The organism is Acidobacteriota bacterium (genome assembly GCA_030774055.1).
Taxonomy (GTDB): domain Bacteria; phylum Acidobacteriota; class Terriglobia; order Terriglobales; family Acidobacteriaceae; genus JACPNR01.
In genome coordinates, this window is sequence record JALYLW010000097.1 from 1 (window position 1) to 41,880 (window position 41,880).

The following is a 41,880-nucleotide window of genomic DNA, read 5'->3' on the forward strand; positions in this document are numbered from 1 at the left end:
CCCTGGACCAAGTCCGACGACAGGTAGCCGAAGGCGATGCCGAAGGCGCCGCCGATGAGCCCGAGGATGACCGCCTCCCCGAGGAATTGCAGCTGCACATCGCTCTCGGTCGCGCCCACGGCGAGCCGGATGCCGATCTCGCGCGTGCGTTGTGTCACCGAGACGAGCATGATGTTCATGATGCCCACGCCGCCGACCACCAGCGACAGCGACGCGACCGCGGCGAGGAACAGCTTCATGGCTTCGCTCGCCGCCAGCTGCGCCTTGATGAGTTCTTCCGGGCTGCGGATATTGAAATCGTCGGGCTCGCCGGCGTGCAGGTGATGGCGTTCGCGCAGCAACGCGATGATGTCTTGCGTGACCGTTGGCATCACGTCGCGTGAATCCGCGGACACAAAGATGTCGTCGAGCCAGAAGGTGCCGGTGATGCGCTTGGTCACCGTGGAGACGGGCATCACGACGAAGTCGTCTTGATCTTGCCCGGTCGCCGAGACGCCCTTGGGGACGAGCACGCCGATGACGCGGCAGGGCAGGTCTTTGATGCGCACCGTTTTGTCGATGGGATCCTCTTCGCTGAACAGGTTGTCGGAGACGGTGGCGCCCAGCACGCATACCGGCGCCGTGGTGGCGACGTCTTCGTCGGTGAAGAAGTTGCCGCTGCGCAGCTGCCAGCGCCGGATCTCGAGGAATGCGGGCGTGACGCCGCGATACTGTGTGCCCCAGTTGGTGTTGCCGTAGATGACCTGGATGCGCCCGTCGACGTTGGGCGACATCATGCGGATGTGCGCGACCTGGTGCGGGATGACATCCGCATCCGCCTGCACCATCGAGCGCGTGCCGCGCGCGCCCGAGCGGACACCGTTCACCCCGCGGCTGCCCGCCTCGATCCAGATGAAGTTGTCGCCCAGGCTCTGCAGCTGGTCTTCCACGCGTGCCGAGCCGGCGTTGCCGATGGCCACCACGCAAATGAAGGCGCCCACGCCCATCGCGATGCCGAGGATGGTGAGAGCGCTGCGCAGCAAGTCGCGCTTGAGTCCGGCAAAGGCCTCGCGCAGCAGGGACCGAAGGTGCATGAAAGCATTTTACGCCGTTCGCGGCACGTACTATGCTGCTGCCCATGCACGAGCAAGGAGAGGATGGGCTGCGCGCGGCCTACGCCACCATGGCCGACGGTGAGCTGTTGCAGCTGGCGCGCGAGAACGAAGAATTGACCGGCGCCGCACAGGCTGCGCTCGCCGCTGAACTCGCGCGCCGTAAACTCGCTGCCCCCGAAGCTGCGACCGGGTTTGACGAGGTGGAGGAGCGTCCACTGGTGGTGGTGGCGAGGTTTCGCGACCTTCCAGACGCGCATCTCGCCAAGGGATTGCTCGATTCCGCCGGCATCGAATGCTACCTGCGCAGTGAAAACATGATCCGGCTCGATTGGTTCGTGTCGAACGCCCTCGGAGGCATCGCGCTGGTCGTGGGCCCGGAGAATGCCGCCGCGGCGAAAGAGATGCTGGAGCAGCCGCCAGAAGAGATTGCTCTCGAAGATGAGGACGACGACCCCGACCCGCCCGCGGGTGCGTGACGGGGTCGACCAATGACTCCCGCGCTAGTCGCTGAACGCCAGGTAGCCCAGCGCGACCAGGTTGACCACCGGGAGCAGCAGCGCCACGGTCAGCCACGGCGACTTGCCGCGCGCTTCGCAGACCGCGATCAGCACGAGGATGTAGACCACGATGTTCACCAGCGGGATGAGCATCAGGATGATCCACCACACCGGTTTCTTTGCTATCTGGAGCAGCAGCACCAGGTTCAGGATGGGCACCCAGGCGAACCACGCGTTCTCGGTGTTCGTCTTGTTGGCGATGGTCTGGATGCAGTAGGCCGCGAAGGCGTAGACCACCAGGAGGCAGAGCAACCACGGAAGAGTGCCTCCGGGCAGCTCCTGCGGGTAGTCCTCCTGCAATCGCAGTAACACGGACGCGAGCATGATCATGGACGCCTCCTTGGCGAGCGACACGTCAACGCAAACGGCAGTTGGTTGGGAGTGACGCGCGCATCTTAGCCGCGCGGGCCTCCGCCGTCAAAAGAAAGAAAGCGAGAACTACGAACTGCGACCTATGGTGCCGTGGTGGCGCCGACGGGAGCGGCAGCGGCGCCGGCCCGGCCGATGCGCTCGGCGGGGATAGTCTGCAACTTCTCGAAGATGCGATGCGGCGCCAGCGGCAGATTGGGGAAGCGGATGCCGGTAGCGGCAGCGACTGCGTTGGCGAGCGCCGGAGCCACCGGATTCCCGGGATTCTCGGCATTCGATTTCGCACCCAGCGGACCCACGACGTCATAGGTGTCGGCAAAGAACATCTCGGTGCGCGGAATGTCGGCAAAAGCAGGGATGCGAGAGTTGCGAAAGGTCGGATTCATCACGCGGCCATCCTCGCCCATCACCATGCGCTCGATGAGCGCGAAGCCGATGCCCATCGCCACCCCGCCCTCCACCTGGCCGCGGAATTGCATCGGGTTGAGCACCGTGCCCACGTCGGCTGCGTGCACGCTATGCAGGATGGCGATCTCCCCCGTCACGCGATGCACTGCCACCCGGAAGCCATGGACGTTGAAGGCCACCGTCCGCGGCGAGCCGTACGCCTTGCGCAGCACGCTGAACTCGCGCTCCTGCTTGAGTCCGGAGGCATGGACCTCGGCGAGCGGTATCCGCCGGTCGCCGCAGACGACCTCGCCATCGCCCAGGCGGCAGTCTTTGGCCGCAGGACCCTTACTGGCATACTCCTTCTTCGCAAACTCAACCATGCGATCGCGCAACACCTCACACGCCATGCGCACCGCGTTGGCGGCGACCATGGTTCCGGTGCTGCCGAACGTCCCAGTATCGTATGGGGTGAGATCGGTGTCCCCGATGTCGGTGCGGATCCGCGCCGCGCGGCAGCCCAGCACGCTAGAAGCGATCTGGCGGTGCACCGTCACCAGGCCGTTGCCGAACTCCGGTGAGCCCACGGCGAGGTGATAATCGCCATTGGGCAGCAGCGTGACGTTGGCTGCCGAGCGGTGTTCGGTAGGCGGCACGCAATCGAGCATGGAGATTGCGGTGCCCGTGCCTTCCAGCCACTCATCCCCGGCGGGTTTCGGAAGGCCGCGTCCGCTGGCCAGAGCCTTTTCCACGAGGTCGACGCATTGATCGAGGCCGTAGCTGCCGAACTCGACGTCGGAAGCCTCACTCCAGATGGATTCCAGCTTGTCGCCAGGCCGCACCATGTTCTTGCGGCGGAACTCGGTGGGCGGCACGCCGAGCTGGCGCGCGAGCTCATCGATAGCCGACTCGATGGCGAAATTGGTCTGTGAACTGCCGTATCCGCGGAACGCGCCTCCGGGCACGGTGTTGGTGTACACGGCGTAGCCGTCACCCTTTTTATTCGCGCAGCGATAGATGCCGATAGGCCCGCCGAGCGAGTTGGCCAGGGTCTCGCCGCCGTGGTTGCCATAGGCGCCGGTGTTCGAGACCACGCGCATCTGCATAGCCGTGAGCGTGCCATCGCGCTTTCCGCCGAGCTTGACCTGGATGGTCATGGGATGCTTCGTGCTCGCGCCGATGAACTCTTCCTCGCGCGTGAACTCCCACATCACCGGACGTCCGGTCTTGAGCGTGCCCAGCACGCAGAGGTCTTCGCTCAGCAGTTCCTGCTTGCCGCCGAAGCCGCCGCCCACGCGCTCGCAGAACACGTGCAGATTCGAGGGCAGGATGTCGAACAGGTAGCAAAGTTTTTGCTTGGTGATGAAGGGGGCTTGTGAGCTGGTGCGCACGTGGATGCGGCCATCTTCGCCGTGCCAGGCCACCGAGCCATGCGTCTCCATGTGGGTGTGTTGCACCCGCTGGGTGGTGTAGGTGAGTTCGTGGACAGCGTCCGCTTCCTTGAAGCCCTGTTCCACGCTACCGATCTCACCGTGCAAGTCGAGGAACACATTCTGTTTGGGTCCGAGGATGCGAGACGCGACGCCCTTATCGTGCAGCAGCGGTGCGCCCGGCTTCATCGCCTGCTCCGGATCGAAGACGGGAGTAAGCAATTCGTAATCCACCTGGAGCAGCCGGCATGCGGCTTCGGCGATGCCTTCGGTCTCGGCGACCACGGCGGCAACGCGTTGTCCGATGAAGCGGACGACGTCGTCGAGCATGTAGGTATCGTCGGGATCGACGTGATAATCCTCGTGCAGGGCAGAGGTGTAGAGCCGGCGGGGAACGTCCTCCCAGGTGAACACGGCGAGCACGCCGGGCAGCGCTTCAGCCTGCTTGCGATCGATGCCGCGGATGCGCGCGTGCGCGTGCGGCGAACGCAGCACCTTCAAGTGCGCCATGCCGGGCATGGTCACGTCCATGGTGTAGCGCGCTTGCCCGGTGACGATGGACTCCGCGAAGGGATTGTTCAGGCTTGCGCCCAGGGTCTTTCCGGCGACATCCTGCTCAGCCGCGCCAACGCCATGGATGGCGTCGTCGATGGCGTGGTATCCGGTGCAGCGGCAGAGGTTTCCCTTGAGGCGGCGCGGCAGATCCTGCTTGGCTTCTTCGTCGAACGTCGAAGCCGTCACGATCATGCCGGCGGTGCAGAAACCGCACTGGAAGCCTTGCGCGGCGATGAAGGCGCGCTGCATGGGATGAAGCTCGCCCTCGTGTGCCAGTCCTTCGATGGTCGTGACCTCATGTCCCTCGGCGCGGAACGCCGGGACCAGGCAGCTGTGCATCGGAGTGCCATCGACCAGCACGGTGCAGGCGCCGCAATCGCCGGCGTCGCAACCTTTCTTCACCCCGAAGAAGCCGAGGTCGCGCACGAACGTCCGCAGGCATTGTCCGGCGGAAGGCTTCTCGGAAAACTGTTTTCCATTGATCTTGTAAGCCATCAGCGTGCTCCCTTGGACCCCTTCGATCCCTTGGATAGAAGTTCGGTCCGGATCTGCTCCGCGTAGTAGTAGGTGAGGTGCCGCCGATACGCCGGCGAGCCGTGGGGATCGTCGAGATAAAGCTCAACGGGGATCTTCGCGTCGATGGCCGCCCGCAACTGTTCGGCCGAGGGCGCGCTCGCGAAGGTGAACTGGATGGGCAGCAGAGTCGCCGCCGTCACGGTGAGGATGACCGTGCCGGTCCGCGGACATGCGGTCCCGATGAGCAGCGCTGTGGAGCGGCCGAGATGGGTCAGCGAAAGACGGCGGAAGGCGAAGTCTTTGGTGAGCGCATCTGCGGGGAGTGCGATGCTGCGCAGCAATTCGCCGGGCGCCAGCACGTTGGCGTTGTTGCCGGTAATAAAGTCGATGGCGGCGACCTGGCGGGCGGCGCCGCTGCGCGGCCACAACGTGTAAACCCCTTCGAGCGCAGTCATCAGCGACGTCATCGGGCCGGCGGGCAGCGACATGCAGATGTTGCCGCCGACCGTGGCCGCGTTCCAGATCTTGAATGAGGCCAGCAGCGAGCGGCAGCACAGGCTGAAGAGTGGAGCCGCGCGCCATTCCGGCGGCGCGGCAAAGGTATCCAAGTCCACGATGCGGCAAGTGGCCGCGACCTCGAGTCCGGCTGAGGAAGCTTGCAGCGCCGGCCAGCCAAGTTTTTCAAGGTCGATGAGCGTGTGCGTCTCGACTTGCGGCTCGGAGAAGAGCCACGTGCCGCCTGCGAGCCACGCGTATCCCGGCTGCCACTCGACGATCTCTTTGGCAGAGGCCGGCCGCTTCACTTCGGTGATGGTATTCAGGTTCATTGCTTTCTCCTATTTCGCCGCCACTCCATCCAGCCGGCCCCGAAAAGGGACCGGGATGACCTGATCGAACATCGAACTATCGCGAGCTTGTAAGTGCCAACCGCCCGGACTTGCCAGGACGCAGGCGGAGAGCGTTAGCCGGTGACGAAGCGGAAGAGCAGCGCCAGCCCAACCAGCAGAAGCACGACCAACACGGCGCCGCCCAAACTGATCGCCGTGCCGTGTGGGCCCTTGGCTTTGAACCATGGCGCCAGGGCCTTGCTCAACGGCGGCACTACCACCCATTGCAGGATGGCGATGCTCAGCGCGTTGCCGATCAGCATGGCTACTGCCATCCCAAACCTGGAAATATGCGGGGTCACGAAGATGGCCAGGAGCATCACCGTAGGATAGAGCCCGAGCAGGACGGTGAGCGCCATCTTCCATCCCGGAGGCGGCGCGTCTTCTGTTCCGCCCACCAGCCCGGCGAACCACGGCCCGAATCCGCTGTTGAGCGTCTTCAGGCGGTAGTCCGCTACCTCTTGAGGAAGTTTGGCCGTCCAGGTGGCGCGCTCGGGCGAACGGAGCCAGCCCTCGAGCGACGCGGGAGTGTCGAACTGCAACACGACAACCCACTCGAGCTTGGGCGCGGCCGGAGGATAGACGTCGGTCGAGCGATATCCGGGGAAGGCTTCGGTCACCGCGGTGACGTCGCGCTGCCAGGCCATGAAACTCTCCACGCTTCCGGCGGGAACGCGGTGCACGATGACCGAGCAGGCGCGCGCGTCGCGGACCTCCATATTGGGCCGGTTCACAAGCGGCTTGGCTGGCGTAGATGCCATCGATCTAGTAAGGGACCTTGTCTGCCTTGGCGTTGTATTTCTTCCACACCTCGACCGCCTCTTCGCGCAGGATGTCCGTCATCTTGATGCTGCGCTTCTCGACCGGCAGCGCGAGTTCCTTGTAGATGAAGGAGTCGTCGAAGTTGCCATACTTGAGGGCGTCGGCCACGGTAGCGGCGTAATAGATGTCCTTGAGGCCTGCCCAGTACGAGGTCGCCAGACACATCGGGCACGGCTCGCCGGCAGTGTAGAGCGTGCAGTCGGTCAGCTTGAAACTTTGCAGGGTGATGCAGGCGAGGCGAATGGCTTCCATCTCGGCATGCCAGGTGGGATCGTGGCTGGCCACCACGCGGTTCATTCCTTCCGCGACGATCTTGCCGTCCTTAACGACCACGGCGCCAAAAACGCCGCCGGTCGAATACTCGAGCGCGGCCTTGGCCGACAGCTCGATGGCACGACGAATGAATTTTTCGTGGACGGCGTTCGATACGGGCGGTGCCGTTGCGGTGGACATGTTTTCTCCAGTTCGGCTGGGTCTGAGCGGAATACCCGGCGGTTAGTTGGTCCTTTGGGGGGGGTTATGTGCGCGGGCGAGCATAACACCTGACCCAGCCTTTTTGGAAACCTTCAAGCCATAGTCATCGGACGCGTGAGCGTTCGAGATGGTTGAGAAAACATTGGTCGGGGCGACAGGATTCGAACCTGTGACCCCCTGCGCCCAAGGCAGGTGCGCTACCAGGCTGCGCTACGCCCCGACTGTCATCCATTCTAACTTGGCAGGCGTCTTTATCCGTGCGCCGTCCTTATCCACGCAGCAGCCGCACGATCCAGAACAGCACGACGAAGGGCAGCAGGGCGAGGCCGAGCAGCACCAGTCCGATGAGCAGCAGGAAGAGCCAATCGCGCCAGGTCTGGCGATGGCGTATCTCGGCGTCCCGCTGCAGCAGCCGCATGTTCATGCGGTTCGCTTTCCAAGCCAGATCGAACAGATCGCCAACCAGTGGCATGGCGCCCACGATGGTATCCACCGCGACGTTCGCCACCATGCGCGCCAGGGTGACTTGCGGCAACCCGCGCTGCCACGCCGCAAAGATGATGATGAACGACGCGAGGCTGCTCAGCATGTCGCCGACGGCGGGAATGAGTCCGATGATGGCGTCCAGGCCGAAGCGCAGGTTGGTGCCGGGGATGCGAAAGGCATCATCGAGCAGCGCGGCAAGATGTTCGAGGTTCTCGTCGGTGAGCGTGTCGCTGCCCGCGCGCCGCACGCGCCCGCCAGGAGGTGAGGAAGGCGGAAGTATCTCCGGTTCGATGTCGACGCGCTGCGGCATGGTGTCTTAGATGCTACGCCGGAACCCGGAGAGACGATGCACTACGGGCTTTGGAGTGTGATCCGGACGGTGATTCGGACTGTGATCAGCTGTCGAATCCGGAATCTGATGCCGACTCTGATCCAGACTATAATCCGCGGATGCCGCAGTACGCGGTCGTTGCTTACGTTCGAGACCCGGTCGGCCACTTCCTCGAGGAGCTGCGGCGCGAGGTCTATCCCCAGTACCCGCATCTGCCGGCGCACCTCACCATACTTCCGCCGCGCCAGTTGCTGGCCGGTGAACCGGCCGCGGTTGCAGCGCTGCAAGCGCTCGGCCGCGGGATCGAGCCCTTTGAGGTAACGCTCGGCGCGGTGGCAAGCTTCGCGCCGGTCACGCCGACCGTCTTTCTCGAGATCGCCCACGGCGCTCATCGTATGCGCGAGTTGCACGACCTCCTGAGCCTGCCCCTCTTCCAGCAGGATGAGCCATGGCCTTACGAGCCGCACCTCACGGTGGTGAAGGTGGGGACGCTGCCCGAGGCGGAGAGGGCTTTTGCCGACGCGCTCGCGCGCTGGGCGCACTACCATGGCCCGCGCCGCCTGCTGGTCGAGCAATTGACCTTTGTCCGCGAAGGCGCCGACAGCTGCTGGGTCGACGTCGCGCCGGTGCGGCTGGGCAGGAAGGAGTTAGGGGTTAGTAGTTAGGAGGTTAGCGGTCCAACTCCTATCTCCTAACTCCTAGCTACTAACTACTTCCGCCTGGTACATGTCCTTCCGCACATTCGACCCAGCACCTTCCTCATCTTGTTGACCTGCCGCGGCGAGCGTAAAACCTCATCAGTCATTCACGCCACTGTCGTCCACCTAGACGTCCACCTAGACGTCCAGCTCGACGTTCAGCTCAGAGACACCCAGCCGCCCTCCGCCGTACCTGTATCGGGCCGCATGGGACGCGGAACATCCGCGTGAGGAATGCAATGCACATCGGAATCTACGGCTCCGGATATCTCGGCACGGTGATCGCCGCCTGCCTGGCCGATTTCGGCATCCCGGTCACCATCTATGACGAGCACGCAGCACTCTCCACCGCCCCCTGCGGCGAGGTCCCATACCACGAGAAGAACCTGAAGGACATGATGCGGCGCAACCTGCGCGCCGGGCGGCTGGTCTACTCTTCCAACCTCGAGACTTTCGCGCAACGCGCGCAGGTCATTTTCCTTGCCGAAGACGCCGCCCACCATCTTGACGACGCGGCGCTCGACCTGGCGCGGCTCTCCGGTCCGGAGACGCTGCTCGTGGTGGTGTCGCCGGTCGCGGTCGGGACCACGCGCCGCATCGAGACGCGCTTGCAAGCCGCCGGACTGAAGACGGCGATGGTCGCGCATCCCCTCTTCCTTACGTCGGGGTGCGCGGTCGAAGACTTCAATTGGCCGGACCGCATCCTGCTCGGCACCGCGTCGAACAGCGCGGTGAACGTGATGAAGCACCTCTATCGTCCGCTGGCGATGCGCGGCGTGCCCGTGATCGTCACCAGCTTCGAGACGGCGGAACTGGTGCGCGAAGCGGCCACGGCGTTCGTCGCGACCAAGATCTCGTTCATCAACGAGATCTCGAGCTTGTGCGAGCACGTCAACGCGGACGCGGTCGACCTGGCGCTCGCGCTCGGCCTCGACAAGCGCATCGCGCCGCGCTGCCTGCAGCCCGGCGCCGCGCTCGGCGGACAGTTCGTCGAAGGGGACCTCGACGCGCTCACCGAGCTGGCCGGCTCGGCCGGCGTCTCGCTGAAGGTCCTGAGCGCAGCGCGCGAGGTCAATCGCACGCTGGCTGACAACGTGGTGGCGAAGATGTCCACCGCGCTGCGGCAGTTGAAGGGAAAAGAAGTCGGCATCCTTGGCCTCGCGTTCAAGCCGCACACCAACTCGGTGGCGTCGTCATCGTCCATCCAGCTGGCGAAGCGGCTGCTGGCGACGGGCGCGCACGTGCGCGCGTACGATCCGGTCGCCATCCCCGACGCCAAGATGGAGTTGAACGGCTCGGTGCGGTATTGCGAATCCGCATACGCCGCGGCCGAGGGCGTGGACGCCCTCGTCCTCTCCACCGGATGGCCCGAGTTCCGCGCGCTCGATTACGACCGCATCAAGCGCCTGCAACGCACACCCGTCCTGGTCGATACCAAGAACCTGCTCGACGCCACGCGGATGCGCGGCATGGGCTTCCAGTACGTGGGCGTCGGCCGCGGATAGTAAAACTCTTCCTAACCCTGTACCCTCCCCTGCGCGGGCGAACCTGCCCGCGCGTTTTTTTGTCATTTCTTGTCGGCTCGAGTGCAAGAATCCTGCAACCAGCCGTTCTATCGGGGAAGGACATATATGAGAATTCGAGCACTCGGGTGGTTCCTACTTGCGTGCATCTTTGGTACAAATCGAGGTATGGCGCAAGAAAGCTCAACGGACTTCAAGACCCCGTTGGCCACAACGTGGACATTGGATGCGGCTGCTCCTCAACAGAAGACCGCCATCAAGAGTGTCCTGCTAATTGCTTGCTCCGCCACAGGGTTGAAGGGCACAGGTTTTCTGGTTAGATCTGGCGTCATCGTAACCAACCATCATGTAGTCGCTGGTTGCGCAGCAGGACAGGTTGTCGGGATCACGTCGAGTGGTGTCAGAGTAACGTTCTCGGGAATGGTGACAGATGCCGATGTGGATCTTGCCGCCTTAAAGCCCTCGGTACCATTGAAGGGCGGGCTCACCCTCGGCACCGACCGACATCCAAAGCTGGGTACCACGGTCTCTACCTGGGGGTACCCACTAATCTTCAATGGGCCTGCCCCATTGCTGAGCGTTGGTTACGTCGCTGGGTACAGTGAAGACGAGTCGAATGGAAAGAGAGTCAAGCACATCGTCGTAAATGGTGCGTTTAACCCTGGCAACTCGGGTGGGCCACTATTGACCGAGCATGATGGGCGCGTCGTGGGCGTTGTCGTCGCCAAGTTCCACTTGTACCCGAGGATTGTGAAGGATGCGATTGAGGTTCTGGCGAAAAATCCCTCCGGCGTGGTCTATACGGCGACCGACGCGAATGGTCAGCCGAAAAATCTATCAGAAGCCCAAGTCGTAGCAATCGTACTAGAGCAGTTCTACAAGACAACTCAAGTAATGATTGGTGAGGCAATCTCCGTCTCTGAGCTGCGGCGCTTTTTGGAAGCTAACAAAGCACAGCTACGCTGAAGACAGGACAGGAGATTCAGGGAAGGGAAATTGGGGCGGATAGTGGGATTCGAACCCACGACAGCCGGTGCCACAGACCGGTGTTCTACCACTGAACTATATCCGCCACATTGGTTGCGCACGTGTGGCTGCAACCTCATTTTACATGACTGCGCCCACCTGGCCCGCGCGCTGAGCTACCTCGGCTTGAGTGCTCGTTTTTGCTCCTGCGGGGTCACCGTCACACTGCCGCCGCCGGCTTCCACGATGTTCTCGCGGTCATAGATGCGGTTCGGCTCGATCGGTTTCGTCCCGGCCATCTCGCGCGCGCCGCGCACCGGGTCGCGCGGCGCGTAGGACCACTGGAACATCCCGATCTCGATGGAGAAGTAAAACTCCTGCCCCGCCTGCGCCACCAGCGTGTAGTTCTGCATGTGATCGCCGGCGAGGTAGTGCGAGCCGACGGGCACGCGGATGGTGAAGTGCCGTCCGTTGCCCATCTTGGCAACCGGACGCCCATCGACCGTAAGGTTGAACGTTCCAGCGCCGCCCAAGTACCGGCTCGGACGATAGATGTGGAGCAACGCTGTTCCGGTGGCGGGCTGCGGCGGCGGCGTATTGATGTTCACGTTCACCGTGGCATTCACCGTGATGGTGACCATGTGCTCGTACGCTTCGCGATACTTCGCATTCCCGGGATCGCTGGTGTAAGCGACGCGGTAGAAGTCGAGCGCTTCCTGGTCCTTCTTCTTCTTCTCCATCAGCCCGCCCATGCCGTAGTTGGCGGGCGGATTCTTGCTGTCGAGCGCGAGCAGCGAGCGGTAGTTCGTCTCCGCGCCCGAAAGATCGCCTTTACGCTCGAAGGCACGGGCTATCCCGAGGCGCGCCGATTGCAGGTTGGGATCGAGTGACTGCGCCTGGGTGAATTCGGTCATCGCGCCGTTGGCATCGCCTTGCTCGAGCATCGCGTCGCCGATGGCCACGTGCGTGACCGGATCGTTGGGATCGAGCTGCTTGGCCTTGGCCAGTTCGGCGAGCGCGCCGGTGTACTCCTTGCGCTGCGCCAGCGCCATCCCCATGCCGCGATGCGCCACCGCGTTGTTGGGATCGCGGGCGAGCGCCTGTCCCAACTCCGGCACGGCCGCCTCGCCGCGGCCTTGCTGCACCAGCGCGGTGCCCAGGCCCGCGTGCGCGGCGGCGCTATTGGGATCGAGGGCGATGGCGGCGCGGTAATCCTGCTCCGCCTGTGCCCAGCGCTGCGCCTTCAGGCTTGCTTGCGCCCGGGGGAGGACGCGCTTTTGTCCGGCAATGCGCACCGCGTCCCCGAGTTTCCCGCTCTCATCGCGCAGCTCGAGGTTGCGCAGATAGCTCTGGTCGGGATCGAAGTCGAGCCCACGCTGCTCGACCAGCGTCGCCACGCGCGCGGGACTCACGCCGCCGGAGAGCAGCTTATCGATGTCTGCCTGAGCAAGTGGCGAGGTCGCCTGCGCCGCGGCCAGCGCCGCGAGAGTCGCCAGAGATACCGCTAAGGCCACGAGAGAAAAAAGACGTTTGCGCATAGGAATGGGCTGGCAGGAATCATACCGCCGTTCATTCCGGAGGGCGAGCGGGGAAATGTAAATCACGTTTGTCTAGAATCCCAGTGGCCTATGACCCCAGTTGTTAGAATCGAGGTGGATGTCCTCCGGAAAATCCACCTTCGTCCCCCGCCGCTTCCTCGCGACCGGCCACCTGCAGACGCTGGCGGGCAACTACCTGCCGCGTCCGCACCTGCTGCCCGCGCCGGAGAAGCGCCTGTTCCAGGTCGAGCCCGAGGTCCAGGTGCTGTGCCACTGCCACTGGCAGCCGGACCGCGCCCACGCTTTCACCGTGATCGTGGTCCACGGACTCGAGGGCTCGAGCGAATCGCAATACATGTATGGCGTCGGCTCGAAGGCGTGGACGGAAGGCATGAACGTGGTCCGCATGAACATGCGGACATGCGGCGGCACCGAGGCACTTTCGCCCACGCTCTATCACAACGGACTGGGAGCGGATGTAGGCGCGGTGGTGGAAGAACTGATCCGCACCGAGAAGCTCGAGCGCGTAGCGATGGTCGGCTACTCGATGGGCGGCAACCTCGTGCTCTATCGCGCCGGAACGTGGGGCAAAGACGCCCCGCCGCAACTCAAGGCCGTGGCCACCGTCTCGCCTTCGATGGACCTGGCCGCCTCCGCCGATGCGCTCAGCGAAGCGCAGAACCTCCCTTACCAGTGGCATTTCGTGCGCCGGTTGAAGCAGCGCTTCCACCGCAAAGCGGCGCTGCATCCTGAGAGGTACGACGCCACCCGCACTCGGGGTGTGCGCACCATCCGCGAGTTCGACGACCAGATCACCGCACCCTACTCCGGCTTCGGCGATGCCGACGAATACTACCAGCGCTGTTCCTCGGCCCAGTACCTCGACCGTGTCGCCATACCCACGCTGATCCTGCACGCGCTCGACGATCCGTTCATCCGCGTGTCGGCGGAGACGCGCGCCCTCGCCCTCGCCAACCCCAACATCACCTACATCGAGAGCGAGCATGGCGGACACTGCGCCTTTCTCGCCGACCCGAATGGTTACGACGGGCGCTGGGCCGAGCGCGAGATCGTCGCGTTCTTGGCGCAGTTTTAGTCTGCTGGTAGAATCAACCCTCCGCCGTTAAGTCAAGTGGGCGCTTAACTCAGTCGGTAGAGTGCCATCCTCACACGGTGGAAGTCATAGGTTCGAGTCCTATAGCGCCCACCATTCTTCTTCTTGATCTTTGCTGATGAGGTCCTTCGCCCGCCGCTGGAGCGCAGCGCCGCTTGCTGTATCTAGTGATCGCGCTCACCTCGTTGCGCAAGCCGGCTCGGCTGCCGAACGGCTCTCCCGAACCGGACCTTCTCCCGGATGAAGCTTCATGAATCGCGGTCACCCCCTTTGGATCGGGAGAGGACGGTTCAGCGGAACGCGGCCGCGACCTGCGGACGCAGCAGATACCATCCGAAGAATGCCAGCACCACGAAGCGCAGCGCCACGATCCCCATCCAGACCGGGCTCAACTGCCCTTGCAGGGTGACGAGCAGCAAGACCACCGCGATGAGCGATGCGGCGATCACAGCCAGAGTCGCCATGCGCCCCCACGGACGGAGTCGCCATAGTCCGATGGCGAGCGCAAGCGTCATTGCGGCTCCAAGCGCCGCGATCCACGGCATGCCGTTGCCCACGCTTCTGCTGAGGGCCGGCCCCGGACTGCCGGCGCTGATCGCTTCCATGATGCGCGCGGGCGACGCAGGATCGCGGAAGGCGAACGCGGCGATCACCGCCCCCACGGCCGTGTTAAGGAAAAAGAGTAACGACAGCAGGGTGACACCCAACGGCCTTTGTGATGTGTTCATGCGGCGGATTGTAGTCCTGCGAGGCGGGGCCCCGGTAACCTATAGCGCCCACCATCTCCCTCTCAACGAGCGCGGTACACCCGCACGTAGTCGACGGCCATGGTCTGCGGAAAAACCGTAGAGTCGTCAGGAGCGCCCGGCCAATCGCCGCCTACCGCCAGGTTCAGCAGTAGAAAGAAGGGATGGTCGTACACCCAGCGCGTTCCGGCCGGAAGGTCGGCGGGCGTGCGCGTCTCGTAAAGATCGCCATCCACGTAAAACCGTATCGCGTTCGGCTGCCATTCGGCGGCGAACACGTGGAAGGCATCGCTGAAACGACCGGAGGGCAGGGTATGAACGCCGGTCAGCGCCCGGTTGCCGGAGTAGCCTGGTCCGTGCAAGCTTCCGTGAACCTTCGCTGGCTCAGAACCGATATTTTCCATGATGTCGATCTCGCCGCACCCCGGCCAGCCCGCCGCGCCGATGTCTTGCCCCAGCATCCAGAACGCCGGCCACACGCCTTGTCCCGCCGGGACCTTGATCCTCGCTTCGAAGCGCCCGTAGGTCTGGGTGAATAGGCCCAAGGTCTTTAACCGCGCCGAGGTGTAGCCGCGGGTCACGCCATCGGGTCCGGTGTACGGTTCCTTGAGCGCGGTGATGACGAGATTCCCGTTCTCCTGATGCACGTTCCGGGATCTGGCGGTGTAGTACTCCAGTTCCTGGTTTCCCCACCCATTCCCGCCGGTCTCGAGCACCCACTTTGCCGGGTCGGGGGCAGAGCCGTCGCTGCCGGTGAATTCGTCGCTCCACGTCAACACCCAGGCGCTCGCGCCTGCGGCGGCGGGCGTGGCAGGCGGCGTCGCCGGCAACCAGGGACGCGCGGCATGCAGCAGGAACAGGACCGCAAGGAGAGACGCGCGCAGCGGCTTGTGCTGCTCTGCCATGGGCTGCTTTAACATGGACTCGATTCTAGGCTAGTCCTCCGCCGCGGCTTCATCGCTCCTGCGCCGGGGGTGTAAAATCGGGCCTTCTACCATGCCTTCCCACCGTCCTGACAGCCGCGAGAATGGCCGCGAAAACCGCTCTCCGGCGGTTGCGCCGGAGGCTGCTGCTGACCCGCAACTTTCGCGGGCGCAAGGGGTTTCTACCGATGTGAGCGGCATGGATGCTAGCAGCATCGCGATCCGCGCGGGTGTGGTCAGCGCCGGCAGCCGGGCGGGCACACGTCCGCTCGCGCCCATGGCGTATGCCGAGCTCGATGACGCCGCCGTCATGCTGCGGGTACAGGCGGGAGACGATGCCGCCTTCGATCACCTGGTAGGGAAGTTCCGGCGGCCGATCATCAGCTTCATGTATCGCATGGCGCGAAACCAGGGGGTGGCGGAAGAGCTGGCACAAGAGACTTTCCTGCGCGTCTATCGCTCGCGGCAAACGTACGCGGCGGAAGCGAAGTTCTCGACCTGGCTGTATCGCATCGCGACGAATCTCGCGGTGAATCACGCGCGCGATTCCCGCAACGAGAAAGCCGGCGTCAGCCTCGACGAGCCCGACCAGGAGACCGGCCAGACGCTCGATCTCGCCGACGCCCGGCCCACCGTGGAGCAGGATATCCTGCGCCGCGAACGCTGGGCGGCTATCCGGCGGCACGTGGAAGAGCTGCCCGAACGGCAGCGCCTGGCCGTGGTGATGCACAAGTATCAGGAATTGGATTACCGCGAGATCGCCCGCGTGCTCAAGCTGAGCGAGTCGGCGACGAAGTCACTTCTCTTTCGCGCCTACGAGACGCTGCGCGAGAAGTTGAAAGAGTTCCTCTGAGTCTCAGGGTTATAGAACGTAAGGGATACAGACTATGAAGTGCGAACAGATACAGGAACAGATGCTCGACCTGGCGGCCCGCTCCGGTAGCGAGGGCGCGAGGGCGGAGCCGGCCGCGGAGCAAGCCCAGCACCTTGCCGCTTGCGGCGCGTGCGCGGCGAAGCTTGCCGAGTTGCGCTCGACCATGGCGTTGCTCGATGGCTGGCACGCGCCCGAGCCCTCGCCGTATTTCGATGCGCGGCTGCGTGCCCGAATGCGCGAGGAAGCGCAGAATGAAGCGCCGCGCGGTTTCATGGGCTTGCTGAAGCCGGGCTGGTTCAAGACCCCCGCCGTGCTGCGTCCGCTCGCTGCGGCGGCTTTGACGCTCATCGTCGCCGCCGGCATCGGGTTCTATGATTTCACCGGCAACCCGGATGGCGGGATGGGGCCTGCGCCCACGCCCCAGGCTATCTCCAGCGCGCAAGCTGCGCCGCCCGAAGGTTCGGCGGTGGCTGACCTGCAAGCGCTGGACAAGAATGCCGACGTGCTTGCAGACTTCGACCTGCTCGACGACCTGGCCGCCAGCCAGCAGAGTGCGGTGCAACGGTAAGCATGCGCTTCCTCAAGTCCATCACGGTGTGCGCGACCACGGTGCGCGCGGCCATGGGATGCGCGCTGCTGTGCGCGATGATGCTTGCGCTCGGGACCTTCGCCGGCGCGCAGGCGCCGCCGGCAGGTGGAGGCGAGCAGCAGCAGCAGTCCGACCAAAACCGCCAACAGCGTCGCCAACGCATGCGCGAGCAAGGCGACGTGGAAGGCGGCCGGCACAGCCGTCAACACCAGGGCGGGCACGCCGGCGACTGGCTGCGCCGCTACGGACGCATGTCTCCGCAACAACAGAATCAGGCGCTGGCCAGCGATCCGCAGTTCCAGCAACTGCCGCCCGAGCGCCAGCAGCGGCTGCGCGACCGGTTGCAGCAGTTCAATAGTCTGCCGCCGGAGCGTCGCCAGCAGATCATGGAGCGCATGGAAGTGTTCGAGCACCTTGCGCCCGAGCAAAAAGAAAAGCTACGGCAGTACAGCCAGCAGTTCCGCCAAATGCCGGAAGAACGCCGCCGCATGATGCATCGCGCGCTCAAGAGCCTGCGCGAGATGCCGCCAGACGAGCGCGCGCGCGCGCTCGCCTCGCCGCGCTTCAGCCAGAACTTTTCCGCGCCAGAGATCGAGATCCTGCGCGGGATGTCGGCGTTCCAGCCGCCGTCGTTTGGTGAACACGACCGTCGCGACGAAGGCCGCGGAGAGTATCGCCAACGGGAAGAGCAGCAGCAGCAGCAACAGCAGAACAAACCGCCGCGCGGAGAGTAAACGCCGGAGAGTAAACGCCGGAGAGTAAAAGTCAGTTCATCTGCGCGTTCTGCCGCCGGATAGCCAGCGCCGTCTGCCGTATCTCATCGGCATCCGAAGCCTCGGGCGCCATCTTCAGGTAGTCATCGAAATCAGCGAGCGCGCCGCGCGTCTGTCCCAGATTGAAGCGCAGCACCGCGCGCTGCTTCACGTCCTCCGCCGAGCGTGGATAGATGGCCAGCACCAGGTCCACCACCGGCAGCGCGCGCCGCAGGTCGCGTCGCGAAAGATAGATGGTCTTCAGGTTGGAGAGCATGCGCACCAGGATCTGGCGCCGCGTGATGGCGACGAGCATCTCGGGAGCGAGCCGCATGCCGCCGCCATAGATCTGGTCAAGCCGCTCCTGGCAATCTTCCGGCGTGAGCAGTTGTCCCTGGTGAAAGGGATCGAGCACCAACTGGCGGCCCTCAGCGTTGTAATGCTTGAGCAGGAAGTGGCCGGGCATGCCGATGCCGAAGAGGGGAAAGCCGACGCGGCGCGCGACCTCCATATAAAGCAGCGCGAGGGTGATGGGGATGCCTAGCTTGCGATCGAGCACATCGTTCACGAACGAGTTGCGCGGATCGTAGTAGTCGTCGATGTTGCCGCGAAAACCTTCTTCCTCGAACAGGACTTCATTGAGCGCACCGATGGTCACGTCTTCGTCAGCCTCGACGCCGTCCGCGCGATCTTCGGCGATCTTCGCGGCTGCGCGCGCGGCGAGCGCGTCCACCTTGGCGATGTAGGGCTTGACCTCGAGCGCGGGGTATTCGAGGCGCGCGATGGCCAGCGCGGCGCACAGCAGGTCGATCTTGTCGTCCTCGACCTGCTGGCCCACGAGCGCGGCGAAGTATTCGGCGATGGCGGCGTGGCTGCGCACGCCATCATTATCGTCCATCCGCGAGACCCAGGAAACCCAGACAGGAGGAAGGGAGGAGGCGAGGAAAAACCGAGGCTAAAAGAACAAAACAGAACACAAAACAGAAAATACGAACTTCCTCCTGTCCTCCCCTCCCCCTGTTGTGGTTTGACTTGCGACGTGTGACCTACTTCGGGTCGGTGATAAGGCGCGCGGCTTTCTGGAAGGTCACGTAGCTCCATGCCCACTCCGTCATCACCATCGCGCGATTGCGGAAGCCGATGAGGGAGAAGAGATGGATGACCAGCCACGCCACCCATGCGACGATGCCGGAGATGTGCACTTTGCCGAATTCGGCGACGGCGGCGGCGCGTCCGATGGTAGCCAGGCTCCCCTTGTCCACGTACTCAAAGTCGCGTCGCGGCTTGTGCTCGAGATCGCGGATGATGTTCTTCGCCGTCCACCTTCCCATCTGGATGGCGGCCGGCGCCACGCCCGGCACGGGATGTCCGTCCGCTCGCTTGATCGACGCCAGGTCACCGATCACGAAGACGTCGGGATGTCCGGGGAGCGAGAGGTCAGGACCGACCACCACGCGTCCGCAGTGGTCGGTGGGCACGCCCAGCAGTTTTCCCAACGGCGAAGCTTGTACGCCCGCGGCCCAGAGCACCACCGCCGCCGGCAGGCGTTCTTCGTCCTTCCCGATGAATACGGCGTCGGCTTCTACGCGGGTGACCTGCGCGCCCGTCCGCACCTCGACGCCGAGCGCGCGCAACTGTTCTTCCGCGCTGCGCGATAGGTCCTCGGGATAACTGGGCAGCACGTGCGGCCCGCCTTCGAGCAGCAGGATGCGCGCCTTCGAGGGATCGATGCGGCGGAAGTCGCGGGCCAGCGATTTGCCCGCTACCTCGGCGAGCGCGCCCGCCAGTTCCACCCCGGTCGGGCCGGCGCCGATGATCACAAAGTTCAGCGGCCCCTGCGCGCCGGCGACATCCGCCTCGAGCTCCGCCTTCTCGAATGCGGTGAGGATGCGGCGACGCATCTCCAGCGCGTCTTCCAGCGTCTTGAGCCCGGGCGCGAACTTCTCCCAATCGTCGTGCCCGAAGTAAGAGTGCCGCGCACCCGCGGCAATGATGAGGTAGTCATAGGGATGCTCGCCGCCGGTGAGCGTGACTTGTTTGCGCGCAAGGTCGAAGCCGGTGACCGCTGCCATCAGGACCTCGGCATTCTTCTGGTGGCGCAGGATCTCGCGGATGGGCTTGGCGATGTCCCCGGGCGAGAGCCCCGCGGTCGCGACCTGGTAGAGCAGAGGTTGGAAGCTGTGATGGTTCTTGCGGTCGATGAGCGTGACGGCGACGGGCGCGTTGCGCAGCGCCTGCGCGGCGTAGAGCCCGCCAAAGCCGCCTCCGACGATGACGACGCGAGGAGAAGACTCGGTTTGCATCGCTAGCAGTGTAAACACCCTTGGCTCAATCTCGTCTTTGTCGTTGACGAGTTCCGTATAGTGATGCTATACACTATACGGATGATCCGGAGCTTCCGCCATCAGGGTGTGGAGCAGTTCTTTCGTACCGGTTCGAGGCGCGGCATCCGGCCGCAACACGCCGAGAAGCTGCGGAAGCAGCTGTTTGCGCTCGACAATGCGAAGCGTCCGCAGGATATGAACGCATCCGGATGGCGACTGCGTCCGCTGCGGGGAAATCTGCATGGCCACTGGCCGGTCGACGTGAGCGGGAACTGGCGGCTGACCTTCGCCTTCGAAGGGGAAGATGCCGTGCTGGTGGACTATCAGGATTACCACTGAGGTGTTTATGCGAATGTTCGATCCACCCCATCCCGGCGAGGTGCTGCGCGAGTATCTCGGCGAAGTGACCGTCACGCGCGCGGCACGGCATTTGCGGGTCACACGCGCGGCTTTGTCGCGCATCTTGAACGGCAGCACGGGGATATCTGCCGAGATGGCGTTGCGACTGGCGGATGCGCTTGGCACCACACCCGAGCTGTGGGCTGGCATGCAGGCGCAGTACGACCTGTGCATCGCCTCCAGAAAACGCCGCAAGAAGGTCGCCCGGCTGCGTGCGACTGCGGCGTAGCCTGCCTAGTCTCGGAAGATATTCTTCGCGACGAAGAAGACGTTCGCGGGACGCTCCGCCAATCGCCGCATGAAGTACGGATACCACTCGCTGCCGAACGGTATATACACCCGCATCCGCCAGCCTTCGCGCACCAGTTGCTGTTGCAGGTCGCGGCGGATGCCGTAGAGCATCTGGAATTCGAACGCCTCGGGCGCGATCTTCTCCGCGTGCGCGAACTCTTTGGTCGCGGCGATCATCTTCTCGTCGTGCGTGGCGATGCCGTGGTAGACGCCGCTCTTGAGCAGCAGCTTCATCAGCTTCACGTAGTTCGCGTCCACCTCGGACTTTTTCTGGAACGCGATCCCGGCCGGCTCTCGGTACGCGCCCTTGCATAGCCGAATGCGTGTGCGCTCGGCCAGCAGGCCTTCCACATCTTTCTCGCTGCGATGCAGATAGGCCTGGATGACCGCGCCGACCGCGCTGGTTTTCGGATCGTGGCCTGCGGTCTCGGCATGCAGCCGGTGGACGAAGTCGAGCGTGCGCTGCGTGTAGGGCGAGCCTTCCATGTCCACGCGGACGAAATTCTTTACGCGCGCGGCGTGCGCGACCAGTTCGGTCGCGATGCCGTAAGCGAGCTGCTCGTCGACGTCGAGTCCCATGTGGGTGAGCTTCATGCTCACGTTGGCGTCGAGCTTCTGCTCGGTGATGCGGTCGAGCAGCTCGTGGTAGAGCGCGGCTGAATGCTTGGCTTCCTCGGCGTTGGTGACGTTCTCGCCCAGGTTGTCCACCGAGACGGACATGCCCAGCTGGTTGACCGCGCGCGCGGCGCGCAGCACGTCGTCCACCTGCATGCCGGCGACGAACCGGGCGGACATCCGGCGTCCGAGGGCAGATTTCTCCGCCATGCGCCGCAGCGCCTTGCTTTCGGAAAGCCCGATGAAGAGCGCTCTCAGCAACGCGCGCTCCGGCCGGCGATGCGACCGGCGACGCCGGAATGACGATGGGCAGGGCTGAGCATAGGCGACTGTCTTTTGTATCAGATTTTCGCGGCGTAGCGCTCGGCACCGCCCTGCGGCGATAATGGCAGCATGACTTGGATGAGGATGAGGATGAGTACGAGGTCCGTGCAGGCAGCCTTCGCGGCCACTGCCTTGATCATCGCTGGTGCGATGGCCGTGCTGTGTGCGCCGCTCGCGAGCGCGCAGCAGCCGCCGGAGTTCGTGATCGGCGTGGACTTCGTGAATCCCAAGCCGGAGTGTCCGGTCTTCATCGGCCACGTCACCCCGAAGAGCCCGGCGGAGAAAGCAGGGCTCAAGGCCGGCGACGTTATCGCCGCTATCGACGGCGTACCCATCGCGACGTTGGCCGACATGAGCAAGGTTCAATCCGACAAGCTCAAGCCGGTGCGCATCGAGGTGGCACGCGCCGACGGCAAGCACTCTTACGATGTCGGCCGCGAGCCCTTCGCCGACGTGCTTACCCGGGAAGGACGCAAGCTTGTCCAAGGTGGTTACGTGGTCCCCGCCGACATGACCGAACCGGAGATCAAGCGATTGGTGGAGTTCGACCCTGCGCGCATCGCGGGTCGCGTCTTCCTTGCCTCGCACTACCCCGCCGACCCGGCGCTCTACTATCCGGGTCTTGAAGTCCTGCTGCTGCAGCTGCCGGCGGAGGTCATCGTCGCCGGGATGGAGGATGGCCCCGCCACGCACGCCGGCGTCCACTGGGGCGACGTGGTCCTCGCCGTCAATGGCAAGGATGTCAAAGGCCTCTCCGCCGAAGAGCTGGAGAAACGCTTCTCCAGCGCCACGCCGGCGAAGATGCGCCTGCGCGTCCGGCGGCTCGACCAGGAGCGCGAGTTCGAGTTCCCACTGTGGAGGGCTGCGGACGTCCTGAAAGTGAACCAGAAGCAGCTCGTCCAGGGACAAGTGATGCCCGCCGGCGTCGCCGAGAAAGACCAGCACTGCTTCCTCAGAGAATAAGAAAATAAAAGAAGACGCACCTTACAATAGTCAAACGCGCCCGTAGCTCAATGGATAGAGCACGGGATTTCTAATCCCGTGGTTGCAGGTTCGAGTCCTGCCGGGCGCGCCACTGCTTGCCGGCGTGCGCCACAGTCCTGCCGGGCGCCGCCACTACTTTCCTACGACGACCGTTGGTGTTCTTTCTTGTGTTGCGCGGAGAGTTGGACGAGCGCGTTCTCCACCAGCTTCAGCCCCACGTTCCAGCGCCGCCGAGCTTCATCTTCGTCGTCGCCGTAGCCGGAGAGATAGAAAGTGAAGTAGTACCCGGCGTCGGAGTCTCGCTCGCCGCCGCCGGCGTTGGCCTCGGCATCACTCTCACGGTGGTAGTAGCAGCGGCGCACGATGAACTCCGCTGCCGCCGATATCTCCGGCGCGCGCTGCAGCAGCTTGGCCAGGCGTTCGGCGAACGCCTCATGCTCCTCGAACTGGAAGCGCGCCTCGCGCCGGGTGAAGATCAGGTCGATGTAGGAGCCGAACTTCCATGCCGCGCCGTAGATCTGCTCTGCTTCGGCGAGTTCGTTCGCTATCCAGGTATCGCACTTCGCCGTCTCCAGCAGCGAGACACTCGAATTCACCGTGACCAGGAACTCGCCCAGTTCGCGGTTATCGTGCGCCTCACGCACCTCGAGCAGCAGCTCCGGACGGCGCTTCAAGTCGTAATAGCGCTGCGTGCCGTCCGCAGACGCCCACGGCAGCTCGAGCGCGTCGTCCTCGGGGCCGAGTTCGACCAGGAAGTCGGATCGCATCCCCCTCATCAGAGCATGAACCTTGGCGGGACGGCGAGTCTTTTTCTGCGGCTATCCCACCTTAATGCTCTCCCGTCTTCTGCTGCCCTCCCCCCGGCTGGGCAGCCGCCGCAGGCTCGAGCGCCCCTATTCTTGTGCCTCTTCATGCTTGTGCTTCCCAGCCTGCCCGGATGGGACATTGGACATCCGGGGGTGGCCGCGCCACATCCCAAACAATTAGGACTTGCGCCGCTGGCCCGTCCCGTTTAAGATTTCGTTGTCCTCCTGAAATGGCCGCACACTCTGGTGCGAGCTTGCGTACCGTGCGCTCTCAGTTCAGGCGCCAACGGACGAACCAGGCAGTTCAGCTTCCAGCCGGCCAGTACCACCCACGTCCAGCCCGGCGTGTACTTGGCGGGAGCAGCAGCAAAGAGACTCAGGACTTTCAGCCAGAACTTTTGCGGGGCGCCCGGCGCCAAGCCGGCTGCGCCCAGCCAAAAAGCAGGGAATAGTACAACCACATGAATCAAGGACAGAACCAGCCTCCGCATGGCGGAGGCGGCGGGCGCAGGCGCCGCCGGCGGCATGGCGGCAAGCAGCATAACCGCGGCGCGAATGGCGGCCAGCCTATGGACGGCGGCCAACCGATGGGTGGTGGCCAGCCCGGGGGCGGCGGTGGCCAGCACCAAGGTGGTCAGGGCGCCCAACCCCGTGGCGGCGGCCAGCCGGGTGGCGGAGGCGGTGGACGCAACCGCCGCAATCGCAGCCGGCGCGGCGGCGGCGGCCAGCCGGCATTCGTCGGACCCATGGACCACAGCTATCGCCAGAATCAGGGCGAGGGCAACGGTAACTCGAACTCCCGCCCGCAGGGCCGCTACAGCAACCAGTCCAACCGTCCCCAACAGTTCTTCAACGCGCCCGCGATCGACCCGCTCCCGCTGCGCGAAGACGCCACCACCCGCATCTACGCCTTCATCGAAGATCTGTTCTTCGTGACCAAGATGCAAGACACCGCGCGCAAGCTCAACGTGAAACTCGAGTTCGTGAAGACGGTGGAGGAGCTGCTCGAGAAAGTGGAGCAGCGCGCCGGGGAAGCGCCCTCGCTCATCGTCTTCGACCTGAACAATGTCAATGCCAAGCCGCTACAGTCGATCCCGAAGCTGCGCGCGAAGTTCAAGCGCGGTACCTCCATCGTGGGATTCGTCTCGCACGTGCAGGGCGACTTGAAGCTCAAGGCGCAGGAAGCAGGATGCGATAGCGTGATGCCACGCTCCGCCTTCTCGCAGCACCTGCCGCAGATACTCCGCCGGCACGGCGCGCCCGACGATCTCGATGAACCTCAATCGCAGTTCGGCCTGGGCTCGGGCACTCAGTAGTAGTACCCAGTACTCGGTGCCCAGTACCCAGAAGGCCGGCGTCGCTGCTGGGCCTTTTGCTTTTTTGGTTAAAGACGAAAGACAAAGAACCAACGACCGCCCCCTGCGGCCTTTAACCTTCCGATCACGAGATCACTCGATCCACCGATCTCCCGATTCCTTCTTGGTTCTTTGTCTGCCGACCTTCTGGGTACTGGGTACCGGGTACTGAGTACTAGCCCGGCGGCCACCGCAGCGCTCTTCCACCCAGTAGATGCAGGTGGAGATGGAAGACGCTCTGTCCCGCGCCCGGACCCACGTTGTACACGGTGCGATATCCCTGCTCGATGCCGCGTTCGCGCGCGAGCTTCGCCGCGGTGAGCTGGCAGTAGCCGAGGATCTCGGCATCTTCCGGCTTCGCTTCCTTCAATCCGACCATGTGTTGCTTGGGGACGATGAGCAGGTGCGTGGGCGCTTGCGGATTGATGTCTTCGAAGGCAAAGACGCGCTCGTCTTCGTAGACCTTCTTGGCGGGGATCTGGCCGGCGACGATCTTGCAGAACAGGCAATCAGCCATAGCGCCGATTCTAAACCTGGAGATCAAACCCAAACAGGAGGAAGGGAGGAAGGGAGGATAAAGAGGAGAAGAGGAGAAAGAAAACGGAAAGAAGAAAACGGAAAGAAGAAAACGGAAAGAACCTCCTCCTATCCTCCCCTCCTCCTGTTTTGGTTTGACCTGAGGTTCAGTCCATGCGCACGAGCCACACCGGCGCGGAGGTATGCGTAGCGTCTGCCACCTCTTCCGCCTGGTGTTTGTCATCCTGCGGCACGCGGACGCGCACCCACTCACCCGTCGGTCCGCTGAACTGTATGACCTTCGCCGAAGCGTAACGGCGCATCAGCTTCTGCTTGAGCTCGGTCGCTGTGTCGGCATCGTCGAAGGCGCCGATCTGCACGCACCAGCGCCCACCGCTGCGGATATCCGCCGGCGCCTCGAGCACGTCGAGCCGCACCAGCGCGACGCCCGGACGCCACACGTCGATAGCTTTCGCGGCGGCGAGGGAGAGGTCGATCACGCGGCCGGTGATGAACGGTCCGCGATCGTTGATGCGCACGATGGTCGAAGCGCCGGTCGCGACGTTGGTCACCCGCACCAGTGAGCCGAAGGGAAGCGTGCGATGGGCCGCGGTGGGCTGCTGCATGTCGTAGATCTCGCCGTTCGCCGCTTTGCGGTTGTGATACGGCGGCCCGTACCAGCTGGCGATTCCGGTCTCGCTGTAGAGGATCTTGCCGTGGGGCTGATCGTCGTCACTGCGCGGCGAAGGTTTCGGCGCGGGGCGTGAACCCGTGGCGATGGTCGGAGGCGGCGTGGGAATGTGTCGCGCGGAGGAGTTGCGTTTCTTTCCGCCACAACCCGTCAGCAAGATGAGGACAAGCGCGAGCGCGAAGAGCAGGGCCGGGAGCCGCGGGGGCCGTAAACGAAAGACGTTCCTCACCCGCGCTTCTGCTTTTCCATGTAGTCGGCGAGCTTGGCCAGTTTCTTCGCGGCGACGCGAAGCGCCTCGGTCGAGCCCTTGCGCACCTTGGGGACGACCTCGTCGTTCACGTACTCCACCGCCTCGGCGAGCTCCTTCTGGATGCGTTCGGCGGCGGTATCGAACGCGGCATCCACTTTGCGGCCCGCGCTCTCGAAGCGTTTGTCGGTCATGATCCACCTTCTTTTAGACGAAGAGCCAGGCGAGTCGGATTATGCTCCGCCCGCTCGCGGCTGGCAACCACTCGGAACCTGCTGTGCAAACCGGCCCCACCGCCGCGGTGCGTTCCCAGGCTGATTCCTTTTGCACAGCCAACCTTTCGCTGGGGGTTTATCTTCTAATACATAGGGACTATGGGTTATGTTTTCCTGGGGTGCCATTCCGGTATTGCTGCTCACCGCCACCTTAACGGCGGCGCAGGGCTCTGCTCGCGCTGATGCGCTGCCGGAGGCGCCATCCGCATTCTCTTCTTCGCGCGATTCTTCTTCCCGTGACGCACAGAGCGGGCCGCTTCCCGCGGCTCTATCCACCACGCAGCAAGAGGCAGGACGGCAGCGCTTCCGCTCGCAGCTCGATGCGGTCCCGGGCGAGCCGCATCGCCTCACCGCCCAGGACAAGTTCCATGTCTTCGTGGAGCACACCAACTCGCCCTTCACCTTTGCTGCCGCCGGCGTTTCCGCCGGACTCGCGCAGGCCACGAACTCAAGCCCTGGCTTCAATCGGGGATGGGCGGGATACGGCAAGCGTTACGGCGCGGCGTTGGCGGATTCCGAGACCAGCGCTTTCTTCACCAAGTTCCTTATCCCGGTGATGGCGCGCCAGGATCCGCGCTTCAAGCGCAATGGCCGGGAACCATTCCTATCACGGCTGTTCGGCGCGGCGTCGCAGGTGGTGAACACGGTCGATGACGACGGCGATCCCGCGTTCAATTACTCGCAGGTGCTGGGCACGGTGGTCTCAGCCTCGATCGCCAACGCGTACTATCCTCCCGAATCGCGCGGCATGCGCCGCACCGCCAACCGCGCGGTGAATGGATTGGGCGGCGCGGCGGGCGCGAACGTGCTGCGCGAGTTCTGGCCCGACGTCAAGCGCCTGTTCGTCAGACGTAAGGTCAGCCGGCGCGAGGTCGAGGCCCTCAATTGGCGCACCGGTTCGCAGCCTAGCATCGTCCCCGAAGCCAAATAGCCGGGCCTGCGGTCGTCCTCGTAGAATGTCCGGGTTGAAGACGGAAACCTCAGAGCGCGACCAGGACCGCGAGAGCGCCGGACTGTGCGCCGACTGCCGGCACATGCGTCGCATCGCGTCTGACCGTGGTTCTATCTTCTATATGTGCAGCCTGTCGGCAACGGATGCGGCCTTCCCGAAGTATCCGCGGCTGCCGGTAGTGGCGTGTGCAGGATATGAAAAAGTAGCGCCGGCGTCCCGCCGGCTGTAGTGGCGGCATCCTGCCGCCGCTCGGCTCACCGAAAGGAACCCTAAGGCGCGCGCAAAAGCTTTCTGCCCCTCCGGGGATAGCCGCTCAATCTGAACTTTTATCTCAAACTAGGCGTAAGATTCTAACCACCTCGTCGCCACCGCATCCCACATCCCCTCAACCCAGCTCACAGCGCACCAAAAGAAGGAGAGCTCCATGCCGCACGTCACGGTTGGAAAAGAAAACTCGAGCAACATCGATCTTCATTACGAGGACCACGGCTCCGGCAAGCCGGTGGTGCTCATCCACGGATATCCGCTCAGCGGCACGTCGTGGGAGAAGCAGATCCCCGAACTGCTCGCCGCCGGCCACCGCGTGATCACCTATGACCGGCGCGGCTTTGGCAAATCGAGCCAGCCGACCACGGGCTACAACTACGATACTTTCGCCGCCGACCTGCACCACCTCATCCATCACCTCGAGCTGCACGACGCCACGCTGGTTGGGTTCTCCATGGGCGGTGGCGAGGTGGCGCGCTACATCGGTAAATATGGGACGAAAGCAGTGAGCCGCGCGGTGATCATGGGCGGCGTGCCGCCGTTCCTGCTCAAGACGGCGGACAATCCTGAAGGCGTGGACGGGGCGGTCTTCGCGGGCATCGAGAAGGCCATCAAGGCCGACCGCTATGCCTTCTTCAGCGAGTTCTTCAAGAACTTTTTCAACACCGATCTGCTCATGAACGACCAGAACGGCAAACGCATCAGCGAAGATGCGGTACGCGCAAGCTGGAACGTGGCCGCGGGATCGTCGGCGATCGCGAGCCTGGCGTGCGTGGCGACATGGGGCGAGGACTTCCGCGCTGACCTCGCGAAGATCGACGTGCCCACGCTGGTGATCCACGGCGAAGCGGATCGCATCGTGCCGCTCGCGGCTTCCGGCGCGCGGACGGCGAAACTGGTCAAGGGGGCGCGCCTGCACACCATCAAAGACGGGCCGCACGCCATTAACTGGACGCACGCCGAGGAGGTAAACGCCGAGTTGCTCAGCTTCCTCGCGGGCGCGAAGCGGGCCAGCTCGGCGCCGCAGTCGAAGGAAGGCGTGGCGTAGACGTTTTCTCTTTTGTAGTCGCGACTTGCTCATCAGGCCGGGTGTCTTGGGTGTGTGCTGTGCACGCCGAGGCATCCGGCTTTTTTCTGTCGCGACGCGCGCCGGACGCACAGGGATCACGTTCCGAGATAGACTCTGCCCATGGTCTACTTGCCCATGGTCTACTTGCCCATGGCCTACTGCAGGCGCCTGGCAAGTGTCGCGTTTCTACTCCTAGTGTTGATGGTCGTGGCGGCCGCGGCTCAAACCGCCGCGGCTCAAACCGCCGTGGCTCAAACCGCCGTGGCTCAAACCAATGCCCCCGGTGGAATCCCCGGTGCTGGAAATAAAGATTCCGATGGCGATGGCTTGAGCGATGACTTTGAGCAGGCGATCCTGCAGCGCTTCCAGCCCACCTTCCTGTTCTCCAAAGACGACTGCGCGAATGCCCCGACCGCTTTTGCGCCCGATACTCTTGCGCCCACACCGCTGCCGCATACCGAGGGCACGATCTATGGGCAAGTATCCCCGGGCCAAGCATCTCTCGCGCAGGGAACGGGAAGCGTTGGTGGGATAAGCGGGGGTGTGGTAAGCGGCGGCATGATCGAGGTCCACTACTTTCACCTCTGGGCGCGTGACTGCGGACAGCGTGGCCATCCGCTCGATGCCGAGCGTGTCTCCGTACTGCTGGAGAGGGAGCGCGGCGACTCCACCGCGGCCAACGATTGGACAGCGCTGTACTGGTACTCGTCCGCTCATGAAGCGACGGTGTGCGACGCGAGCCGGATCCACACCGCATCATCCTTGCAGGCGGAGACGGCCGGCCCAAGAGTCTGGGTATCGAAGGGCAAGCACGCCTCCTACCTGGAACAAGCACGATGCCGCCAGGGATGCCGAGCGGACAAGTGTGTCGACGTTCCCGAGGCCCTGACCTATTCGTCGGCGCTCGTGATCAACCTCGGCGAACCGGGACGCGCGATGAACGGCGCGAGCTGGGCGAACGCGGCGTCGTGGCAGCTATCCGCAAAGATGCAGAAGAGCGACTTCCTGGCGGCGGACCTCGACGCGCTTTCGGCCGCGCGCTCGACCGCGCTTTCATCAGGAGAGGGAACGTCGATCGCGGTGGGCGCGCGGCCGATGTCAGGATTCCAGACGGCCGTGGCCATCGCGTCCCAGCCTCCGCAGAAGACCGGGATGGCCCTCGACCAGGCGAGCCAGCATACCGACAGCGCTATCCAGCGCAGCGCGAAGGAAGTCCGCCGGTCGCTGATACGCGCATTCGCCAGCACGGTGGAGTTCGTCAGCGGTCGCTGAACGGCTGCCTCCGAGCCGGAAGAACCTTCCTTTCGCTGAAGACCGGATAACCGGATAACCAGCCCTGTGGTGGTGCGTCTACCAGGGAGAAGCACGCACATAGAGCGGAGGCTATATGAGGAAGATTTTCGTCTTGCTTGGGACGATGGCGATAGCGACAGCGTCTTCGGCTTCCTGGGCGCAATCGGACGCTCGTCCCGAGGCCACGCGCCCCGAGATCATGATCCTCGGGACGTATCACATGTCGAATCCCGGACACGATGTCTTCAACCTGCAAGCGGACGACGTGCAATCGCCGAAACGTCAGCAAGAGATCGCGCAACTGATGGAAGTGTTGCAGCGGTTTCGTCCCACCAAGATCGCGATCGAAGACGATGTCGGGGGCAAGCGAGCGCGACGAGAATATTCCGACTACCTTGCGGGGAAGTACACGCTTTCGCGCAACGAGATCGACCAGATCGGATATCGCCTGGCCAAGGAGCTGGGCCACAAGGCGATTTATCCCGTTGATGTGGATGGCGACTTCCCGCTGCTGCGGGCGATCAATTACGCGAAGGCCAACGGCCGCGCCGCCGAGTTCGACAAGATGCAAGCGCGCGTGGGCACGCGAGTGAAGGCGGAGGGTGATTTCCTGCGCTCGCATACGGTGCTCGAAACGCTGGCGTACATGAACTCCGACGCGATGGCAGCGCAAGCCATGGCCGAGTATTTCGACTTCGTCCCCTACGGCGAACCCTGGGAATATGCCGGGCCTGACCTGCTGGCCGCCTGGTATCAGAGGAACATCCGCATCTACTCCAATATCGTGAAGCTGGTGGAATCGCCGAACGAGCGGATCCTGGTGATCTATGGCGCCGGACACCTGGGATGGCTGCGGCAGGACGCCGCCAATGACCAGACGGTCAGGTTGCGGAAGCTGGCCGAGTTCACCGGGAAGCAGTAGCGGCCTAAGCAGTAGGGACCTTATCGGTGGAAGAGCGGGCCTTCAGGCTCGCGTAGACAAACGCGCTTCATATCCTTCCGCGCTGCCGCAGGCTCGCGCGCAACGAAGTGGAGCGCGATGAAAAAAAGACTTAGCCGGACCCACACCAGCAAAACCGGCTTGTTTGTGGCACCCTCATTGACGTGGGCCACCCGGCCCGGAGCGGATGGATCCAGCCCGCTTCAGCGGGCGGAAAGCGAGGCCGCCACGGCCGAGCAATAGCCCAGGGCGGAAGCCCTGGGAAAGAGAAAATGAAGATTCTTTCCGCGCTGCCCCGCCCCGCGGGGCCCGCGCGCAGTTAACGCGGAGCGCGATGAAAAAGACTTAGCCGGACCCACACCAGCAAAACCGGCTTGTGTGGGGGGCACCCTCATTGACGTGGGCACCCGGCCCAAAACCAGCTTGTGTGGGGCACCCGGCAGCCGGCAAAACCGGCTTGTGTGGGGCACCCGGCACCATTTCTTGTTGATTGCCCTGCAATATGTGCAACTTTCGCCCTTCTTTATCCCCAGCCTTCCACAGATTTCGCGGAAATCCACAGCGTTTCCCACAATCTTCCTTGCGAAATACTTGTGTTAAGCCGCACTCTGCATAGAGTTATTCACTAGGTGCACAAATTGCGTTATCACATCAGCAGTTACTGTTCCAGAGACCAGGGCCCCGGCGGGTAGTCAGCTCTTAAGCGCGGAGGTAGCCTTTTGATCTGGAAGCGAAAAAAGATGGACGGGCCCAAGCCAGCACCGCCGTGCGAGTGCCTATGCTGGGCGTGCGACAAGGGAATGCACTGCGGTAGGAAGCCTGAGTGCCAGCATCCCGCTCCAACTAAGCCGGGCAGAGCTTAGCGGCCGGATGGTCTTTGGGAGATTGGTTGCGCTTCAGCTCTTTGCTCACCCATTCAACGAAAGCCGTCTGGAACTCTTCCTGGCTGTATACGCCTTTGTGGATGAGCAACGTGTTCATCGCGTACACCGTCGCACGGAAGCCGTCGTCTCTGGAAGCAATCGCGAGCGCCTCTTCGAAAGACATCTTTAACTCTCCCATCGGGTCGCAGCAGGGTCGCTGAGCTGGTGCAATAAAACCATCAGTGCAGAGCGCAGTCAATAACAAACGCGGCAACTAGCCATCTCTTGCGGTGGAAATCGTGGATTTACAAACGGGTGTTCTGAATTCAGAACAAAAACGGGCCTCACCATTTCTCGGTCCCGCTTGCGGAGCCTGCGGCAGCAAGCTAGCTGGCTTGGCCCGCCGGGTGCCCCACACAAGGCGGTTTTGCTGGTGTGGGATTCGTATCAGGGCACGGCTCGTAGGTCAGGGCGTTCAGCCCTGACTCGCGAAGCGACAAGTTCCCAACACCGCGAGCGTAGCGAGCTACCACGCTGCCGCAGGCCCGCGCTCAGCAACGCGCAGCGCCGTCCTATACTTCCCCAGCTATGCCCTACAACGTCGCATCACGGAACGCGCTGGTCCATCCCGTACCAGCGAAGAACCTGAAGCGCTGGTTTGCCCGCGAGCTTCGCTACGTCAAACCAGTTGCCGCCCGAAAACTACTGCGCCACGTCTTCACTCATCTCGACGAGTTTGTCTCATGGCCCGAGCAGGCCGTACTGCTCTGGCAGGGATGTGATCGTCGCAAGCCCCCGGGAAAACAGCGTTATCACGCGTTCCCCGACCCTATCCGCGCATTCGCCAAGGAGCACCACGTGCGGCTGGACAGCCGTGCGAATGGCCCGGCGAAGGCGGCATTCGCCTACGCCGGCGGGCCACGGCCCGATCGCTACGGCAGCACCCAAGGCTGGACTGTCCACCATCTGTATTCCGGAAAATTTCCTTACGTCGGCAAGGACGCCACAATGCATGCCGTAAAGCACTGCGACCATTTCACGCAGAGCGCCGGGCTGGTCGCCGTTCACCCCATCGCGAATGCGATGTGCGACGAGTTCCCTTGTTTCTCCTGGCTGCTTCGCGCTGAGGCATTCCGTCGCTTCGGGTACGATCCCGACTCAGTATTCTCTAAGCGACAGGACAAGCTCGGCTTTGCGACCACCAGGCCTTGCGTTGTCTTCTACCGCGAGAAGACATAACGTCCCCTGCGGAATCCTTCACAATATCTCCCAGCAATACGACAATCTTTGTCATTGACAAGCAGTTTCCTATCGTCCTAAGATGCTTTCACCTTATGTTCGCCATGCCAAATCGCGCCAATAACCGGCCCCGAACGGACGCATTGGGTAACCCGATCCGCCATTGGGTTACCCAATCCGTAAAACGCTGAATCCACACAGAAAGCCCTCCGAAACCCCGGGGGGAGGGGGTAACCCAATGTCAGCTTCCCGAGCCACCGCCACCCAGAACCTGATCAAGGCCGCCGCCGCGGCGCCGCGCTGCCAGCACGTCCGCATCAACGGACAGCATTGCGCGGCCCCTGCCCGCACCGGCAGCAACTGGTGCATGTTCCACTACGGCGACTACGAAGGCGCTGCTTTCCCCACCACCGGCGTCCCCGAGGACGCGGCCAGCATCCAGCTTGAGGTCGGACGCGTCATCCGCCAGCTCCAGAGCCAGACTATCGAGACCAAGTCCGCCGCGCTCATCCTCTACGGACTCCAGGTCGCGAGCATGAACCTGCGGCGTCTCGGCAACGAGATGCCGATCGCGCCGGAAGTGGAAGAGGAAACGCGTCCTCTCGCCGCCGAAGGCCTGGGATACCGCATCTTCAGCCACCTCAACGCTCCGCCCGAACTCGCCGACGAGACGTTCTCCCGCTGCGTCGACCTCGTCCGCTTCGTTCGCGGCGAGACGCCCGTAACGGAAGCGGCGGACAACAAGTAACGGCGGGTCGTGCTGAGAGACCGAGAGCCCAGATGAATGGTCATGCTGAGAGACCGAGAGCCCAAATGAATGGTCATGCTGAGAGACCGAGAACCCAAATGAATGGTCATGCTGAGAAGCGTCAGCGAGGCCGCGTTCTCTCCAGCGGCCGAGTAGCGACGAAGTATCTCAGGTTCTCTCGGACAGACCTGAGATGCTTCGTCTCCGATACCCCGGCTGGAGAATGCGCGGGCCCCTCGGTTCCTCAGCATTGACACTTCCAAGAAAAGGAGATTGCGGACGGACGATGGTTCTACTCTCGTATTTTCAATGCTTTAGCCCATCATATGGCCTACCATTCACTGCCGATTCCTACCGTTTAATCCCTCATAACCCCCATTCATGCTTTCCGGCTTGGGGGTGGGTAGATGGTGCCTTAGCTTTGTCCATAGCCATACGTGTATTCAACGACTTAGTAAGACTGTTGCATTCGGCGGCATGGCCGCCATCAGGAGAGCACAGAGCGATGCACAAGCCGATCAAGTATGTGGAGAAAGCAATCACGCTCAGCGCGAAGGGCGCTTGGGCGGTGTTCGAGCGGATGAACCGCATTGCGCCGGCGCCGGCGTTCACGCCGAAGTGGTCGGAAAAGCCGCTGCTCAAGTCGTGGCAGAAGACCAAGCCGCCGCTCGGCTGGCCGCGCACGACCGATTCGCTGTGCCCGAAGTGCGTCCCTGAGATCCGCAACCAGATCCTCGATGGCAAGCTGCCGCACGAGATCCTGCTCAACGAAAAAGTGGGCGAGATCAAGGCGCAGATCATCGAGCGCAACGGCGAGATCCTGATGGTGAAGGACTGCCCCAAGCACGGTCACTTCGAAGACGTGATGGCGGTGGACACCGACTTCTTCCGCCATCTCGAGGAAGTCTTCCCCGGACGCGACATCGCGGCGCACGCCGATGAGAAGCTGCACAACCACGGGACCTCGACCGTAAAGCATGGACGCGGCTCGGTCTTGACCATCGACCTCACCAACCGCTGCAACATGATGTGCGACCCGTGCTTCATGGACGCGAACCAGGTTGGGTTCGTCCACGAGTTGAGCTGGGAAGAGATCAAGACCATGCTCGACAACGCCATCACCATCAAGCCGAAGCGGCAGATGAGCGTCCAGTTCTCCGGCGGTGAGCCCACGCTCTCGCCTTACTTCCTGGACGCGGTGCGCTACGCGCGCAAGGTGGGCTTCAACTCGGTGCAGGCGGCGACTAACGGCATCGAGTTCGCGAAGTCGAAAGAATTCTGCGAGCAGGCGGCTGAGGCCGGCTTGCGCTACGTCTATCTGCAGTTCGACGGCATCGGCAACGCGGCGAATTCGCATCGCGCCGTCGGCAACCTGTTCGACGTGAAGCTGCGCGCCATCGAGAACCTGCACTCCTCGGGCGTGGACATCGTTCCGGTCACGACCATCGTGAACGGCATCAACAACGAGCAGGTGGGACGCATCATCCAGTTCGCCCTCGATAATCCGCGCAAGATCAGCTTCCTCTCGTTCCAGCCGGTGTCGTTCACCGGACGCGATGAGGAGATCACCGACGAGCGTCGCCAGGCGCAGCGCTACACGCTGAGCCACCTGGCGCACGACGTGAAGACGCAGACTGGCCTGGGCGAGCCCGCGCGCGATTGGTTCCCCATCTCGTTCATGTCCACCTTCAGCGATTGGGCCGACCTGATCCATGGCCCGTCCGCCGACTGGGGACAGCTCTCCTGCGGCTGCCATCCCAACTGCGGTGTGGGCATGGCGGTGATGATCGACAAGGAAACGAAAGAAGCCAAGGCGGTGACCGAGTTCCTCTACGGCGACCAGCTGGCAAAAGATATTGCCAAGGTCAACGACGCCGGCCGCGGCCGGTTCTTGAGTGTGGTTGGGATGGCGCTGGCGCTGATGCGGAACTACGATCCCTACAAGTCGCCGCGGCACTTCCGCTTGATCGACCTGATGCGCAAGTTCGACAAGACATTCGGCGCGTCCAAGAAAGCCGAAGTGAAGTACGGTTCGGTGAAGGGCGAGCGCACCATCGAAGACATCACCAAGCGCCGCCAGGACCGCTGGAACTTCCTGTTCATCGCCGGCATGTGGTTCCAGGACCTGTGGAACTACGACTTCCGGCGCACCGAGCAGTGCATCATCCCGTACGCCACGCAGGAAGGCGAGATCAGCTTCTGCGCGTACAACACGGGCGTGGGCTGGCGGAACATCATCGAGAAGATGCACATGACCGCGACCCTCACCAAGTGGTACGAGGAGAATGGACGGCACGAGATCTTTGCCGGCGGCAAGAAGGTGGGCATGGATTCCGCCGCGCACTCGCTCAACCTGAACGAGGCGCACGTCCACGCCGAACGCAATCACACGCTCGACGACCTGGGCATCGCCAAGACGGCGCGGGAAGAGAAGACGCGCGCGCGCGACGCGAAGCTCGCGGGCACGGCGCCCGATGCGAAGGCCGTTGATCCGAAAAACCAGGATCCGAAAAACCAGGAGATGATGAAGCTGTATCGCAAGCACGTCCTCGGCGAGAAGGATGCGGAGGCGTTCGTGCCGCTCCTGGGCATCGCGCCGGCTCCGAAGAAGGTAGAAGAGAAAGTCTCGGAGGCGGTGGCGGGAGACTAGGACTTCGTTCCAAAGGTCGGGTTAAGGGAAACGCCGTCCCGCGCAGCGGGGCGGCGTGTTGTTTTCCCGGCGACCTTGGGCTCCCATTAGCTTTTTCACAAATGGCGTTACTCTCGCATTACAATCCCTCGCCATGTCCTTGCCCACGACCTCACGCCGCGTCGCCTCGCTCGCGCTCGTCCTTTGCCTCGCCCTGCCGCTGGTCTCCTGCTGGGAAGAGAAGCAGCCCGCCACGTGGAAGCTGGCGACCGGGCCCGAGGCCTACGAGAAGCTGTTCTGGGATGAGGTCAAAGCGAAGAACTGGGCGGAGGTCGAGCGCCACATGGGCTCGACGTTCGTGGCCATCGACGCTGAGGGCACACACGACCGTTCGCGTTCGATGGAGCTGCTGAAGCAGCTCGACCTGCAGGACTATTCGCTCGGCGAATTGCAGGGCACGCCCAATGGCCACGACATCATGGTGACCTACACCATGGTGATGCGCGGCACCTATAAAGGACAGCCGTTGCCCTCCACGCCCTTCCGCATGATGAGCGTGTGGCAGCAAGTGAAAGGTGGTTGGATCGCGGTCGCGCATGCCGACGTGGTGGTTGCGCCGACCCCCTGAGCGTCCGTTCCGCAGGGCGACCGCGCTTCCCGAAATGTAACCTTTCGTTACATTTTCCTAGCGGTAGAATCCTGCCCGGCTCGACCGCTTCCCCGCAAGTCCATGTACCTTAGGCATTTACCCTAGCGGTTCCCGGTGGTACTCAGGATGCATTTAGGTGTACTATCGCTGCCATCTCTCCCCCGGCAGGTCTGCTTTTAGTCCTAGGGCTACGCGGTGCAGCTGCTTCGCTCTCGCGTCTGACGACGCGCGGTGCGGCGCGCATCAGCCGCTCACCCGGCGCCTGAAGTCAGCGTTCGGCCGCCAAGATGCGGCAGAAGAGAGCTTGCGCAATGACGATCGATAGTCAGCGGCCCCGGAGACGGCAGGGCGGATTCACCCTGATCGAGTTGCTGATCGTGATAGCGATCATGCTTGTGATCTCGGCGATGGCGATGCCGAACATCATGAACTCGATCGACGACATCCGTATACGCGGCACCATGCGCGACATCATCGGACTGATGCAGACTGCTCGCCAGCGCGCCATCAAAGACAACAACTATTACCAGCTCGCTATCACGCCTGACAACCGCACGGCTTTCGTCGACCTGAATGGGGACGGCGTCCTCACCAGCGGCGGCGTGAACTCCGAGCCCGCGGTGCAGATCCCCGTCAGCATCCTGCTGGGCAACGCAGGCGCGCCGGTGTGGGCGCCATCGACTACGCTGGGACCGAACTTCAATCCCACAATGAACGTGCCACCGGCGTTCAACAATCGCGGATTGCCTTGCATCGTGGGCGGCGGAAACTGTGTCACGCGCACCGGTGGCATGGTTCCCGGCCTGCCGGGCGCGAACGTTGCCTTCCAGTTTTATTTCAGCCAGACGCGCACTTTCGGGCCGCAGGGTTGGGCGGCGGTCACGGTCACGCCCGCCGGCCGCATGAAGGCCTGGTACTACGAGCCGCGCACTGGCCGTTGGAACGAGTAAATGAATCACCAGCAGCGAGCGAGGAAGAGCAGCGAGGAAGAGATGATGAAGCTTACCCATCCATGGATCCGCCGGGCGCGGGGCAACCAGCAGCGCGGCATGTCGATGATCGAGTTGCTGATCGCCATGACGGTGCTGGCCATCGGCGTCTCGGGCATCCTCTCACTGGTGTTGCTGGCCATCGCGGCCAACCAGCGCAGCAAGGGCGACACCACCTCGACCATGCTGGCGCAGCTGGTGATCGAGCAGGCGCAGATGGTGCCGGCGAACGGCGTGGTGGCAGGTGGCGCCGGTGGGACCATCAATGTTCCCACCGTCACGGTAAGAGACTGTGCCAACACCGCGCAGGTCATCCGCTTGACCGCCGGGGGCGCGAACGTGACGGCCGGAGGACTGATCGATTGGTCGCAGTTGCCAGCGGCGGTGCCAGCGGGATTCCAGATGAACTACGCGGCGTGCATGCCCAACGCGGGCGCAAACCAGTGGATGCTCTATGACGTGCGCTGGAACATCACGCAACCGTATGGCGCGATGAGCAAACAGATCGTGGTGTCGGCCCGCCCTGCGGCGGCGCAGTTCGGCGGCGCGGCCAACTTCAAGAATTTTGCCACGCCGGTCACGCTGCGCACCGTCGTGAGCCAGTAGGAGAGGAAAGCGATGCCCAGGCAAAGAGGTTTTTCGCTGGTCGAACTGATGATCGTGCTCGTGATCCTCACCATCGTGATGGGCGTGATCTTCCAGCAGATCGTGAGCTTGCAGCGCCGCTCGCGCGCGGAAGAGACCAAGCAAGACATCTTCTCCGAAGGGCGCGAGTTCGTGGAACAGTTCTCGCGTGACATCCACCAGGCCGGCTATCCCTCGTACAAGGCATACTCCGCCGTGCTGATCCCGAGCGACGCGCGCCTGGCGGTGGGCATCGTGCGCGCCACTCCTACCGACCTGGTGATCGAAGGCGATGTGGATGGCGACGGCCTGGTCGACAGCATCGAGTACACGGTGTGTAACAGCGCCGGCGTCTGCGCCTCGCCCGGCACTCCCAACCCGGGGGGAACCTGCCCCTGCAGCTTGCAGCGCAGCCAGGTGGTGAAGCTGGGGGGAACCAATCCGTGGGCGCAACCCACCAGCCCAAGCACGCAGGTGAATGGACTGATCAACAGCGCGGGCCTGGGCGGCGGCGGCGCCAGCCTGCTCATCACCGGACAGAGCGCGCTGCCCACTGGCGTGCAGGGCGCCTTCGTCGCGCAGAACGATGACGTGTTGTTCCAAGGCATGAAGAACCAGCCGGTATTCACCTACTACGACGTGACCGGCACCCAGCTGGCAGTCAATACCGATATCTCCGGGGCCGCCGGCCAGAACGTGATCCGCAGCATCCGCACCGTGCGCATCGCGGTGAACCTGCTGGGCAGCACCGCGGACGGCCAGACCGGGATGAAGCCTTCCGCCGCGCTCGGCGCGATCGCGAAGCTGGCGAACTGTTCGATGTATTCCGGCGGGGTCGCCGGCATACCAGCCGTCACCGGCTGCTGAGTAATACGGGTTAGGATCGAGAAGGAGAGGGTTATGAGAAGGCTGATCGCGACGCGGGCGGCGAAGAGCGCAGGACGCCTGAGCGGACGGCACCAGGGTGAGCGCGGCATCGCGCTGATCATCGCGCTGTTCGCGTTGTTGCTGCTCTCTGCCATCGCCATGGGGATGATGTACATGGCCAACACCGAGATGACGGTCAACAACAACTATCGTGACGCCCAGTCGGCGTTCTACGCCTCGCAAGCCGGATTGCAGGAAGCGCGTCTGCGCATCTTGAATGACGCTTCCGGCGGCATCCCGATGGGCCTGGGAATGGCCTTGGTGACTCCAACCGCCATGCCGACTAACGGCACCGCCACATCCGCTTACTACATCCTCAACCCGCTCGGCGCTGAGGTGATACGGCCGTGGGACCAGAGCGCCAACAACGTCTATCGCGATGACGAGCTCTGCAAGGAGCAGTACGCCATCACTGGGGGGGCCGGTAACGTCGGCACCCCGGGATTGAAGTGTGCGGTGGCGCCGGGCGCCACTTATCCCAACGGAACCGACTGGTTCACCCCGGTCGCGGCCAGCAACCTGGGCGGCGCGGGCAACAATTACTTCAAGTGGGTACGCATCACGAAAAAGCAGAACAGCTCATCCGCGCCCTACCAGGTGGATCCAGCGGGCGCAGCTACGCAAGGCGTCTGCTTCAATGGCAGGACGGAGGTGCTGCTGCCGGCGGGCAATGCGAGCTGCGAGACCGTGGCGCTGCTGCCCGGTCAGATCCAGGGCATGACCACCGTTTACAGCGTGAGCTCGCTGGCCCTGGGCCCGACGGGGGCGCGCCGCATGACGCAAATGGAGATGGCCATCATGCCGCCCATCTACGCCAACGCCGCAGTGGATTCGCTAGATCACGTCACCCTGAACGGCCAATTGACCGTGAACGGCTACGACAACTGTTCCTGCATCGACTTGCAGATCATGACCTGCAACAACTCGGGCAAGTCTCCAGGAACCGGCACCAAGCTTTGCACCAGCCCACCGATCATGGGTGACCGCCCTGGCCATGTCTGCGACGCGAGCAAGTACGCCATCTTCTCTTCGAACACGGTGGACAACCCGGGTCAGTCGGAGACTATTCTTGCCGGTCAGACTCCACCGGTCGCGCAGAACCAGTCGTGGCCGTATGACATCCCGACGATGATCCAGCAGTATCAGTCGAATGCGGTTCCGGTCACCAGCGCGCCTTACAACTGGACGTGTACGCCGGGAACCGCGGGGCCGCCGCCGGTGAATGGCAATTGCGGCACGCATTCGAGCCAGAAATTCGGCACCGCGCCTGCGTTCCCACCCACGCCGCCCGACAATCCAATCGGAGCGGTACCGCAGGTCACGTACATCCCGGGTGATGCGCAGTTGACTTCGAGCGCGTCCGGCGCGGGCGTTTTGATCATCGACGGCGACCTCGACATCCACGGCGGTTTGCAGTTCTACGGGTTGATCCTGGTGCGCGGTGTAGTGAAGTTCACCGGCGGCGGCTCGGATGCGACCAACATCTTCGGCGCCATCCTGGCCGGCCAGGAATCGCTGGTGGATAACGTCCTCGGCGGCAGCGCGATCATCAACTTTGACGCGTGCTCGCTCTCCAAGACCAAGATCAACAACCCGCCCAATGTCTTGGTGGCGCGGGAAGTGATGTACTAAGCTGTAGGAATCCAGGGAGACTTATGAAACGCTTTTCGCTCGTCATCATCGTGGCCGTTGCGGCGCTCTTCGCCCTGCCGGCCGTGGCGCAACAGCAGCAGGATGAATCGTCGCTCGGCGCGCTCTCCAAGCAAGCCAAGGAGAAGAAGGCCGCCCGGGTGCTGACCGAAGACGACATCAGCAGCACCGCAACCGCTCCGGCCCAGACCACCGACGCGGCCGCGGAAGAAGACAAAGATAAAGACAAGAAACCCGTTGCCGACGCCGAGGACGATCGCTCCGATGTGGACAAGGCGAAGGACGACGTGAAGAAGTGGACGCACGAGGAAGAGTCGCTCAAAAGCAAACTCGCTACCCTGCAGGAGAAGGAAGCAAACGAGCCGAGCGAGTTCCGCAAGCAGATGTACCGCGACGCCTACAACAACCAGCAAACCACGCTGGGCGAGCTGGCGGAGAAACGCGCCAAGGCGGAGAAGGAACTCGCCGAAGCGCAGGCGAAAGAGAGCGAAGAAGGTCCGAAGCCGAAGAAAGCGAAGAAGGCTGCCGAAGGGACCGCAGACCAGTCCACCCCGCCGCAGTAAACTGCGGCGCGAAGCATCAC

At 63.3% G+C, this 41,880-nt stretch carries 42 protein-coding genes, 4 tRNA genes and 1 pseudogene; 27 read left to right on the forward strand and 20 right to left on the reverse strand.

The genetic code is table 11. The features are described from left to right. On the reverse strand, nucleotides 1-1,073 hold a 1,073-nt coding region (locus M3P27_07785; protein ID MDP9268214.1), incomplete at its 3' end, for an ABC transporter permease. 44 nt (nucleotides 1,074-1,117) lie between these two features. Here M3P27_07785 and M3P27_07790 point away from each other — a divergent pair. Beyond that, entirely contained in the window at nucleotides 1,118-1,570 is a 453-nt protein-coding gene (locus M3P27_07790; protein ID MDP9268215.1) for a DUF2007 domain-containing protein, read from the forward strand. A gap of 24 nt (nucleotides 1,571-1,594) precedes the next feature. On the opposite strand, the gene M3P27_07795 is transcribed toward M3P27_07790, so the two are convergent. The 7 genes from M3P27_07795 to M3P27_07825 all read right to left on the reverse strand — a co-directional run bounded on the left by M3P27_07795 (nucleotide 1,595) and on the right by M3P27_07825 (nucleotide 7,887). Next, nucleotides 1,595-1,981, reverse strand: a complete 387-nt coding sequence (locus tag M3P27_07795) for a DUF5684 domain-containing protein (protein MDP9268216.1) — start codon at nucleotides 1,979-1,981, stop codon at nucleotides 1,595-1,597. Nucleotides 1,982-2,103: 122 nt separating this feature from the next. Beyond that, a complete protein-coding gene (locus M3P27_07800; GenBank protein MDP9268217.1) occupies nucleotides 2,104-4,887 on the reverse strand; it encodes a molybdopterin-dependent oxidoreductase in 2,784 nt (927 codons plus the stop codon). Further along, nucleotides 4,887-5,735, reverse strand: coding sequence for an FAD binding domain-containing protein (locus tag M3P27_07805; GenBank protein MDP9268218.1), 849 nt, complete (start codon nucleotides 5,733-5,735; stop codon nucleotides 4,887-4,889). The genes M3P27_07800 and M3P27_07805 overlap by 1 nt, the downstream gene beginning before the upstream one ends. Before the next feature lie 134 nt (nucleotides 5,736-5,869). Then, nucleotides 5,870-6,556, reverse strand: a complete 687-nt coding sequence (locus M3P27_07810; GenBank protein MDP9268219.1) for a hypothetical protein — start codon at nucleotides 6,554-6,556, stop codon at nucleotides 5,870-5,872. Between the two features lie 4 nt (nucleotides 6,557-6,560). Continuing rightward, nucleotides 6,561-7,070 carry a nucleoside deaminase gene (locus M3P27_07815; protein ID MDP9268220.1) on the reverse strand — a complete coding sequence of 170 codons (510 nt, stop codon included), beginning with the start codon at nucleotides 7,068-7,070 and terminating at the stop codon, nucleotides 6,561-6,563. 164 nt (nucleotides 7,071-7,234) lie between these two features. Further along, nucleotides 7,235-7,311 (reverse strand) — tRNA-Pro (locus tag M3P27_07820). A 48-nt stretch (nucleotides 7,312-7,359) separates the two neighbouring features. Next, a complete protein-coding gene (locus tag M3P27_07825) occupies nucleotides 7,360-7,887 on the reverse strand; it encodes a DUF4112 domain-containing protein (GenBank protein MDP9268221.1) in 528 nt (175 codons plus the stop codon). A 140-nt stretch (nucleotides 7,888-8,027) separates the two neighbouring features. Between M3P27_07825 and M3P27_07830 the strand changes: the two genes are divergently transcribed. The 3 genes from M3P27_07830 (at nucleotide 8,028) to M3P27_07840 (ending at nucleotide 11,095) form a co-directional block, all read left to right on the forward strand. After that, nucleotides 8,028-8,573 (forward strand): 2'-5' RNA ligase family protein, encoded by a 546-nt coding sequence (locus M3P27_07830; GenBank protein MDP9268222.1) that lies wholly within the window; start codon nucleotides 8,028-8,030, stop codon nucleotides 8,571-8,573. Between the two features lie 272 nt (nucleotides 8,574-8,845). Then, nucleotides 8,846-10,111 (forward strand): nucleotide sugar dehydrogenase, encoded by a 1,266-nt coding sequence (locus M3P27_07835; GenBank protein ID MDP9268223.1) that lies wholly within the window; start codon nucleotides 8,846-8,848, stop codon nucleotides 10,109-10,111. A gap of 186 nt (nucleotides 10,112-10,297) precedes the next feature. Continuing rightward, nucleotides 10,298-11,095 (forward strand): serine protease, encoded by a 798-nt coding sequence (locus tag M3P27_07840; GenBank protein ID MDP9268224.1) that lies wholly within the window; start codon nucleotides 10,298-10,300, stop codon nucleotides 11,093-11,095. Nucleotides 11,096-11,126: 31 nt separating this feature from the next. Here M3P27_07840 and M3P27_07845 read toward each other — a convergent pair. Beyond that, nucleotides 11,127-11,201, reverse strand: a tRNA-His gene (locus M3P27_07845). A 70-nt stretch (nucleotides 11,202-11,271) separates the two neighbouring features. Continuing rightward, nucleotides 11,272-12,609, reverse strand: coding sequence for a tetratricopeptide repeat protein (locus M3P27_07850; GenBank protein ID MDP9268225.1), 1,338 nt, complete (start codon nucleotides 12,607-12,609; stop codon nucleotides 11,272-11,274). A gap of 142 nt (nucleotides 12,610-12,751) precedes the next feature. Between M3P27_07850 and M3P27_07855 the strand changes: the two genes are divergently transcribed. Both M3P27_07855 and M3P27_07860 read left to right on the forward strand, forming a co-directional pair. Continuing rightward, nucleotides 12,752-13,729 carry an alpha/beta fold hydrolase gene (locus tag M3P27_07855; GenBank protein MDP9268226.1) on the forward strand — a complete coding sequence of 326 codons (978 nt, stop codon included), beginning with the start codon at nucleotides 12,752-12,754 and terminating at the stop codon, nucleotides 13,727-13,729. Between the two features lie 38 nt (nucleotides 13,730-13,767). Further along, nucleotides 13,768-13,843 (forward strand) — tRNA-Val (locus M3P27_07860). A gap of 194 nt (nucleotides 13,844-14,037) precedes the next feature. Here M3P27_07860 and M3P27_07865 read toward each other — a convergent pair. Then, nucleotides 14,038-14,475 (reverse strand): hypothetical protein, encoded by a 438-nt coding sequence (locus M3P27_07865; protein MDP9268227.1) that lies wholly within the window; start codon nucleotides 14,473-14,475, stop codon nucleotides 14,038-14,040. A 77-nt stretch (nucleotides 14,476-14,552) separates the two neighbouring features. After that, nucleotides 14,553-15,398 (reverse strand): annotated as a pseudogene (locus M3P27_07870) (glycoside hydrolase family 16 protein). Between the two features lie 217 nt (nucleotides 15,399-15,615). On the opposite strand from M3P27_07870, the gene M3P27_07875 reads away from it, so the two are divergent. Genes M3P27_07875 through M3P27_07885 form a run of 3 tightly spaced genes read left to right on the forward strand, consistent with a single transcriptional unit; the run spans nucleotide 15,616 to nucleotide 17,613 of the window. Next, nucleotides 15,616-16,269 (forward strand): sigma-70 family RNA polymerase sigma factor, encoded by a 654-nt coding sequence (locus M3P27_07875; GenBank protein ID MDP9268228.1) that lies wholly within the window; start codon nucleotides 15,616-15,618, stop codon nucleotides 16,267-16,269. 34 nt (nucleotides 16,270-16,303) lie between these two features. Then, complete coding sequence (locus tag M3P27_07880) at nucleotides 16,304-16,858, forward strand: hypothetical protein (GenBank protein MDP9268229.1); 555 nt, start codon at nucleotides 16,304-16,306, stop codon at nucleotides 16,856-16,858. 2 nt (nucleotides 16,859-16,860) lie between these two features. After that, the gene (locus M3P27_07885; GenBank protein ID MDP9268230.1) at nucleotides 16,861-17,613 is read left to right on the forward strand and encodes a DUF3106 domain-containing protein; all 753 of its coding nucleotides are present in this window, start codon (nucleotides 16,861-16,863) and stop codon (nucleotides 17,611-17,613) included. Nucleotides 17,614-17,644: 31 nt separating this feature from the next. On the opposite strand, the gene M3P27_07890 is transcribed toward M3P27_07885, so the two are convergent. Both M3P27_07890 and M3P27_07895 read right to left on the reverse strand, forming a co-directional pair. After that, a complete protein-coding gene (locus M3P27_07890) occupies nucleotides 17,645-18,529 on the reverse strand; it encodes a transglutaminase-like domain-containing protein (GenBank protein MDP9268231.1) in 885 nt (294 codons plus the stop codon). Nucleotides 18,530-18,677: 148 nt separating this feature from the next. After that, nucleotides 18,678-19,934, reverse strand: a complete 1,257-nt coding sequence (locus tag M3P27_07895) for an NAD(P)/FAD-dependent oxidoreductase (protein ID MDP9268232.1) — start codon at nucleotides 19,932-19,934, stop codon at nucleotides 18,678-18,680. 81 nt (nucleotides 19,935-20,015) lie between these two features. Between M3P27_07895 and M3P27_07900 the strand changes: the two genes are divergently transcribed. After that, a complete protein-coding gene (locus tag M3P27_07900; protein ID MDP9268233.1) occupies nucleotides 20,016-20,294 on the forward strand; it encodes a type II toxin-antitoxin system RelE/ParE family toxin in 279 nt (92 codons plus the stop codon). A 7-nt stretch (nucleotides 20,295-20,301) separates the two neighbouring features. After that, complete coding sequence (locus M3P27_07905; GenBank protein ID MDP9268234.1) at nucleotides 20,302-20,583, forward strand: HigA family addiction module antitoxin; 282 nt, start codon at nucleotides 20,302-20,304, stop codon at nucleotides 20,581-20,583. Nucleotides 20,584-20,588: 5 nt separating this feature from the next. Here the strand turns inward: M3P27_07905 and M3P27_07910 are convergent, their stop codons facing one another. Beyond that, nucleotides 20,589-21,521, reverse strand: a complete 933-nt coding sequence (locus M3P27_07910) for a proline dehydrogenase family protein (protein MDP9268235.1) — start codon at nucleotides 21,519-21,521, stop codon at nucleotides 20,589-20,591. A gap of 153 nt (nucleotides 21,522-21,674) precedes the next feature. Here M3P27_07910 and M3P27_07915 point away from each other — a divergent pair, with 153 nt between their 5' ends. Continuing rightward, nucleotides 21,675-22,547, forward strand: coding sequence for a PDZ domain-containing protein (locus tag M3P27_07915; GenBank protein ID MDP9268236.1), 873 nt, complete (start codon nucleotides 21,675-21,677; stop codon nucleotides 22,545-22,547). A gap of 36 nt (nucleotides 22,548-22,583) precedes the next feature. Further along, nucleotides 22,584-22,659 (forward strand) — tRNA-Arg (locus M3P27_07920). A 49-nt stretch (nucleotides 22,660-22,708) separates the two neighbouring features. Here M3P27_07920 and M3P27_07925 read toward each other — a convergent pair. Further along, nucleotides 22,709-23,335: a hypothetical protein gene (locus M3P27_07925; GenBank protein MDP9268237.1), complete on the reverse strand. Its 627-nt coding sequence runs from the start codon at nucleotides 23,333-23,335 to the stop codon at nucleotides 22,709-22,711. Between the two features lie 500 nt (nucleotides 23,336-23,835). Between M3P27_07925 and M3P27_07930 the strand changes: the two genes are divergently transcribed. Then, entirely contained in the window at nucleotides 23,836-24,690 is an 855-nt protein-coding gene (locus M3P27_07930; protein ID MDP9268238.1) for a response regulator, read from the forward strand. Nucleotides 24,691-24,904: 214 nt separating this feature from the next. Here M3P27_07930 and M3P27_07935 read toward each other — a convergent pair whose 3' ends face one another. From M3P27_07935 to M3P27_07945, 3 genes are all read right to left on the reverse strand, one after another. Then, nucleotides 24,905-25,246, reverse strand: coding sequence for a histidine triad nucleotide-binding protein (locus tag M3P27_07935; GenBank protein ID MDP9268239.1), 342 nt, complete (start codon nucleotides 25,244-25,246; stop codon nucleotides 24,905-24,907). A 166-nt stretch (nucleotides 25,247-25,412) separates the two neighbouring features. Beyond that, complete coding sequence (locus tag M3P27_07940) at nucleotides 25,413-26,165, reverse strand: septal ring lytic transglycosylase RlpA family protein (GenBank protein ID MDP9268240.1); 753 nt, start codon at nucleotides 26,163-26,165, stop codon at nucleotides 25,413-25,415. Beyond that, a complete protein-coding gene (locus tag M3P27_07945; protein MDP9268241.1) occupies nucleotides 26,162-26,377 on the reverse strand; it encodes a hypothetical protein in 216 nt (71 codons plus the stop codon). Before M3P27_07945 ends, M3P27_07940 begins: the two co-directional genes overlap by 4 nt. Nucleotides 26,378-26,564: 187 nt before the next feature. Between M3P27_07945 and M3P27_07950 the strand changes: the two genes are divergently transcribed. The 4 genes from M3P27_07950 to M3P27_07965 all read left to right on the forward strand — a co-directional run bounded on the left by M3P27_07950 (nucleotide 26,565) and on the right by M3P27_07965 (nucleotide 30,961). After that, entirely contained in the window at nucleotides 26,565-27,389 is an 825-nt protein-coding gene (locus tag M3P27_07950) for a hypothetical protein (GenBank protein ID MDP9268242.1), read from the forward strand. Nucleotides 27,390-27,834: 445 nt separating this feature from the next. Then, nucleotides 27,835-28,725, forward strand: a complete 891-nt coding sequence (locus M3P27_07955) for an alpha/beta hydrolase (GenBank protein ID MDP9268243.1) — start codon at nucleotides 27,835-27,837, stop codon at nucleotides 28,723-28,725. A 348-nt stretch (nucleotides 28,726-29,073) separates the two neighbouring features. Further along, nucleotides 29,074-30,018 carry a hypothetical protein gene (locus M3P27_07960; GenBank protein MDP9268244.1) on the forward strand — a complete coding sequence of 315 codons (945 nt, stop codon included), beginning with the start codon at nucleotides 29,074-29,076 and terminating at the stop codon, nucleotides 30,016-30,018. A 115-nt stretch (nucleotides 30,019-30,133) separates the two neighbouring features. Continuing rightward, nucleotides 30,134-30,961, forward strand: a complete 828-nt coding sequence (locus tag M3P27_07965; GenBank protein MDP9268245.1) for a DUF5694 domain-containing protein — start codon at nucleotides 30,134-30,136, stop codon at nucleotides 30,959-30,961. A gap of 861 nt (nucleotides 30,962-31,822) precedes the next feature. Here the strand turns inward: M3P27_07965 and M3P27_07970 are convergent. Further along, the gene (locus M3P27_07970; protein ID MDP9268246.1) at nucleotides 31,823-32,026 is read right to left on the reverse strand and encodes a hypothetical protein; all 204 of its coding nucleotides are present in this window, start codon (nucleotides 32,024-32,026) and stop codon (nucleotides 31,823-31,825) included. Between the two features lie 404 nt (nucleotides 32,027-32,430). Between M3P27_07970 and M3P27_07975 the strand changes: the two genes are divergently transcribed. The 9 genes from M3P27_07975 to M3P27_08015 all read left to right on the forward strand — a co-directional run bounded on the left by M3P27_07975 (nucleotide 32,431) and on the right by M3P27_08015 (nucleotide 41,860). Continuing rightward, complete coding sequence (locus M3P27_07975; GenBank protein MDP9268247.1) at nucleotides 32,431-33,081, forward strand: hypothetical protein; 651 nt, start codon at nucleotides 32,431-32,433, stop codon at nucleotides 33,079-33,081. 238 nt (nucleotides 33,082-33,319) lie between these two features. Beyond that, on the forward strand, nucleotides 33,320-33,829 hold the full coding sequence (locus M3P27_07980) for a hypothetical protein (GenBank protein ID MDP9268248.1): 510 nt from the start codon (nucleotides 33,320-33,322) through the stop codon (nucleotides 33,827-33,829). A 505-nt stretch (nucleotides 33,830-34,334) separates the two neighbouring features. Next, nucleotides 34,335-36,479, forward strand: coding sequence for a radical SAM protein (locus tag M3P27_07985; protein MDP9268249.1), 2,145 nt, complete (start codon nucleotides 34,335-34,337; stop codon nucleotides 36,477-36,479). A 133-nt stretch (nucleotides 36,480-36,612) separates the two neighbouring features. After that, nucleotides 36,613-37,086, forward strand: coding sequence for a nuclear transport factor 2 family protein (locus M3P27_07990; GenBank protein ID MDP9268250.1), 474 nt, complete (start codon nucleotides 36,613-36,615; stop codon nucleotides 37,084-37,086). Between the two features lie 332 nt (nucleotides 37,087-37,418). Beyond that, a complete protein-coding gene (locus M3P27_07995; protein ID MDP9268251.1) occupies nucleotides 37,419-38,057 on the forward strand; it encodes a prepilin-type N-terminal cleavage/methylation domain-containing protein in 639 nt (212 codons plus the stop codon). A gap of 42 nt (nucleotides 38,058-38,099) precedes the next feature. After that, nucleotides 38,100-38,702 (forward strand): prepilin-type N-terminal cleavage/methylation domain-containing protein, encoded by a 603-nt coding sequence (locus M3P27_08000; GenBank protein MDP9268252.1) that lies wholly within the window; start codon nucleotides 38,100-38,102, stop codon nucleotides 38,700-38,702. A 12-nt stretch (nucleotides 38,703-38,714) separates the two neighbouring features. Beyond that, nucleotides 38,715-39,587 (forward strand): prepilin-type N-terminal cleavage/methylation domain-containing protein, encoded by an 873-nt coding sequence (locus M3P27_08005; protein ID MDP9268253.1) that lies wholly within the window; start codon nucleotides 38,715-38,717, stop codon nucleotides 39,585-39,587. Between the two features lie 33 nt (nucleotides 39,588-39,620). Further along, the gene (locus tag M3P27_08010) at nucleotides 39,621-41,279 is read left to right on the forward strand and encodes a hypothetical protein (protein ID MDP9268254.1); all 1,659 of its coding nucleotides are present in this window, start codon (nucleotides 39,621-39,623) and stop codon (nucleotides 41,277-41,279) included. A 23-nt stretch (nucleotides 41,280-41,302) separates the two neighbouring features. Beyond that, nucleotides 41,303-41,860, forward strand: a complete 558-nt coding sequence (locus M3P27_08015; GenBank protein ID MDP9268255.1) for a hypothetical protein — start codon at nucleotides 41,303-41,305, stop codon at nucleotides 41,858-41,860. The last annotated feature ends 20 nt before the right edge of the window (nucleotides 41,861-41,880 follow it).

What these genes read in the sequence shown, in the direction of transcription:
- M3P27_07790 (MDP9268215.1), top strand. Translation starts at nt 1,118, where the DNA reads ATGCACGAGCAAGGAGAGGATGGGCTGCGCGCGGCCTACGCCACCATG.
- M3P27_07795 (MDP9268216.1), bottom strand. Translation starts at nt 1,981, where the DNA reads ATGATCATGCTCGCGTCCGTGTTACTGCGATTGCAGGAGGACTACCCG.
- M3P27_07800 (MDP9268217.1), bottom strand. Translation starts at nt 4,887, where the DNA reads ATGGCTTACAAGATCAATGGAAAACAGTTTTCCGAGAAGCCTTCCGCC.
- M3P27_07805 (MDP9268218.1), bottom strand. Translation starts at nt 5,735, where the DNA reads ATGAACCTGAATACCATCACCGAAGTGAAGCGGCCGGCCTCTGCCAAA.
- M3P27_07810 (MDP9268219.1), bottom strand. Translation starts at nt 6,556, where the DNA reads ATGGCATCTACGCCAGCCAAGCCGCTTGTGAACCGGCCCAATATGGAG.
- M3P27_07815 (MDP9268220.1), bottom strand. Translation starts at nt 7,070, where the DNA reads ATGTCCACCGCAACGGCACCGCCCGTATCGAACGCCGTCCACGAAAAA.
- M3P27_07825 (MDP9268221.1), bottom strand. Translation starts at nt 7,887, where the DNA reads ATGCCGCAGCGCGTCGACATCGAACCGGAGATACTTCCGCCTTCCTCA.
- M3P27_07830 (MDP9268222.1), top strand. Translation starts at nt 8,028, where the DNA reads ATGCCGCAGTACGCGGTCGTTGCTTACGTTCGAGACCCGGTCGGCCAC.
- M3P27_07835 (MDP9268223.1), top strand. Translation starts at nt 8,846, where the DNA reads ATGCACATCGGAATCTACGGCTCCGGATATCTCGGCACGGTGATCGCC.
- M3P27_07840 (MDP9268224.1), top strand. Translation starts at nt 10,298, where the DNA reads ATGGCGCAAGAAAGCTCAACGGACTTCAAGACCCCGTTGGCCACAACG.
- M3P27_07855 (MDP9268226.1), top strand. Translation starts at nt 12,752, where the DNA reads ATGTCCTCCGGAAAATCCACCTTCGTCCCCCGCCGCTTCCTCGCGACC.
- M3P27_07865 (MDP9268227.1), bottom strand. Translation starts at nt 14,475, where the DNA reads ATGAACACATCACAAAGGCCGTTGGGTGTCACCCTGCTGTCGTTACTC.
- M3P27_07875 (MDP9268228.1), top strand. Translation starts at nt 15,616, where the DNA reads ATGGATGCTAGCAGCATCGCGATCCGCGCGGGTGTGGTCAGCGCCGGC.
- M3P27_07880 (MDP9268229.1), top strand. Translation starts at nt 16,304, where the DNA reads ATGAAGTGCGAACAGATACAGGAACAGATGCTCGACCTGGCGGCCCGC.
- M3P27_07885 (MDP9268230.1), top strand. Translation starts at nt 16,861, where the DNA reads ATGCGCTTCCTCAAGTCCATCACGGTGTGCGCGACCACGGTGCGCGCG.
- M3P27_07890 (MDP9268231.1), bottom strand. Translation starts at nt 18,529, where the DNA reads ATGGACGATAATGATGGCGTGCGCAGCCACGCCGCCATCGCCGAATAC.
- M3P27_07895 (MDP9268232.1), bottom strand. Translation starts at nt 19,934, where the DNA reads ATGCAAACCGAGTCTTCTCCTCGCGTCGTCATCGTCGGAGGCGGCTTT.
- M3P27_07900 (MDP9268233.1), top strand. Translation starts at nt 20,016, where the DNA reads ATGATCCGGAGCTTCCGCCATCAGGGTGTGGAGCAGTTCTTTCGTACC.
- M3P27_07905 (MDP9268234.1), top strand. Translation starts at nt 20,302, where the DNA reads ATGCGAATGTTCGATCCACCCCATCCCGGCGAGGTGCTGCGCGAGTAT.
- M3P27_07915 (MDP9268236.1), top strand. Translation starts at nt 21,675, where the DNA reads ATGAGTACGAGGTCCGTGCAGGCAGCCTTCGCGGCCACTGCCTTGATC.
- M3P27_07925 (MDP9268237.1), bottom strand. Translation starts at nt 23,335, where the DNA reads ATGCGATCCGACTTCCTGGTCGAACTCGGCCCCGAGGACGACGCGCTC.
- M3P27_07930 (MDP9268238.1), top strand. Translation starts at nt 23,836, where the DNA reads ATGAATCAAGGACAGAACCAGCCTCCGCATGGCGGAGGCGGCGGGCGC.
- M3P27_07935 (MDP9268239.1), bottom strand. Translation starts at nt 25,246, where the DNA reads ATGGCTGATTGCCTGTTCTGCAAGATCGTCGCCGGCCAGATCCCCGCC.
- M3P27_07945 (MDP9268241.1), bottom strand. Translation starts at nt 26,377, where the DNA reads ATGACCGACAAACGCTTCGAGAGCGCGGGCCGCAAAGTGGATGCCGCG.
- M3P27_07950 (MDP9268242.1), top strand. Translation starts at nt 26,565, where the DNA reads ATGTTTTCCTGGGGTGCCATTCCGGTATTGCTGCTCACCGCCACCTTA.
- M3P27_07955 (MDP9268243.1), top strand. Translation starts at nt 27,835, where the DNA reads ATGCCGCACGTCACGGTTGGAAAAGAAAACTCGAGCAACATCGATCTT.
- M3P27_07965 (MDP9268245.1), top strand. Translation starts at nt 30,134, where the DNA reads ATGAGGAAGATTTTCGTCTTGCTTGGGACGATGGCGATAGCGACAGCG.
- M3P27_07970 (MDP9268246.1), bottom strand. Translation starts at nt 32,026, where the DNA reads ATGTCTTTCGAAGAGGCGCTCGCGATTGCTTCCAGAGACGACGGCTTC.
- M3P27_07975 (MDP9268247.1), top strand. Translation starts at nt 32,431, where the DNA reads ATGCCCTACAACGTCGCATCACGGAACGCGCTGGTCCATCCCGTACCA.
- M3P27_07980 (MDP9268248.1), top strand. Translation starts at nt 33,320, where the DNA reads ATGTCAGCTTCCCGAGCCACCGCCACCCAGAACCTGATCAAGGCCGCC.
- M3P27_07985 (MDP9268249.1), top strand. Translation starts at nt 34,335, where the DNA reads ATGCACAAGCCGATCAAGTATGTGGAGAAAGCAATCACGCTCAGCGCG.
- M3P27_07990 (MDP9268250.1), top strand. Translation starts at nt 36,613, where the DNA reads ATGTCCTTGCCCACGACCTCACGCCGCGTCGCCTCGCTCGCGCTCGTC.
- M3P27_07995 (MDP9268251.1), top strand. Translation starts at nt 37,419, where the DNA reads ATGACGATCGATAGTCAGCGGCCCCGGAGACGGCAGGGCGGATTCACC.
- M3P27_08000 (MDP9268252.1), top strand. Translation starts at nt 38,100, where the DNA reads ATGATGAAGCTTACCCATCCATGGATCCGCCGGGCGCGGGGCAACCAG.
- M3P27_08005 (MDP9268253.1), top strand. Translation starts at nt 38,715, where the DNA reads ATGCCCAGGCAAAGAGGTTTTTCGCTGGTCGAACTGATGATCGTGCTC.
- M3P27_08010 (MDP9268254.1), top strand. Translation starts at nt 39,621, where the DNA reads ATGAGAAGGCTGATCGCGACGCGGGCGGCGAAGAGCGCAGGACGCCTG.
- M3P27_08015 (MDP9268255.1), top strand. Translation starts at nt 41,303, where the DNA reads ATGAAACGCTTTTCGCTCGTCATCATCGTGGCCGTTGCGGCGCTCTTC.